This is a genomic window from Hydrogenophilus hirschii, from assembly GCF_054656675.1.
This window is the reverse complement of sequence record NZ_BAAHXQ010000001.1, coordinates 623,894-681,564: the sequence shown is the minus strand read 5'-3', so window position 1 is coordinate 681,564 and position 57,671 is coordinate 623,894. Positions and strand designations below refer to the sequence as shown.

Sequence of the window (57,671 nt, the reverse complement as noted above, 5' to 3'; positions counted from 1 at the left end):
ACAGTATGTTCGAGGTTGATGATATGGATTTTGTTGCGTTCACCGAAGATGAACGGCGCCATCTTCGGGTTCCAGAAACGGGTTTGGTGACCGAAATGGACACCGGCTTCCAACAATTGACGCATCGAAACGTTCATGAAAGACTCCTTGACAAGGGTTGAACCTCCGCCCGCACAGCCGCTCAGTAACCTGAGACCCTTGTGCGACACGGGCGTGTGGATTTGCCCCTTCCGAAAGAAGGGGCGCCGAATTATACCACGAGGCCAGGATTACTCTTGCGGGGCGTCGAGATCGAACGCTTTGTGCAGCGCACGGACCGCAAGCTCGAGGTATTTTTCGTCGATCACCACCGAAATCTTGATCTCGGAAGTCGAAATCATCTGGATATTGATCCCTTCGTCGGCCAGCACTTTGAACATCTTCGCCGCAACCCCGGGATGCGAGCGCATCCCCACGCCGACGATCGACACTTTACAGACGCTGCGATCCCCTTCGACCGCGCGCGCGCCGAGCGCGCGCTTCACCTCTTCGAGAATACCCAACGCTTTTTTGAGATCGTTTTTCGAAACCGTGAAACTGAAATCGGTCGTTCCGTCGTGACCGACGTTTTGCACGATCATATCGACGTCGATGTTCGCCTCAGCGATCGGGCCAAGGATTTGGTACGCCACCCCCGGTTTGTCGGGCACACCCAAAAGGGTTACTTTCGCTTCGTCGCGGTTGAACGCGATTCCAGAGATGATCGGCTGTTCCATGGATTGTCCTTCCTCAACGGTAATCAAAGTCCCTTCACCGCCCTCCTCGAAACTCGAGAGGACCCGCAATTTCACTTTGTATTTGCCGGCGAACTCGACCGAGCGGATCTGCAGCACCTTCGAGCCCATGCTCGCCATTTCGAGCATCTCCTCGAACGTGATGCAGTCGAGTTTGCGCGCTTCCGGAACGATCCGCGGGTCGGTGGTATAGACCCCATCGACATCGGTGTAGATTTGGCACTCGTCGGCCTGAAGCGCCGCGGCAACCGCCACTGCAGTCGTGTCCGAACCGCCGCGGCCCAACGTCGTCACGTCCCCCTCGACGTCGATCCCTTGGAAGCCCGCAACGATCACCACTTTCCCGGCGTCGAGCTCCCGTTCGATCGCCTCGCGCTCGATCGAAAGGATGCGCGCTTTGGTGTGCGCGCTGTCGGTATGGATCGGCACCTGCCAACCGGTGAAGCTCTTTGCAGGCACCCCGATCTCTTGCAGCGCGATCGCCAGAAGACCGATCGTGACTTGCTCACCGGTTGCGATCACTTGATCGACCTCACGCGGGTCAGGATTTTCGGAAAGTGCTTGGGTCAAAGCCACCAAACGGTTGGTTTCCCCGCTCATCGCGGAAACGACGACCACCACCCGGTGACCCTCGCGGTGGTACTGCGCAACCCGACGGGCAACGTTCTGGATCCGTTCGACCGAACCCACCGACGTCCCGCCATATTTTTGGACGATCAACGCCATGTCAAGCCCCTACCCTTTAGGAATCGGAAAACGGTGAGTGTAACAAATTGCGGCGGCGCACAAAACGGGCGGGATCGACTGCCGCTGCCAAGCGACGACTCACCGGCCACGGCTCGTCGGCGATTTGTGCCGCAAGGAGCTCGCCAGCGAGTGCCGCGATCGCAATTCCCCGTGCACCCAAGCCGTTGAACACCCACAGGCCGCTGTGCCACCGCTTCGGATCGTCCCAACGGCCACTCGGCGCGAGCGCGCCGACGATCGGCAGATGATCCTGCGTTGCGGCGCGCCAGGCGACTCGACCGGCCAAGCCAGCGTTCCGCATCGCGAGGTCCGTAGGTTGCCAATCGACCATCGCCTGCAGGCGCTGCCAATTGGCTTCGTGGTCGCTTTGGCGCAGGGTAGGATGCCAATCGTCCGGTGTCGCCGTCGCACCGAAGAGCAGGAAACCCCGTTCGGGCGGGATGAGATAACCGCTTCCCGTCACGACCACGCGTGGGCGCGCTTCGCGCGGATGGGGCAGACAACTCACTTGCCCTCGGACCGCATGCAGCGGAAGCGGTGCGCCCGGATACGCGGGCATCGCACCCCACCTCATCCCGTCGCAAGCGAAAGACCAAGGCCAGGAGGGAAGCGCACCGGCCCCGGTCGCCAACACCACTGCGTCGAACGCCAAGGACCGAGTCGATGCGCCACGGGTGTCTGCCGCAGACGACGGCCGCCACGCGACCCGCCAACCGTTCTCGGTAGGAGTAATCGCCGTGACCTGTGCCGACCAGATCGTCGCAAGCGGATAAGCACGCAACCACGCAGCCACCAATGCGGGTGGGGTCACCCAGCCGCCACACGGAAACCACCAACCGCCGAAACGGGTCGTGACGCCTGCGCGGGCGCTCGCCTCGGATTGTGTCACCCAAGTGAGCAGCGATTCGGGCAACGCCAGTTGCGCAACGACCGCGCGCATCCGCGCCTCGTGCGCTGCCGATTTCGCGATCTGGAGCGCCCCACACCACCGCCCGATCGCGCCGAGTGCCGCCCACCGCGGCCAGCGGCTGCGCAAAGTGAGGAGCCCTGTCCGCGTCCATTGCGCCCAGAGGTTGTCGTCGAAACTGGGCAACCAACGCGCGGCCCCGGCGCAATTTCCGGACGCGCCCTGGGCGGGGCCGGAATGCGCATCGAACAGGGTCACCGCGACGCCACGTTCGGCAAGCGCTACCGCAACGCTCGCCCCGGCAAGCCCACCGCCGACGATCGCAACCTGCTTGGGCACGGTGCGCGGTGGTGGTCCGTATGCTGGCGCTACTGCTTCGAGCCGCTCCCGTTTTCCTCCGAACCCGGGGCACCGCCGCACTTCGAGCCGATTCGCGGCAAGCGCACGGCGCACACGTCCCGCCGTACACCACGACGCGACCCGCGCGCCCGAGGCAAGCCGTTTCGCGAACGCGCCCAAAAGGGACTCCGACCACATCTCGGGATTCTTTGCTGGCGAAAAGCCATCGAGATAGAGCGCATCGAAGCGACCGGCAAGTGCCTCGACTGCCGTCATGGCCTCATGCCAGACCAACGTCAGCCGCACGCGGCCGCCATCCAGCCACAAGCGGTGAAACCCGGGAATCGGTAACGGATACTGTTCGAGCAGTTCGGCAACGAGCGGTCGCCAGCGCGGGTCGTTTTCGTACTGACGCCAAAATGCGCCCATCTCCTCACGATCGCGCGGGAAGGCGTCGATCGCAACGTAGTCGAGCGCGGCGCATCGTCCGGGATCGTGCTGCCACGCGCGCCAGGTCACGAAAAAATTGACGCCGAAACCGAACCCATTTTCCAGTAGCGCGAAATGACGACGACCCCGCCACCGCTCGGGCAATCCGACGCCGCGCAAGAAAACCGTTTCGGCTTGCCCCAGCGCGCCAGCACGGGTATGGTAAACGTCACCGAAGCGTTCTGAAAACGCCGCGCCATCGACCCAGCGCCAGTCGCGCATTGTCCGCTCACACCAGCCGATCGAGACGCGCCAGAGTCTCCCGTTTGCCCAATACCGCCACCACCTGATCGATCGCAGGCGACTGTTTCGTCCCCAGCAACACCACCCGCAATGGGATGCCCAATTTGGGCATTTTCACACCACACGCAGCCAACGTCGCTTTCATGGCCGCGGCGATCGTTTCGGGCGTCCAATCCGTTTCGGGCAGTGTTTCCAATCGGGCGCGAAAATCACGCAACACCGTTCGCGCTAGGTCATCTACCTGCGCCGCAACCAGTTCGGCAGGAGGATGCACCGGCTGGTAGAACGGTAGGACCAAATCGGTCAGGACCTCCAGTGTGTCGGCACGGTCGCGGTAGAGTGCGACCACCGTTTCAAGCTGAGGGCCATGCTCGGGATCGACCCCGCGGCGCGCCAAGCGCTCCGCCGCCTCGCTTGCCAGCCGCGCAATCGGGGTCTCTTTGATGTAATGGGCATTGACCCAACGCAATTTGTCGAAATCGAAACGCGCCGCGGAAGGTGTGATGTGGTCGAGATCGAACCACGCAACCAGTTGCTCGCGGGTGAACAGTTCGTCGTCGCCGTGGCTCCAACCGAGGCGCGCCAAGTAATTGACCATCGCCTCGGGCAGATACCCGTCCGCATGGTATTGCATCACCGAAACGGCGCCGTGGCGTTTCGACAATTTCTGTCCGTCGGGTCCCAGAATCATCGAGAGGTGGGCAAAGTGCGGCAGCGTTGCCCCCAGCGCATGATAGAGATGGATTTGCCGCGGCGTGTTGTTGACGTGGTCGTCACCCCGGATCACATGGGTAATCGCCATGTCCCAATCATCGACCACCACACAGAAATTGTAGGTAGGTGTACCGTCGGCGCGCGCGATCACGAAGTCGTCGAGTTCGCTGTTGTCGAATTCGATCCACCCTTTGACCAGGTCGTGCCACCCCACCTTACCACTCGTGGGCGCTTTGAAACGCACCACCGGGGGAACGCCGTCGGGAGGCGGAGGAAGCACTTTGCCCGGTTCGGGACGCCAGCGCCCATCGTATTTGGGTTTCAGTCCCTGCGCCCGCTGCGCCTCGCGCATCGCTTCGAGCTCTTCGGGCGTAGCATAGCAGTAATAGGCTTTCCCTTCGTTCAGCAACCGCTGGATCACTTCCCGATAGCGGTCCATACGCTGCGTTTGATAAAACGGCCCTTCGTCGTAATCAAGGCCGAGCCAATGGATCCCGTCGAGGATCGCCTGAACGGCTTGCGGCGTCGAACGCTCGCGATCGGTGTCTTCGATCCGCAGGATGAACTGTCCTTTGTGGTGGCGCGCGTAGGCCCAATTGAAGAGCGCGGTACGCGCACCCCCGAGATGAAGATAGCCAGTCGGACTGGGCGCAAAACGGGTTCGAACGCTCATCGTCTCTCCTTACGTCTCGTCAGCGGCTGGCCGCACGGCGAAGCCGGTCTCGCACCGCGGTGAGCAACGGGCTATCGCCTTCAGGGAGCGCAACCCACAGCTCCTGCGCTCCGCTTGCATCCAGGGTGCGCAGCGCCTGGTAGAGCTGCTGCGCGATCGCCGCGTCCGCTTCGGGTTGGGGTAGGCGTAACGTCTCTCCAGGCGTTTGAGGCCAATCGGGAGGAAACCAAACCGCGTGCGCGACCGATTCAGCACCTGTTGCCGTTTCCACAAAGCGTCGATACGCTTCCCGACACCACAGACGCAGCGGCGTCGTTGGTGCATAGTGCGAAGGCAACGCCCCAGGAACGCGCGGATCGTCCGCGCGCTCAGAACCGACAACCGCCGGTTTCACGCTCTCATGCACAGGAGCGCGCACCGTGATCGATAGCCCGGCCGCCTGTAACGTCTGCGCGATCTCGTCCGCACTCGCAGCACCGGGTCGTAGCACCACGGCACCGACCGATGCAAGACGGCTCAAATCGACGATCGTCGACTCGACCCCGACCGGCGTCGGACCCGCATCGGCAACCCAAAGCTCAAGCGTCGGAAATTCTTCCACGACGTGTTGCGCCGCAGTCGGCGAGACCCGACCAAAGCGGTTGGCCGAAGGGGCCACGACGCCTCGGCCAAGCTTTTCGATCACCGCCAGCGTGAAGGGTTGTTGCGGAACGCGAAGCGCGACGGTTGGTTGCCCTCCGGTCACCTCACGCAGTACCGTCGACTGTGCCGGCACGACCAGCGTCAGCGGCCCCGGCCAGAAACGCTCTGCGAGCACCGCCGCCGCACGTGGCCAAACGGCCGCATAGCGTGCTGCCATCGCAGCTGAGGCCAAATGGACGATCAGAGGATGATCCGCCGGGCGACCCTTCGCGGCAAAGACCGCTCGAACCGCGGCCCGATGCTCGGCATCTGCGGCAAGACCATAGACCGTTTCCGTAGGCAGCGCGACCAGAGCGCCTGAGGCCAAACGGGACGCAACCGCATCGACGCGATCCGCAGTTGCCGGTATCAGGGTGGGCCGATCAGGATGCACCATGCGCCCCTCACGCCCACCCGTTCGTCGGCAATCCCAGTTGTTGGCGCGCGGCACACACCGTTTGCCGAACTGCTTCCCATGAGGAACCTGTAACGGTGAAGTGCCCCATTTTGCGCCCAGGCCTAGGTTCGTGCTTGCCGTAGAGGTGCAGCGCCACTCCGGGCAACGCCAGGAGCCGCTCCCACTCGGGTTCCCGCCGGGTTCCATCGGCGGCGAACCAAAGATCCCCCAAGAGGTTGTTCATCACTGCGAGGGAGTGGGTCCGAACCGGGGCAAGCGGCAGCGCACAAAGCGCGCGCACCTGTTGCTCGAACTGCGAAACGGAACAGGCGTCGATCGTATGGTGCCCACTGTTGTGCGGGCGCGGCGCCATCTCATTGACCGTGAGGAGCCCGTCGTCCGTATAAAAAAACTCGACGCCCAACACCCCAACGTAGTCGAGCGCCGCAGCGAGACGCAACGCCACATCGAGCGCCTGTACTCGGATCGCTTCCGGCAAAGAAGCCGGCGCGGTCGTCGTATCGAGGATGCCGTTGCGATGAACGTTTTCCCCGGGCGGAAACGCCTCGGCAGTCCCATCGACACCACGGGCCAAGACAACAGAGAGCTCGGCTGCCAACCCCAACCGCTTTTCGAGCACGCACGGAACGCGACCCAGCGATTCCCAAGCGGAAAGGAGCGCATCAGAGGTCTGGACCGAGCGCTGCCCTTTACCGTCGTACCCCAGCCGAGCCGTCTTCAAAATCGCAGGATAAGCCGACGGCGGTACCGCAGCGCAATCGTCAGCCGACTCGATCACCCAGAACGGACCATAAGGCAAGCCATTGGCCGCAAGGAACCGTTTTTCCTTACGACGATCTTGACACACTTCGACCGCATCCGCCCCCGGACGCACCGGAATCGAGCGCGCCAACGCACGCAGCGCTTCAGCCGGAACGTTTTCGAATTCCGTGGTTGCCGCCGCGCAATGTCGTGCAATTTCGGCAAGCGCGTCGGCATCGTCGTACGGCGCAACCAGATGACGGTCGGCAATCTGCCCCGCCGGTGCGTTCGGATCCGGATCGAGCACCCAGACACGAAAACCCAGCTCCTGCGCAGCGCGGACGAAGAAGCGACCCAACTGTCCCCCCCCCAACACCGCCAGCGTTGCTGGCGGAACGATTGGTTGCGGCTTACCCTTCGCGTCCATCTTCGTTCAGCGATCCACCAACGTCATCGCATCTACTGCGGCCACCTGCTCGTTCCGGAACGCCGCCAGTTTTTCGGCAAGTCCGTTGTCGGTGGTCGCCAACATCGCCACGGCAAAGAGCGCCGCATTCGCCGCGCCCGCTTCGCCGATCGCGAACGTTGCAACGGGAACCCCTTTGGGCATCTGCACGATCGAATAGAGCGAATCGACCCCGGAAAGCGCACGGCTCTGCACCGGCACTCCCAAAACGGGAAGGGTCGTCTTCGCCGCGACCATCCCCGGCAAATGGGCGGCGCCGCCAGCTCCCGCAATGATGGCCCGCAAGCCACGCACCGCCGCGGTCTCCGCATAGGCGAACATCCAGTCCGGGGTTCGGTGTGCCGAGACCACCAACGCTTCGAAAGCCACTGCGAAACGTTCCAATACCGCGGCCGCAGCGCGCATCGTCGGCCAGTCCGATTCCGAACCCATCACGATACCCACAAGCGGGTTTGCACCAAAACGCTTTACCCGTTCGTCGCGCAGTACGGCACGCAACGTTTCGGGCAAAGCCACGTTGTGCGCGTCGTTAACTTCGGAAGCGATTGCGCCCATCACGATGCATCCTGGGATTGCAATTGACGTTCCGCTGCGGTGACGGTATTGGCCAGCAGCATCGCGATCGTCATCGGCCCCACACCGCCAGGCACTGGCGTGATCGCTTTGGCAACGGGTTCGGCCGAAGCGAAATCGACATCCCCGACGAGCCGACCATCGTCCAGGCGATTGATCCCGACGTCGATCACCACCGCCCCCGGCTTGATCATCGCGCCGGTGACCAACCCCGGCCGACCCACGGCCACCACCAGCACGTCGGCGCGCCGCGTCACAGCGGCAAGGTCACGCGTTCGCGAATGCGCGATGGTCACCGTAGCGCCTGCCTGCAGCAGTAACGCCGCCATCGGTTTGCCCACGATATTCGAGCGGCCGACGATCACCGCTTCCGCACCGACGAGATCGACGGTGGCTTCGGCCAAAAGCCGCATCACCCCAGCCGGGGTGCAGGGCGCGAAACAGTGACGCCCCTGCCAAAGCCGTCCGAGGTTTTCGGCGTGGAACCCGTCGACGTCTTTGGCGAGCGCGATCCGCTCGATCACCTCGGTTTCGTCGAACTGCGGCGGAAGCGGTAGTTGTACCAGAATGCCATGCACCGTTGGGTCGGCGTTCAACGCGTCAATCGCCGCAAAGACCTCTGCCGGCGCACAATCGGCAGGAAAGCGAAAAGCTCGGGATTCGATGCCGACGTCACCGCACGCAGCGATCTTGTTGCGCACATAGACTTGCGAGGCGGGGTCGTCACCGACCAGGATCACCGCCAACGTGGGTTTCACGCCTTGAGCGGTCAATCGGGCAACTGAGGTTTTGAGTTCGGCGCGAACGCGCGCCGCAAGCGCTTTGCCGTCGAGGATCATCGCTTTTCCTCAAAAAAATAGGCCGGCAAATCCGGCCTTGCGCAATTCGGTGGGGCGACATACCGGATTCGAACCGGTGACACCTGGAGCCACAATCCAGTGCTCTACCAACTGAGCTAATGCCGCCACAATCCAGAAACCTTGTCCGTGGCCTGCCCGACAGGGATCGAACCTGTAACCCCCGGCTTAGAAGGCCGGTGCTCTATCCAGTTGAGCTACGGGCAGATCACCGAAGCTCTTCCCCGTCGGAACGACGGCAGGCAGTCTGGTCGGGGTGGAGGGATTCGAACCCCCGACATCTTGCTCCCAAAGCAAGCGCGCTACCAGACTGCGCTACACCCCGGAAGACCGAGATATTACTGAATCACCGACGGATTGTCAATCGCTGGGTAGCACGATCCACGAAGAGACCCAACAGCCACTACCCGAGAGGAGCGTGCTGCCGGACTGTCCGTACCCTATCGGAACGATTGCCAAAATCGATAGGATTTTCATCGACCCTTTTCTATACTGCCCCAAGGCCACTGCTGATGCCCTGGCCGTACCTCAAAACCGAACCAACGTGGACAGGAGAAAGAAGATGCGTGATACCGCAAAGGCAAACGGCTGCCCCTTTCATACCGGCGCAGCAACCACTGCCGATCCCAAAAACGACCCCTACGCCTGGTGGCCTTCGGCGCTCAACGTCGAAATCCTTCACCAGCACGACACGAAAAGCAACCCCTTACCGGATTTCAAATACCGTCAAGCGGTTCGAACATTGGACGTCGAAGCGCTCAAAGCCGATCTGCGTAAGCTGATGACCGAGAGTCAGCCCTGGTGGCCTGCCGATTATGGACATTACGGTGGGTTATTCATCCGCATGGCATGGCATGCGGCTGGCTCTTACCGCGCTGCGGACGGACGCGGTGGCGCCAACACCGGTAATCAGCGTTTTGCGCCACTCAATTCCTGGCCGGACAACGCCAATCTGGACAAAGCGCGGCGGCTTTTGTGGCCGATCAAAAAGAAATATGGCAACAAAATTTCCTGGGCCGATCTCATCGTGCTGGCAGGAAACGTCGCGTACGAGTCGATGGGACTCAAAACGTACGGTTTCGCCTTTGGGCGCGAAGACATCTGGCAGCCAGAAAAGGACGTCTATTGGGGATCGGAACAGGAGTGGCTTGCGCCGAGCGACCAGCGCTACGTGGATCTCGACAACCCGGAATCGCTCGAGAATCCACTGGCCGCGGTGCAGATGGGTCTGATATACGTCAACCCCGAAGGGGTCAATGGCCAACCCAACCCGCGCAAAACCGCGCAGCACGTTCGCATCACTTTTGCGCGCATGGGGATGAACGACGAAGAGACCGTTGCGCTCACCGCTGGCGGCCACACTGTCGGAAAAGCGCACGGTAACGGTAACCCCGCGCACCTTGGGCCTGCCCCCGAAGGCGCTGAAATCGAGGACCAAGGATTGGGATGGCTCAACAAAACCACGCGAGGCGTCGGCCGCGATTCCGTGACGAGCGGACTCGAAGGTGCGTGGACCCCGACGCCGACGCAGTGGGACAACAGTTACTTCGACCTGCTTTTCGGTTACGAGTGGGAATTGACCAAGAGTCCGGCAGGGGCGTGGCAGTGGCAACCCATCGGCATCCGTCCGGAACACATGCCACCAGATCCAGAAGATCCCAGCAAGCGGACCATGCCCATGATGACGGACGCAGACATGGCGCTCAAGGTGGATCCGATCTATCGCCCGATCGCTGAGCGCTTCTGGCGTGATCCAGAGTATTTCAGCCAAGTTTTTGCCCGGGCCTGGTTCAAACTCCTGCATCGCGACATGGGGCCGCGAACACGCTATATCGGCCCGGAAGCGCCGCAAGAAGACCTCATATGGCAAGACCCTGTCCCACCCGGACCACGCGATTACGACGTAGGAGCGGTGAAACGGGCGATTCGCAACAGCGGCCTCACCGTCCCAGAACTGATCGCCACCGCTTGGGACAGCGCGCGAACGTTCCGCTGCTCCGATTACCGGGGCGGAGCAAACGGTGCGCGCATTCGCCTCGAACCGCAGCGCCGCTGGGAAGCCAATGAGCCGGAACGGCTGGAAAAGGTCCTTGCTGTCCTGGAGCCGATCGCGCACCACTATGGTGCCAGTGTCGCGGACGTGATCGTACTGGGCGGCAACGTGGCCATCGAAATTGCCGCCGAACGTGCCGGTTATGCGATCGAAGTCCCCTTCGTGCCTGGTCGTGGCGACGCCACGCAAGAATGGACCGATGTCGATTCGTTCGAATGGTTGCGACCGCTCGCCGATGGTTTTCGCAATTATTTGAGCCCACAATACCATCGACTTCCGACGCGACAACGGCCGGAAGAATTGCTCATCGACCGAGCCCATTTGCTGGGTTTGACCGCACCTGAGATGACCGTATTGATCGGTGGGCTGCGTGTGTTGGGTGCCAATTACCAGAACGCGCCGGAAGGAGTCTTCACGGATCGCGTTGGTACCCTGAGCACCGACTTCTTCGTTCATCTCACCGACATGAGATACCGTTGGGCGCCGCTTGCTGACAACCGGTATGCGCTGATCGACCGGGAAAGCGGAGAAACGCGATTCACGGCAACTCGCGTCGATCTGGTCTTTGGCTCCAATTCGATTTTGCGCGCCTATGCGGAGGTGTACGCGCAAGACGACGCGCACGAAAAGTTCGTTCGCGACTTCGTGCGGGCCTGGACCAAGGTGATGAACGCAGACCGCTACGATCTCCGGCCATAATCTTCGCAAAGCGACGGTGATTGGTTATGATTGCCTAGCGCGACAAAGAATGGCAGCGATGAAAAAGAAGATCCTGGTTACCCGCTGGATTTTTCCCGAAATCATCGAACGGCTTGCCGCGTCGTGCGTGGTCGACTTTCATGACCAAGACACCGCGCTTCCCCCAGAAACGTTGGCGGATCGCCTCGCTGACAAAGACGGTGCCATCACCTTCCTCACAGGAAATTGGAAAGGTTGGCAGTTCCACGATCCGTGGTATGGGCAGGACGTTCACCACGCGACACTCGGCATCTTGGGCATGGGGCGCATCGGACGCGCGGTTGCGCGACGCGCCAGCGGATTTGCGATGCGGGTGCTCTATCACAACCGCCATCGCCTACCGCCTGAGTCGGAAGCTGGAGCGCAGTGGGTAGCGTTCGACGAACTGCTGGCGGCTTTGGCAGGGCGCCGTCCCCCCAACCTGTTGAATCCAGAGGTTTTGTCCTCCTGACGTTTCGACGGGCACGGGCGCGTGCGTACCCGCGTCAGAACACCCGGTGCGTGAGCGCTGGCAGTTGCGCACGCACCGCGTCGAGCACGTCACGGCGCCACTCAGCCATCACCCAACCCGTGCCTTCTGCATATAGCGCTTGGACAGTCCCCCAGGGATCGATCAGCATCGAGTGGCCCCAGGTGCGCCGACTGCTCTCATGCCGCCCCCCTTGCGCACTCGCCGCGACATAGCAGAGGTTTTCGATCGCCCGTGCGCGCAGCAACACTTCCCAGTGCGCCTGACCGGTGGTGTGGGTAAACGCAGCGGGCAAAACGATCGCATCAACCGGTGCCACGCGGCGGAAAAATTCGGGAAACCGTAGGTCGTAACAAACGCCAAGGGTAAAACGCCACCCTTCGAGAAGAAAGGTCACCCCTTCCGTGCCCGCTTCGATTTCCCGCGCTTCGTCGTACGATTCCGCCCCTTTTTGAAAACGGAAGAGATGGACCTTGTCGTAACGGGCATGCACGTTTCCAGAGCGATCGAACACGAGGCAGCTGTTGCGCATTCGATCCGGGTCGTTCGCTTCGAGCGGAATCGTGCCGCCGATCAACCAAACGCCATACGTTTGCGCCCATCGTGCCATCGCAGCCTGCAACGGCCCATCGCCCCAGCGTTCGCGAAGCGCAAGCCGCACCGCCATTTCGCGATGGATGATCGGCCAGTACTCCGGCAATACGACAACGTCCGCGCCGGCTTGGGCGGCACTGGCAACCAGCCGCTCCGCGGTTGCCACATTCTCCTCGACCCGGGGGGTGCTCACCATTTGCACCACCGCCACCTGCAAGGTTGCCAAATCGGATGACATCGCGTGACTCCTCATCGCTCGTTGGGTGGATTGTCCCGCAAAGCGGTCACTTGCGGTGCACGCCATGAGCCGCTGACCCGATAGCGTTGCACAAGGATCTGACCAAACGGGTCGCCTAGAATCTGTTGCCCCAGGAACGTGAGCAACCCCGCTACGGGATTGACGAACGCGATCGCCGTCGCAGCAGTGTTGCCCAGGCGCGGCACCACACGGATCTCCAATTCTTGCGTCTCGGCATCGAGATCGATGCTGCCGGCAAGCTGGGTCAATGCCACCGGCGCATCGATCGTGAGATCCGATGTGGTCAGATAACCGTTCGCGACGGCGAAACTGCCCATCAAGCGGTCGTACGCCAACCCTTTTTGGGTGAGATCGCGGAAATCGAGCTGCAAGCGACGAAAGAGCATCGGCAAACTGAAAACGGTGAGCAACTTTCCGGCACCGGGCTCGATTTCGGAAAATACGCCTTTTTCAAGAGCAATCGACCCGGTACCTTCCAATGTGCGCCAGGTAAAGTCGAGCGGGCTCCCTGGCCAAGAAAGCGTCGCGTCGATGGTGCCCTGTCCCTTCTCAATCCCAGGCAATTGCCACAGGGTTGCCAACGTGGCGCCAAAATCGCCGATCTGGGCTTCGATATGCCAAGTGCTGCGTGTGCTTCTCCCGCCGCCAGTTGCATGTGACTCCCAGGAACCACGACCGCGAAGCCGATAGCGACCGGGTTGCACCAAAAGCGCGTCCTGAACCCGCCAGGTAGCGCCATCTTGCGCCGCAACCAGCGCGAACCGCCCCAACGGAGCATCGGCAACGCGCAAATCGGCAACCGTGACGCGCGCCGTAGGCCAGCGACTGGGATCTAGAGCCGCGATCCGGTTGGAATCGTGCGTTGCGTTTCCCGAGGAAGCGCGCGAATCGTTCTGGGATCTCTTCTGCTGCGGCGCAACCCACAAGCGGTCGAATTCGGCTTCGAAACGGTCGATCCGATCCCCACGCTGCGTCACCGTACCACTGCCGATTACCTCCGCTGCACGAACTTGGAAATTCCACTGCGTGGCGTGCGCACGCCCCGTGAACCGGACTTGATGCCACTCGCGCTGCATCGCGGTCAATTGGTCGACAGAAAGTGTGAGCGACGGCCAAACTGCCTGCTGCGCTTGCCCCATTTCGTCCAACAACGCATCCCACGCGTCGAGATCGAGTCGTTCCAGCGCAACCGCGATCGCACCGTTGGGTGTTGCCGGCGGAAGTGCTACTTGGCCAATCGCCAAAGCCCACGCGCCCGTTTGCGTTCGTTGCCAACGCAACCGATCGCCCAGTGCCACCGATGCCTGCCATCCGTTCTTCGTCACCTCCCCTTCTGCCTGCAGCGGCCACTGTTCGCTTTCTGTCTTTGCAAACGGCGCAGGAAACGCGAGCGCCAGTCCATCGACATCACTCGTTGCGTGCCAGCGAATCACTCCCTCCGGTGTCCAGGTCACGTGTGCGCGCACCGGCGTCGTGCCTTGCAATGCAGCCGATGGCAAGCCCAGCTGCTGGGCCAACGTTTTGCCACTCAGCATTGCCGTGACTGCCACTTCGGAACGGGCACCGTCTGGCCACGTGAGCTGAATCGGGATCTCGCCCCATACGCCAGTGCCTTCCGCGGAGCGAACGCCGTTTGCGTCGAAACGGATCGTCGCTTTCCCCTTGGTCAATGGCCAAGCAGCGACCGCAGCCGGTACCGAAAAGCGATCCAACGTCAAGGTTCCCGCAACGCCCACGGCACCTTCGGAAAGCGTGATCGTGAGCGCAAGGTCGAGGTGCGCATCCCCTTGCGCTTGCCATGATAGGAGCTGCGCGAGAGGGAGGTCATTGGCAAGCGGCGATTGCACGAGGTAACGCAACACGTTTGACCAGCGCCCTTCGACCGTTCCCTGCACCATGAGCACCGGCGCATCTGCCCCCAGGTCCGGGATCGTCGCGACAACGGGTGCAAAGCGCAGTTTCTCCGCGCGCGCGTCGTGGACTTCGATATGAAGCGCTTCGTTGCGGAAACGCACCATGGCACGTTCGATCGTCACTGCAGGCCAACGGGAATCGAACTGCAAAGTAACCCCTTGCACCGGAATTTCGACCAGAAACACCCCCCTGCCATGACGAAAGGGGAACGCGGCCAACGGCCCTTCGATCGCCAAATGAGCTGCAGGGATCTTCCCTTGGACAAAAGCGCGACCCAACCAATCGACGGTGGTCTGCCCCACAGCAGCGGGCGGGAAATAGCGGGCGAACCGTTCCAGGTCCACCGCTTCGATCACCGCGTGCATCGCAACCCGCCGCGCGGCAGGGCGCTCGAGTGCATCGAGCACGCCACTTGCGGTGACACGACCTTCCGGGGTAACCGCATGGAAATGTTCGGTTTGCACGGTATACCCGGTAGCGGAATCATAGTGCCAGCGCCCCTGCCAAACCACGTCGGTAAACGTTTGCTCGGTTTCGGCAAACCACCCTTCGGGCCACCGCCACACGCTTTTCGCCGCACGAACGGAAAAAACGCCTTCTGCGCGACTACCGCGCAACGCACCGGAGATCCCGCTCACACCAGGGAATTCCGGCGTAGCGGGCAGTGACAATTCGGAAAATTGCAGCGCCACCTGCGTGATCGTGCGCTCAGCACCCCGCACCGTCCCTGCCAATTCCACGAAATTGGGTAGGACGAACGCCTCTGGTGCGTGGCCGGTTTCCCCCGCTCGGCTTTTCGTCCAGGTCGCCAAGAACGGCTGCCACGCGCGCCCCGTGACCCCAACCGCATGCCATTGCACCCGCCATTGCCGATCGAAGAGGTGGAGCGTTCCGGAAAGTTTTTCTAGTCCGACCCCTTGCGCGGTAAATGCGATCCGCCATCCCTCCTGCCAAGACCAACGCCCTTCAGCGCTTCCCCAGAGAAACGGTTTGTCACCTGCGTCGTCCCGCATCTGCCAGCGCGCAATGCGCCACTGAGGCGACGCCCACGCGTGCCACTCTCCTTGCACCCCCTCGAGCGCGATGGGCACCCCCACCGTTGCGCGCAACCACGCTTCGATTGCGGGACGAAACCAGTCGAGATTGGGCCACACCACCCAGCGCACACCGGCAAGCGCAAGCAGCGCCACCACGCCGACCGTTGCAAAAGCAAGCGCGAATGGGCGCCACGCACCGTGCCACGTGCGCACTTCCGTCATGCGTCGATCCTCCTTGCTGTCATCCTTGTAGCGCTGCTACCCATTATAATGGGCGCACTCCCTTGGGATGAGACGTAACGACCGTGACCGTTGCTTTTTCCAGCTGGCTGTCGACAGCCGTCCGCTATTCCCCGCACCTGGCGCACCTCCTTTCGGCCCGGTCTTGGCTTGAAGAGTGGCTTGCAAAAACCGTCATGCATCCGCTGACGACCGCAATCCTAGAGGATTTTCTGCAAAACCCTCCTTTTGCGCCGAACGCTTCCGAAATCCCTCTCGATGCGCGCCTCAGACAGATGCGCGCCGCGGTTTTTTCCCACTGTGCCATACGCGATCTGGCGTTGGCTGCGCCGCTCGAAGAGATCACCGGCGCAATGACCCACTTCGCCGAATGTGCCATTCGCCACGCGTACGAGCACCACTACGCCGCGCTCGCCGAGCGCACCGGCCGCCCGCAATCGGAAGGGGGGTGGGAACAAGAGCTCCTGATCGTAGGGATGGGGAAGTTGGGGGGCGGCGAACTCAACGTCTCTTCCGACATCGATCTGGTGTTCGTCTATCCCGAAGAGGGGGAAACGGCTGGCCCCAGGATCATCAGCAACGCCGAATTTTTCACCAAATTGGGGAAACGCCTCATCCAAACCCTAGCCGAACCCACAGGAGACGGGTGGGTGTTTCGCGTCGATATGCGCCTGCGCCCTCATGGGGACTCCGGCCCACTCGTCGTTTCGTTCGAGATGCTCGAAGACTACCTGATGACCCAAGGCCGTACCTGGGAGCGGTACGCGTGGATCAAAGCCCGAGCGATCACCGGTGAGCGTTGGCAGGAGTTGGAAAATCTCACGCGGCCGTTCGTCTACCGAAAATATCTCGACTTCGGCGCGATCGAAGCGGTGCGCGACCTCCACGCTCAAATCCGCCGTGAAGTGGCGCGCAAAGACCGCCAAGACCACATCAAACTGGGGCGCGGGGGCATTCGCGAAATCGAATTCATCGCCCAGGTGCATCAGCTCATCCGAGGCGGCCGCGATCCGGCGCTTCAGGTTCGGCCGACGCGTACCGTGTTGCGCCTGCTTGCCGAACGCGGGCTGATCACTCCCGAAACCCAAGCCGGTTTGGATGCCGCATATTGCTTTCTGCGCCGTGTGGAACACCGTTTGCAATATTGGCACGACGCGCAGACGCACGAACTCCCCAAAGAAACCGAACGTCAAACCCTGCTTGCCGAAGCGATGGGGTTTGCGGATTGGGATGCGTTTCGTGCTGCGCTCGATCAACATCGGGAATTCGTCAGCCAAGCGTTCGATGCACTCTTTGGCAAAGAAGAGACAGAGCAGGCATACGACGGCGCTTGGTTTGCCGCGGGTGACCAAAACGAATTCGCTCAGGCTCTGGAAACGCTGGGCTATGCCGACCCCCGCCCCCTCGCGCTTCGCTTGGAAGCGCTCAAAAACCATCCGCGACTGCAGGCGATCTCACCCGCTTCGCGCCGCCGCCGCGATCAAATCGTGGCGCACGCACTCACCGTGGCCGCGCAGTTTCCAGCACCCGATACGGTCCTCGCGCGCCTCATCGACCTGTTCGAAGCCATTGGCGGACGCACCAGCTATTTTGCGCTCCTCGACGAATACCCGCAAGCGCTCGAGCAGATCGCCAAGATCGTTGCGAGCAGCCGCTGGGCCGCCACCTATTTGGCCCGCCATCCGATCTTGATCGACGAAGCGTTGGACGCCCGTGCGTTGGACGAGGTACCCAATTGGGCCGAATTTCAACGCGCCCTCACGGAGCAACTTGCGTTGCGCGCAGACGATACCGAAGCGCAGATGAACTGGTTGCGCGAAGCGCACCACGCGCAACTTTTTCGCTTGCTCCTCAAAGACCTGGCAGGGCGACTGACCGTCGAACGGCTCAGTGACCACCTCTCGGCACTTGCCGATGCGGTGCTCGACGCAAGTCTGCCTTTCGTTTGGAAAACGCTTCGCCGTCGCCATACCGAAACCCCACACTTCGCGGTGATCGCCTATGGAAAATTGGGCGGCAAAGAGCTCGGCTACGCCAGCGACCTCGATCTGGTCTATCTCTTCGACGACGACCACCCCGACGCGCTCGACAGCTACTGCCGGTTCGCGCAGCGGCTCGCCACCTGGTGGAGCACCCGCACCGCAGCAGGGGAGCTGTTCGAGATCGACCTGCGGCTCCGCCCCGACGGCGAATCCGGATTGCCAGCAACCCCGTTCGCTCGCATGGTCGATTACCTCATCGAATCGGCATGGACCTGGGAGCATCAGGCACTCACCCGCGCCCGCTTTGCCGCTGGCGACCCGGCACTGGGAAAGCACTTCGAAGCGCTGCGCCGTTTCATCTTGGCGATCGAACGGGACACAACCCGCTTGGCGGGCGAAATCGTTGCGATGCGGGAAAAGATACGCGCCGAACACCCGGCCAAAGCGGGTCAATTCAACCTCAAGCACGACTTTGGCGGCCTCATCGATGTCGAATTCCTGGTGCAATACCTGGTACTTGCCCATGCGCCGCACCATCCGGAACTGGCCGAAAATGCCGGGAACATCGCGCTGCTTTTGCGTGCAGCCAAACACCATTTGATCCCCACGGCCCTCGCCGAAGCGGTAGCGGAGGCCTATCGCAACCTGCGGCGGGAACAGCACCGCTTGCGCCTCGACGAAAAACCGGCGGTCGTCCCTGCCGAAACCATCACCGACCGAACCGAACCAGTCCGAGCACTTTGGCACCATCTCTTCGCACATACCGTGCCTGCGTCCAAATTGGGCGCAGCGAAACGGACCTACCGTAACCCTGAAGCGGTGCACTGGGAGAAAGCCATCGATGGCGACCGAACGTGAATTGAAGCTCTCCCTTTTGCCGCGCGACGCGGGCAAACTCAAAAACCATCCGCTGCTTGCCGCGGCACCCGCCACCACCCGGCAGATCGAAACCCACTACTTCGACACCGGTGACCACCAACTCGCTCGTGCTGGCGTCGCGGTGCGGCTGCGTCGCATCGAGGACCACTATTCTGCGACGGTGAAAACCGAAAGCGCGGACCAAAGCGGCTTTACCGAACGGGGGGAGTGGGTATGCGCGATACCCGCTCCGCTCGCCGAAGCGGCACTTGCGGAACCTGCGGAGCTTTCCGCTTTCCCGCCCTGGCTGGAACCGCTCTTCGAACGGGTCGCCCCACGTGCCATTCGTGACCTTCTGCATCACACCGCTCTTCAGCTCCGCCCCATCCTGTCGACCCGCTTTCGCCGCACCACCTGGCCGATCGCATTGGTAGGCGGCGAAGCGGAAGTGGCATTCGACCGCGGCGTGATCACCACCGGCACTCAAACGGTGCCACTGTGCGAGCTCGAAATCGAAAGCCCCACTGCACCATTCCCCTCCCTTTTGGAATTCGCGCGAACCCTTGCCGAAACGGTGGCGCTCTGGCCGGAACCTCGTTCCAAAGCGGCCCGGGGCTTTGCGCTCCTTACAGGCGACGCCGCAACCGCATTCAAAACCAAACCGCCCCGGTGGTCTGCCGAGATGTCGATCGCGGACGCTTTTTTCACCGCGTGGTGGTCCTGCGTCGCCCATGGTGGCGCCAACATGACCTTGTACGCCCAACACCACGACCCAGAAGCGCTGCATCAACTGCGCATTGCGCTGCGGCGCAGCCGCACGCTGCTCGCCCATTTCGCACCGTGGCTTGGCGCGCCACTTGCCGATGCGCTGCGCGCGTACATCGCATCCGTGGCGCGCCCATTGGGCACACGGCGTGATCGTGACGTGCTCGTCGATGCGATCATCCGCCCGGCACACACTGCGTGCCCGGTGGCACAGCAGGAGATCGCGTGCCTGGCCGAAGTCCTCCATCCACCCTGCCACCGTGCCGCTGCGCTTCCCTACCGCGCACTCGGACAGCTCTGGCTTGACACGAGCCTGCGCCTTCTTGCCGCAAAACCATCGAGCTTCTCTTCCGACCCCCTGGAACCGTTCGTACGCACCCTCTGGCACCGAACCCGCCGCCGCGTCCGTCACCGTATCGACCAGTGGGAAGCCGATCCCACTTCCGAGCGCCGCCATCGGGTTCGCATCGCGCTCAAATCGTGGCGCTACCTGCTGGAATGGAGCCGCGCGCTCCTTCCCAAACGGGCCTACCGGCGGGAAATGGCGCGCGTCAAACATGCGCTCGATCTCCTTGGCGCCGCCCAAGACTGGGAGGGCGCGCAGCACCAGCTCGCCCCCTATCTGCGCCGCAGCGACCGGCTGGCGGTTGGCGCTGCCGCGGTGCTCGCGTGGCACCATGCGCGCTCGGTATTGCCATGCGAAACGCTCAGAAACGATTTGCGCACCTGGTTTCACGAATCTTGGGAGGAAACGACGAAATGACCACCGTGATCGACCTGTTGCTTTGGCGCCACGCCGAAGCCGAAGCGGGATTCGACGACGACTTGGCTCGCCCCCTGACACCGGAAGGACACACACAGGCGAAGCGCGTCGCGCACTGGTTGCAACGCCATGCGCCGAAAAATCTGGCGCTGCTTGCCTCCCCCGCGCGGCGCGCGCAAGAAACCCTGCAACACTTCGCTGCGCATTTCACCACCGAACCCGCGATCGCGCCGGGTTCGCCGGTGAGCCGCGTTCTCGACGTACTCGGATGGCCGAACCCACAACGGTCGCTCCTCTTGGTTGGTCACCAACCCTGGATCGGGCAGACTGCGGCGTATCTCTTGACCGAATCGCCCCTACCCTGGGCTTTCCCTCGGGCCAGCCTTTGGTGGTTCCGCGTCCGCCCCTTCCACCCGCGGCCAGTCCAATTGCGCGCGGTGATCCATCCGGACCTTGCAGAATGAGGGGGCAGGGACATATTGCAGCGCAGCATCAACCGGAGTACACTCGTTCCATCAGAGCGAATGGACCGAAACCGCCATGTCCCTGGTAGAAAACGGTACTCGCCGCGTCATCGACGGCGTCGAACGGGTCTATTACGACGGGTATTGGGTCAAGACCTACCCGATCCCGAAAGATGAACTGTGGGCACGAAAGACGCTGATTCGCGACCTGACCCGGCGACTCTTCAACCACGTCGAACATGGCCTCAACGTCCCGGGCAAACGGCTGGAGGAGGCGCGTGCCGCATTCGAAAGCGAAACCGACCCGCAAAAGAAGCGGGTCAAAGGCGCGATGCTCGCAGGTGCGCTCTTCAACCGCGCCACCGACATCTTCACCCATCTGGTCGAACTCCAGGAACAGGGCGTCCAGATCAGCTCGTCGAACGAACTGATGCGCGAATGCGGCAATTGCCTCAGAGAAGCGCTTGCGCTCGGCCGCCTTGTGTTACACCGCAGCGGCGAAGAGGGGATCGACGAACTGTGGGGCGAACCTTTTCGCGCCTTTTCGGTGCCGATTGCCGATTTCTATGAAACGCGCTACCTCAAAATCGCCTGGACGATGCGCGATATCGACCGCATCGTCGACACCATGGTACGAACCATCGGCACCCACCCCTTTTTCCAGGGGTTGACTGCGCATCTGCACCGGTTGGCCACCGCTGCCAAAGTCAAAGTCGAGACGCTACGAACCGACCCCGAGATTTTCGAAGTCTGGTCCGAATTCGTCGTAGCCAGTGAAAACGTGCTCCACTACAAACCGCGACTCAACCATCCCCCGTCTCGTGAAGAACTGCTCTTGATCGCCGACGGGGAGCGGCTCGTTCGCGACGGTCAGGCGCTCATCTCGCACATCACCCGCGCGCGCACCCCGATGCCGAAGAGCACCGAACAATTCTTGGAGCGGTGCGAACACTTCGCGTCCGGGCAGCTGCAGATCACCACCCACCATCTGATCGTTGGCGACCGCGCAACCGCCCCGTTCTCCCTCGCAGCCGTCCCGCAACCGGCTTCGGCAGTAACTGCTTCGGTGGGCTCACCCCTCGGCGGACATGGCACTGTCGATCACGCCACCGCCTAAACAGACCCGCGACTCATAGACGACGACGCTCTGCCCGGGCGTCAATGCCCACTGCGGTGTGGCAAACGCCAGCGTCATCTCGCCGGCCTCCGAAACGGCTTCGATCTCGCACGGCGCATCGGTCGTTCGGTAACGCGGTTTCGCGCTGTAGACCCAATGGGTATGCGGTAAACGACCACTGATCCAATGGCAACGAACCGCACGCAAGCGATCGGCGAAAAGCGCCGGATGGTCGTGACCGCGGACCACATAGAGCACATTGTTCGCCAAATCTTTCTTCGCGACGAACCATGGTTGGTGGTTCCCGTCCGTGTCGCGCCCCTTGACGCCCCCAATGCCCAACCCTTGACGCTGCCCCAGCGTGTAGTAGATCAACCCTGCGTGCTGCCCCAGGACCTGGCCCGTTTCCAGGTCACGAATCTCCCCGGGTTGCGCTACCAAATAGCGGCTCAAGAAGGTCCGCATCGACCGCTCCCCGATGAAGCAGATCCCGGTCGAGTCCTTTTTCTCCGCGACCGGCAAACCGATCGCTTTCGCCAGCCTACGCACGTCCCGTTTGTAGAACGCCCCTAAGGGAAAGAGCGCTTTGCTGAGTTGCGCCTGATTGAGGCGGTACAGGAAGTAACTCTGATCCTTGGTGCTATCGGTTCCTTTCAGGAGCTGATAGGTCACCGAACCATCCTCATTGCGCCACGGACGAACCGCCGCGTAGTGGCCGGTCGCGATCGCCTCGGCACCCAACCCCAATGCGTAATCCAAAAACGCGGCGAATTTGATCTCCGAATTGCAGAGGATGTCGGGATTCGGCGTACGCCCTGCCGCATACTCGTCGAGGAATTCCTGAAAGACCCGTTCGCGGTATTGCGCCGCAAAATTGACGTGCTCGACCTCGATCGCCAACCGATCAGCGACGCTCACCACGTCGATCCAGTCGGCACGGCTCGTGCAATGGGTTTCGGTATCGTCGTCCTCCCAATTTTTCATGAAGACGCCGGTGACACGCCAACCGCGCGTTTTGAGCAACCAGGCGGTGACCGCCGAATCGACGCCACCGGAAAGCCCCACGACCACATGGCGACCCTCCCCCTCGGGAATCGTCTGCCACGCTTCGGTCAATCCCAACTCGGCCACCACCGTGGCCCCGTGTTCTTGCGTCATCGTGTTCCTCGATACTCCGTTATCCAGCAATTCGCAACGAACAGGCGCATCCAACAGGCTGCGGCGATCCGCACACCGTCACACGACCAACCCAACTCCGTCCCGCCACAACCGAACCACATCGAGGCTGTAGCGACGCCCCGCAAGCCAATCGTCGATCACTGCCAAAACCAACGGACTGCGGGTTCGCCCGGCTTGCGCGAGCGCTGCGACCTCGTCGCGCGACAACCACACCGGGCGAATGATCCCGGAGTCGAGCGCGCGGTTCGGCTCCTCAGTCCCCAACTGACCACTGAACGCGAAACGCAGATACGCGGTCTCGGACCCGGGCTTTTGCCACAAGTAGACCCCCACCACCGCTTTCGGGGTGAAATGAAATCGCGTCTCTTCCAATGTCTCACGGACCACCGCCGCGACCAACGTCTCACCCGGTTCGACATGGCCAGCGGGTTGGTTGAAGCGCACCCCTTCTGGCGTCTCTTCCTCAACCAGCAGAAACTGCCCTTCGCGTTCGATCACCGCCGCCACCGTCAAACCGGGGCGCCACCGTTCGCTCATAGCCAACACTCCCATAATGTGGCTGCAATTATAACGGCGTGGCGATCGTCCCGCAGACGACACCACTTTTAGGAAGCAGCCACCCGCTCCGCGCACCACATCGAATGGGCCATTATTCAGTAAAAATTAAAAAAATAGACAAAACAATAAAATTTACAAAAAAAACATTCTGCCGTATAGTTCTTCTCAGCGCCCCACGGCGCATGAACGATCCACCAGTCAGGAGGTTACCGATGAGCCAACCCAAACGTTACGAAGCGGGGGTAAAAGAGTACCGCGAAACCTATTGGGAACCGACCTACGTTCCCAAAGATTCCGATTTCCTTGCCGTGTTCAAGATCGTGCCGCAACCGGGCGTTCCGCGCGAAGAGGCTGCGGCTGCGGTCGCTGCGGAATCCTCCACCGCCACCTGGACCACCGTCTGGACCGACCTGTTGACCGACCTTTACTACTACAAAGGGCGCGCCTACGCGATCGAAGACGTTCCTGGCGACGACGAGGCCTTCTACGCGTTCATCGCCTACCCGATGGGACTCTTCGAAGAGGGATCGGTGGTGAACGTCTTCACGTCGCTCGTCGGCAACGTCTTCGGCTTCAAAGCGGTGCGCAGCCTGCGCCTTGAAGACGTTCGGATCCCCCTCTGGTTCGTCACCACCTGCCCTGGGCCACCCCATGGCATCTATGTGGAGCGTGACAAACTCAACAAATACGGCCGTCCGCTTTTGGGCTGCACCATCAAACCGAAACTCGGCCTTTCGGCGAAGAACTACGGCCGTGCGGTCTATGAGTGTCTGCGCGGTGGACTCGACTTCACCAAAGACGACGAAAACGTCAACTCGCAACCCTTCATGCGTTGGCGCGACCGCTTCCTCTTCTGCCAGGAAGCGATCGAGAAGGCGCAAGCGGAAACCGGCGAGCGCAAGGGCCACTACATGAACGTGACCGGCCCGACGATGGAAGAGATCTACAAGCGCGCCGAATTCGCGAAAGAGATCGGCACCCCGATCATCATGATCGACTACCTCACCGTCGGCTGGGCTGCGACGCAAAGCTTGTCGAAATGGTGCCGCGACAACGGGATGTTGCTCCACGTCCACCGTGCGATGCACGCGGTGATCGACCGCAACCCGAAACACGGGATCAACTTCCGCGTGCTCGCAAAAATCATGCGGCTCATCGGCGGCGATCACCTCCACTCCGGTACCGTAGTCGGCAAGCTCGAAGGTGACCGCGCCGCGACCCTCGGCTGGATCGACCTGATGCGCGACCGCTACGTCAAGGCCGACCGAAGCCGCGGCATCTTCTTCGACCAAGACTGGGGGCAGATGCCGGGGATGTTCCCGGTCGCTTCCGGCGGGATCCACGTCTGGCACATGCCCGCGCTCGTTTCGATCTTCGGTGACGACTCGGTGCTGCAATTCGGTGGCGGCACGATCGGCCACCCGTGGGGGAACGCCGCCGGTGCGTGCGCGAACCGCGTCGCGCTTGAAGCGTGCGTCAAAGCGCGCAACGAAGGCTTGCCGATCGAGAAGATGGGGCGCGAGATCCTCACCGAAGCCGCGAAATCGTGTCCGGAACTCAAGGTTGCGATGGAGACCTGGAAAGAGGTCAAATTCGATTTCGACACCGTCGATAAACTCGACGTGCAACACCGCTAAAGGAGCCAACGATGAGCGAAACACAAGATATGATCCGGGACGTGCAAGACTACCCCAGCCGCTTGAACGACCCGAAGAGCAAACGCTTCGAGACCTTCTCCTACCTGCCGCAGATGAGCGCTGAGGAGATCCGCAAGCAGATCGAATACATCGTCAGTAAAGGGTGGAACCCGGCAATCGAACATTGCGAGCCGGAAAACGCGATACTCCACTACTGGTACATGTGGAAATTGCCGATGTTCGGTGAAACCGACGTCGACAAGATCATCGCCGAAATCGAAGCGTGCAAACGCTCCAACCCGAACCATCTGATCAAATTGATCGGCTACGACAACATTCGCCAGACGCAGGGCACCGCGATGCTCGTCTACCGTCCGGCGCAGTAATCGAAAGCTGCCCCGGGTCGCTCGCGTGCCCCGGGGCGTTACTTGCTGCATTGCTGAGAGGAGGCCTGCTATGGACCTTCGCAACCAGTACCTCGTCCATTCTGAACCCTATTACCATGCGGTCGGTGACGAAATCGAACGATTCGAAGCCGCGTACGCGAACCGCATCCCGATGATGCTGAAAGGCCCCACTGGCTGTGGCAAATCACGCTTCGTCGAATACATGGCGTGGAAGCTCGGCAAACCCCTCATCACGGTCGCGTGCAACGAAGACATGACCGCTGCCGACCTCGTCGGCCGTTTTCTCCTCGACAAAGAGGGCACCCGCTGGCAAGACGGACCACTCACCACCGCGGCGCGCATCGGAGCGATCTGCTACCTCGACGAAGTGGTCGAAGCGCGGCAAGACACCACCGTGGTAATCCACCCGCTCACCGACCATCGCCGCATCCTGCCGCTCGACAAAAAAGGGGAAGTGGTCGAAGCCCACCCGGACTTTCAGATCGTGATCTCTTATAACCCCGGGTATCAATCGGCGATGAAGGATCTCAAAACCTCGACCAAGCAGCGCTTCGCGGCGATGGACTTCGACTATCCCGCGCCGGAAGTGGAGAGCGAGATCGTCGCGCACGAATCGCGCGTCGATGCGGCCACTGCGAAAAAGCTAGTCGAGGTGGCGATCCGTTCGCGCCACCTCAAAGGGCACGGGCTCGACGAAGGGATCTCCACACGGCTCCTCGTCTATGCCGGGTCGCTGATCACCAAAGGGATCGCGCCGCTCATCGCGTGCGAAATGGCGCTCATCTGCCCGATCACCGACGACCCCGACCTGCGTGACGCGCTGCGCGCCGCCGCGCAAACGCTCTTTGCCTGAACGGAAACCCAAGGAGCGAAGCGATGCAACCGCCCACCGAATGGGAAGCGCTCGTCGCGCGCTTTGCCGAACCCCACCGCGAACTGGTCGTGCGCTTCGCGCTGGAAGCGCCCAAGCACTTTTCCCCCGCGGGTTGCGAATACTACCGCCGCGGGGTGGAAGCGCTCCTCAACCTGGGACGGGGCGAAAAACTTGCGCTCGCCTACCTGGAAGCCGCACCTGCGGTCGCGCGGGAAGTTGGCGAAGACGCGGCGGAAGCAGCTCGGCGTGAAGCGGCGAAATTAGCTTCGATGACCTCGGGCGAAGTGATCGAACGGTTCCTGGCCACCCTTCCCTTGGTTGCACGGCGGCTTGGCGACGCCGACCTCTTCACGAACTACCTCACCTTCGTCCACCAATTGGCGAGCCTCGCCCCACGCGCGTTGCGCCCGCTCTTTGCCCATCTCGAACCGCTTCTGGATACCTTGACGCTTGGGGGTTTGCGCCGCTGGGCGCTCTTCGGCGCCGAACTCCACCGTCAAGACACCGCAGCGCTCACCGCCTACTTTTCGCTCGAAAGCGCCGAAGCGAAAGCGAAGCTGCAGGAGGAGCGGCGGGGCACCCTCTTCGTCGACAGCCACCGCAAACTCAACGCCTACCTGCGTGCGCTTTGGGGACGCGACTTCTGGCTCAAACCCGCCCAGGCCGACCGCAACGAGTTCCGTCCGTTCGTCGACGACTTCGTCCTCCACCTTCCAGACGCCGTCGATCGCGTCGGCGCGCTGGATGGGGCCGCCGTCTATCGCGCGATCGCCGCCCACATGGCGGCGCACCTCGTCTATGGCGGCGGCGCGCATGATCCGCGCGGCTTGGGTTCGCTCGAACGCGCACTCTACGGTTTTCTCGAAGACCTGCGCGTCGAATATGCCGCCGCCCAGGCCTTCCCTGGCCTTGGCCACGCGTGGGCCGAACTCGCCCGCCACAGTGCCCCACCCCCAAACCGCCATCCTGCGGCGCAGTGGCTGCTTACGCTCATAGACCGCTGTTACCGCCATTGGGGCTGGCGCACCGACCCCGTCGACGCGCCGCTACCGGAACCGCTTGCCGCGTGCGCCGAGCGCATCGTCGATGCGTTCGCCTGCCCTGCAGAAGCGAGCCGAAAGCACGTGCGGATGCTGCTCGAACCCCTGCGCGCCGCGCTCGAAGCCACCGACGCCGGCACCCCGATGGCTCGCGACGTCGAAGCGCTCCCGCTGGGTTACCGCGACGACAACCGGATCGTCTGGCACTTCGACGCTGAGTCGCTGACCCGGAAACTCCACGCGATGCGGCGCCAGCCGCTGCGGCGCATCGTTCCGCTGATGGAATTCATCAACGAGGTCGACACCGAAACCCAGAGCGACACCCCCGACGAAATCTGGGTTCCCGCCACCCCAATCTACGACGACGACGGCATCACCTTTCAGGAAAAATTCGGCAGCCCGCGCATCGCTGGCCCCTTCTTCTACGACGAATGGGACGAGCGCGCCCAATGCTATCGACCGGACTGGGTCAGTTGCTTCGAATACCCTGCGCCGTTGGGCGAACTCGAACCGCTCGACGCCCTCTACCGTGAACACTTGCCGGTGGTAAAGCGGCTACGGAAAATCGTCGAACGGCTGCGCCCGCAAGGGGTACAGCGCGAGCGCAAACTCGAAGATGGCGACGAACTCGACCTCACCCCGGCGATCGACGCAATGGTCCACGCCCGCGCGGGGCTACCCTTCGACCCACGGATCACGTTGCGCCATAAGCTGCTTAAACGCGACATCGCGGTCTGCCTGCTCCTCGACCTCTCGGCGTCGACGAACGACACGCCGCACGGCGCGCACCATTCGGTGCTCGACGCCACCCGCGCCGCGACGCTGCTTCTGGCCGAAGCGATCGAACGCATCGGCGATCCGCTTGCGATTCTCGGTTTCCATTCCGATGGACGCGAAGACGTACGCCTCTACCCGATCAAACGGTTCTGCGAACGGTGGGGCGAGAACGCGAAAAAGCGGCTTGCGGGCATCAACGGCGCGTTTTCCACGCGCATGGGCGCGGCGTTGCGCCACGCCGGGACGTTGCTCAAGCAGCAACCGCAAAAGCGCAAGCTCCTTTTGCTCGTCACCGACGGCGAACCGGCCGATATCGACGAGCGCGACCCCAACCACCTGCGGCGAGACGCGCGCCGTGCCGTCGATGAACTCTGGGGAAACGGCGTCTATACCTACTGCCTCACCCTCGACCCCGGAGCCGACCGTTACGTCGCGCAGATCTTCGGCAAACACTACACCGTGATCGACCGGGTGGACAAACTTCCCGAACGGTTGCCGCGGCTTTTTGCGGCGCTGACTCGCTGACAAGGACTTCTTATGGTCAAAGCCCTACTCTTCGACGTCGACGGTACCCTCGCTGAAACCGAAGCGCTCCACCGCCGCGCCTTCAACGAAGCGTTCGCCGCAGCAAAGCTTCCCTGGCGGTGGACGCCACAGCGCTACGCCGAACTGCTGCGCGTTGCGGGCGGCCGCGAACGGATCGCCCACTTTCAAAGCGCCTATCCGCACGAAGCCGCTGGAATCGTCCTCGCCCCCGATACCATTGCGACGATTCACCGCGACAAGAACGCGCGCTACGCGCAGATGCTCGCGCAGGGCGCGCTGCCGTTGCGCCCCGGCGTCGTTCGCCTGGCGCAGGAAGCCGCCGCAAGCGGTGCCCGCATCGCGATCGTCACCACCACCAGCCCGGAAAACATCGCCGCACTGCTCGCGGCGTTGTGGCCTGACGACGCGCCCCCTTTCGCCACTTGGATCACCGCGCGCGAAGCACCGCAGAAAAAGCCCGATCCGCAGGCTTACCGCGTCGCCCTTGCGCGCTTGGACATTGCGCCCAGTGAGGCGATCGCGATCGAAGACACCGCGCACGGTGCGCAAGCCGCTGCCGCCGCGGGAATCCCGGTACTCGTCACCGAAAGCGAATACGGCAAAGCGCCAGAGTATCCCAGCGCCTTTGCGGTGGTCGACCACCTCGGGGAACATGACCTTCCGGCACGTTGGCTCCGCACCCCCCAGGGGCGCGGCGAAGGGGTCGTCACCTGGGCCTTGCTGACGCGCTGGGCTGCGAGCGCCGTGCCATCTACCACAGCCGCCTGAGGGGGAACCATACCGAAGAGGAGCCCACACCGTGCTCGTCGCAGCCAAAGCCCTCTTGCAACACGCCGTCGCGAACTGCTACGCGATCGGTGCCTACGACATCCTCGACACCACGATGCTCGAAGGCGTCCTACAGGGTGCCCAGCGTGCTGAGGCCCCCGTGCTGATCAGCATCGCCGAGGTTCACACCGACCAATTCGACGAAGCCACCCTGCTTGCGGCCACCGTCGAAGCAGCTGCCACCGCATCCGTTCCGGTTGCGATCCACTACGACCACGGCACGACGCTCGACCGTCTGGTTCGCGCGACGCAACTCGGATACACCAGTTTGATGATCGACGGTTCGCACCTCGAATGGGCAGAAAACGTTGCGCTGACGCGCCGCGCCTCTGAGCTTGCCCACGCCGTCGGACTCCCCCTGGAGGCCGAAGTCGGTTATGTTCCTGGAGAGGAAGGAAAAGACGCCGAACTCCACCCGGGAGCTGTCCGCTATACGGAACCGGAAGAGGCCGAAGCGTTCGTCACCGAGACCGGTTGCGACTGGCTCGCGGTCTCGATCGGCACCGTGCATGGCCGCTTTCGCGGCGAACCGCAACTCGACTTGGAACGGCTTGCTGCAATCCGCGCCCGCTTGCCCGCAACGCCACTCGTGATCCATGGTGGCACTGGCCTTTCGGACGAACAGTTTCGCGCGCTCGTTGCCGCGGGCGCGAACAAGATCAATTACTATACCGCACTGGTCGAAACGGCAGCAGCAGCGGCTACCGACTCTCGGCGCTGGGACGAACAGCGCCTTGCTGCGCGGGCGGCGATCGCCGCTGAAGTGGAACGCACCTGCCGCGTCTGGGGTGCGGCGGGGCGTGCCGAAGCGGCAGGCGCTGCGGCACCGCGCATCGAACCGGTCGAGCACGTGATCTTTTTCCGCTGGGCAGAAGACGCCCCGGACGTTACGGCGATGCAAACAGACGGGGTTGCAACGCTCGGGGCGCTCCCTGGAGTCTGGCGCATCGCCGCCGGGGTTGCCGAAACCCCCAATGCCTCCTATCCTTACCTCTGGACGATGACGTTTGCCACCCCAGAGGCGCTTGCTCATTTCCGCACCCACCCCGAACACCAACATTTCGCCGACAATCGTTTTCGCCTATTTGCACCGGAACGGATCACCATCGACTTTCATCTCACTTACGGAAACGGAAGATGCGCCACACCAAAATCGTCGCGACGCTAGGCCCCGCTTCGAGCGATCCCGCCACGCTCGAACGGCTGCTCCTTGCCGGCGTCGACGTCGTTCGCCTCAACTTTTCGCACGGAACCGCGGACGAGCACCGCGCCCGGGCGTCGCTCGTGCGCGCGCTCGCACAGCAGACCCAACGCCCCGTTGGCATCCTGGGCGACCTCCAAGGACCGAAAATCCGCATCGGCCGGTTCACCACCAACGCTGTTACTCTGAGCAAAGGGCAACGCTTTCGGCTCGACTGCGACCTCGCCCCGGGTGACGCCACCCGGGTTGGGCTCGACTACCCGGAACTGATCGACGACGTCGAGGTCGGCGACATCTTGCTCCTCGACGACGGCAAAATTCGCTTGCAGATCGTCGAAAAGTGCGCAGACGCGCTCATCACGCAGGTGCTTGTTGGCGGCACCCTCTCGAACCACAAAGGGATCAACAAACTGGGTGGCGGGCTTTCGGCGCCAGCGCTCACTGCGAAAGACCGTGCCGATATCGCGCTCGCTGCCGAAATCGGCGTCGATTACCTCGCGGTCTCTTTCGTCAAGCACGCCGAAGAGATGCACGAAGCGCGGCACTTGGCGCGCGCTGCCGGGAGCCGTGCCCGTTTGATCGCCAAAATCGAACGGGTCGAAGCGATCGCTAACCTCGACGCGATTCTGGAGGCGAGCGACGGGGTGATGGTCGCGCGCGGCGATCTCGCGGTCGAAGTCGGCGACGCCGCAGTCCCGGCGCTACAAAAGCGCATCCTGCGCCGCGCACGGGAAATGAACCGCCTGTCGATCACCGCCACCCAGATGATGGAATCGATGGTGCATAGCCCCGTCCCGACCCGCGCCGAAGTCTCCGACGTCGCGAACGCGGTGCTCGACGGCACCGACGCGGTGATGCTCTCGGCCGAAACCGCAGCGGGCCAGTACCCGGTCGAGGCAGTCGAAGCGATGGCGCGCGTCTGCGCCGAAGCCGACGCGTCGAACGACGCCCACCTCGACCAGGAGCTCCTGGGGCGGCGTTTTCACCGCGTCGACGAAGCGATCGCGGTCTCCGCCGTCTGGTCGGGCTACCACCTAGGGGTGAAAGCGATCGTCGCGCTCACCCAATCGGGCGCGACCGCACTCTGGATGAGCCGCATCGCGAGCATTCTCCCCATCTACGCCCTCACCCCCGACCCGGTGACCTTCGGCCACCTCACCCTCTTTCGCCAAGTCACGCCAGTTCGCTTCGACCTGAACCCCGCGTCCGACCCGGCAATGCTCCTCACACAGATACGCACGCTCCTTGTGTCGAACGGCTGGGCTGCACCAGGGGAAACGATCGCGGTCACTTTCGGCGAACCGATGGGGCAACCCGGCGGCAGCAACACGTTGAAGATCGTTACCCTCTAGCCTGAGGGATACGGGGATGGTAGCATTGGGCAAGATTCCAATCGTACCAGGAGGAGGAAAAACCGTGTCAGCGCAACAACAAAACCCGATCAGCCGCTTCCCCGTCCCCGAAACCCTCGACGCGCTCCCTGCCGATATCCGCGAACGGATCGAAAAGGTGGCCGAAAAATCGGGCTTCATCCCCAACGTCTTCTTGGCGCTGGCGGCGCGTCCCGAAGAATTTCGCGCCTTCTTCGCCTACCACGATGCGCTGATGGAGCGCCCCTCGAACCTCAGCAAAGCGGATAAAGAGATGATCGTCGTCGCCACCTCCGCGGCGAACGACTGCCTCTATTGCGTGGTCGCCCACGGTGCGATCCTGCGCGTGCGCAGCAAAAATCCGCGCCTTTCGGAGCAGATCGCCACCAACTACCGTCGTGCCGAGATCACCCCACGGCAGCGGGCGATGCTCGACTACGCGATGAAAGTGGCGCTCGACTCTGCCCGCATCACCGAAGCCGACTGGGAGCCGCTCATCGCCCACGGGTTCACCCAAGACGACATTTGGGAAATCGGTGCGATTGCCGCCTTTTTTGCGATGAGCAATCGCTTGGCGAACATGAGCGCGATGCGGCCGAACGACGAGTTCTACAGTCTGGGGCGGTAGCGTACCGCTTGCTTTTTTGTGCCCTAGGCCGCCCCCAACCTTTCGCAAATCGCGGCAACGTGGGGAAAGTGCTGCTGCAAAAAGCTCTGCCCCCGCTCGAGCAGAAAATAGCGAAACGCTTCGACGGTGGGCGCAACGAACTGACTCGTGCGGTGCACGACATACCAAGAGCGCACCACCGGTGTGCCGCGCACCGGGATCACCTTGAGTTCACCCCGCGCCAATTCGCCCCCCACCGTATGCAAGGAGAGAAACGCGACCCCCAAGCCGGCGATCACCGCCTGCTTGATCGCTTCGTTGCTCTCCATCTGCATCGCGACCGTCGGTGTCACCCGCCGCTCGGCGAAAAAGAGATCCATCGCGGCCCGGGTTCCCGACCCCGCCTCGCGCACGATCAACGGTTCGCGGCGGATGACCTTGGGGTCGATCGAACGCGTTTCATCCGCCAACGGATGGTCGGGCGGGGCAACGAACCCACTCGGATGACCCGCGAACGCTTCGGCGCGCACCGCAAACCCTTCTGGGGGACGCCCCATCACCGCGATGTCGATTTCGCGCGACTCCAACATCGCCACCACTTGCGCGCGGTTGCCCACCCGCAACGACAACGAGATACCCGGGTGCTCGCGACGGAAATCCCCGAGCATTTGCGGGACGAAATATTGCGCGGTACTCACCATCCCGATCTTCAGCTCGCCAACCGCACCTTCTTGCAACCGTTTCGCGAGCTCTTCGGCTTCGGTCACCAGATCAAGAATTTTTTTGGCATACAGAAGAAAATACTCCCCCACCGTCGTCAATTCGAAACGCCGCGCGTTACGCTCGAAGAGCGCCATCCCGATCTGCGTCTCCAACTCCTTGATCTGCATCGATACCGCGGGTGGCGTCAAAAACAGACGCTCCGCCGCTTTGGTGATCGCCCCCTCCTTGGCGACCGTCACGAAGATGCGCAACTGACGCATCGTCACGTGTTTCATTAATTTCTCCTGAAGAAAAAAATAAAAAAATTCAACTTCACTTTATCACAAGTTTATTTTATCTTCGCAGCAATGACAATAGCGGAGAGGAGTTGTTCCATGTCTTGGGCCCACACGCCAACGCTCACGCAATACCTGATCGAGGAGCGGCGCCGCTACCCACAAGCAAGCGGCGACTTCAACGCGTTGATTCTCGACATGGCGCGCGCCTGCAAAGCGATCGCGCGGCAAGTAGCCTACGGGGCGCTCGGCAAGTCCAACCATGCCGTGACCACCACCATCAACGTGCAGGGCGAAGAACAAAAACCGCTCGACGTGATCAGCAACGAATGCTTCATGCGCCTCACCGAGTGGGGGGGGTACCTCGCCGCGATGGCCTCGGAAGAGATGGACGAACCCTACCTCATTCCGGAACAATATCCGCGCGGGCGCTATCTCCTCCTCTTCGATCCGCTCGACGGTTCGTCCAACATCGACGTCAACGTCTCGGTGGGATCGATCTTCTCGGTCCTGCGCGCCCCAGAAGGGAAAACGGAGATCACCATTGAAGACTTCCTACAACCGGGCACACAACAGGTGGCGGCCGGGTACGCGATCTACGGCCCGATGACGATGCTCGTTCTCACCGTCGGGCGGGGTGTCGTCGGCTTCACGCTCGATCCCGATTTCGGCGAATTCATGCTTACCCACCCGAACATTCGGATTCCCGAAAGCACCAAGGAGTTCGCGATCAACACCTCCAACGCCCGCTTCTGGGAACCACCGGTGAAGCGCTACGTCGATGAGTGCCTCAAAGGGAAAACCGGCCCCCGCGGCAAAGACTTCAACATGCGCTGGGTCGCGTCGCTTGTTGCGGAAACGCACCGGATCCTCTCCCGTGGCGGGGTCTTTCTCTACCCGCGCGACAACAAGGAACCCAAGAAACCGGGGCGGCTGCGGCTTCTCTACGAATGCAACCCGATCGGGATGATCGTCGAACAGGCTGGCGGACGCGCCTCGACCGGTTACGGTCCGGTGCTCGAAGTGCAGCCCACCGAACTCCATCAGCGCATCGGTTTCGTCTTCGGTTCCCGCGAAGAGGTCGAACGGATCGAACAGTACCACAACGACCCGGACGCGAGCCCGGTCGATCTGCCGCTCTTTGCCGAACGAACCCTCTTTCGCGACGAAACCCTCTAACACCGCCGCATTTTCACCATTGGGAGCAAACGATGTCCGCAAAACACCCGATCATCGCAATCACCGGCTCGTCCGGTGCTGGCACAAGCACCGTGATGCGCACCTTCGTCAATATCTTCCGCCGTGAAGGGGTCAAAGCCGTACTCGTCGAGGGCGATTCGTTCCACGCGTACGACCGCGCCGCGATGCGGCAGAAAATGGCCGAAGAAGAGGCCAAGGGCAACCGCCATTTCAGCCATTTCGGCCCGGAGGCGAACCTCTTCGGTGAGCTGGAAAACCTCTTCAAAACCTATAGCGAAACGGGCCGCGGCCGCATTCGCCACTACGTTCATAATGAAGAGGAAGCCAAACAGTACGGCGTTGCTCCCGGCTGCTTCACCGATTGGGAAGAGATTCCCGAAGACACCGATCTGCTCTTCTATGAAGGGCTGCACGGCGCGGTGGTGACCCCCGAACAGAACATCGCGCAGTACCCGGACCTTTTGATCGGGGTCGTTCCGGTGATCAACCTCGAATGGATCCAAAAGCTGTGGCGCGACCGTAAAGAGCGCGGCTACTCCACCGAAGCAGTGACCGATACCATTTTGCGCCGCATGCCCGATTACGTCCATTACATCGTGCCGCAGTTTGGGCGCACGCACGTCAATTTCCAGCGCGTGCCGGTGGTCGACACCTCCAATCCCTTCATCGCCCGTGACATCCCCACGGCCGACGAAAGCCTTGTGATCATCCGTTTCGCCAACCCCAAAGGGATCGACTTCCCGTACCTCTTGAACATGATCAACGGTTCGTTCATGAGCCGCGCCAACACCATCGTCGTTCCGGGTGGCAAGATGGAGCTGGCGATGCAACTCATCTTCACGCCATTTGTCTGGCGCTTCATGGAACGGCGCAAGCGCGCATTGGGAATCGCGTAAAATTCACCTTTTGACTTGGGGAGAGTGTCTCGTGACCGAACCGATCCAAACCCAGATGGCCAACGCATTGCGCTTCTTGGCCGTCGACGCCACGAACGCTGCAAACTCGGGGCACCCTGGTGCGCCCCTTGGCATGGCCGAAATGGCGGTGGCGCTGTGGCGGGACCACCTGCGCGTCGCACCACAAGCCCCAACCTGGCCCAACCGGGACCGTTTCGTCCTCTCGAACGGCCACGCGTCGATGTTGATCTACGCGCTGCTGCACCTCACCGGGTTCGACCTGCCGCTCGACGAACTCAAGCGCTTTCGCCAGCTGGGCAGCAAAACCGCCGGTCACCCCGAATACGGCCACACGCCCGGTGTCGAAACCACGACCGGCCCGCTTGGACAAGGCTTTGCCAACGCGGTGGGTATGGCACTGGCCGAAAAGCTGCTTGCGGCGGAGTTCAACACGCCCGAACACCCCCTCATCGACCACTTCACCTACGTCTTTTTGGGGGACGGCTGCCTGATGGAGGGGATCAGCCACGAAGCGGCGTCGCTGGCCGGAACGCTTCGGTTGTCGAAACTGATTTGCCTCTATGACGACAACGGGATCTCGATCGACGGTGCGGTCAGCGATTGGTTCAGCGACGACACCGCGCAGCGCTTCGCTGCGTACCACTGGAACGTGATCGGCCCGATCGACGGGCATGACGTCGCCGCGGTCTCCGCCGCGATCGCGCAAGCCAAAGCGCAAGCGGCAACCCCAGACGGAAAACCGACGCTGATCATCTGCCGCACCACGATCGGCAAAGGTTCCCCGGTCAAGGAAGGCACCTGCGACATCCACGGCGCACCGATCGGCACGGAAGCTGCAGCGAAAATGCGCGAGGCGCTCGGCTGGCCCTACGCCCCGTTCGAGATTCCCGAAGCCATCTACGCTGCGTGGGACAAACGGGCACAAGGCGAACGGCTCGTTGCTGATTGGGAAACGCAACTCGCTGCATACTGCGCCGCCTACCCGGAAAAAGGGTCGGAACTCAAGCGGCGACTCGCCGGCGAACTCCCAGTTGACTGGAAGGACATCAAAGCGCGCCTTTTCGCGGCTGCGGCAGCGGACGAAGGCAACCCGGCCACCCGCAAGGCGAGCCAAAACGCACTCAATGTGCTGGGGCCAGCAGTACCCGAACTCTTCGGCGGGTCGGCAGACCTCACCCATTCGAACCTCACTGACTTCAAAGGGGCAACGCCGGTGCGCCGCGACCAGTTCGGGCGCCACCTCTCGTACGGCGTTCGCGAATTCGCGATGGCTGCGATCATGAACGGCGTGGCACTCCACCGCGGCTACCTCCCCTACGGTGGTACCTTCCTCGTCTTCTCCGACTACGCCCGCAACGCGATCCGCATGGCCGCGTTGATGCAGCAGCGGGTGGTGCACGTGCTCACGCACGATTCGATCGGCCTGGGCGAAGATGGCCCGACCCACCAACCGGTGGAACACATCCCGAGCCTTCGACTCATCCCCAACCTGGAAGTGTGGCGCCCGGCTGACGCGCTCGAAACCGCAGTCGCGTGGACCGCAGCGATCGAACGGGCGGACGGTCCCACCGCGCTTGTCCTCTCTCGGCAGAACCTGCCCAAGATCCACACGGATCCGGGCAAAGCCAGCGAAATCGCTTGCGGCGGCTACGTCGTCGCCGAACACGGTACCCCCCAAATCGTATTCATTGCCACCGGTTCTGAAGTCAGTCTGGCGCTCCAAGCTGCCGAACGGCTCGCGGAAATGATGGTAGGATCGCGCGTGGTCTCAATACCGTGTGTCGAACGCTTTGCGGCGCAACCCGAACACTACCGGGCGAGTATCCTGCCCGAAGGGTTGCCGAAGGTGGCGATCGAAGCGGCACACCCCGACCTTTGGTACCGCTGGGTAGGCGCAAACGGTGCCGTGATCGGTATCGACCGCTTCGGTGAATCGGCACCTGCCAACGAACTCTTTGCGCACTTCGGCTTTACGGTCGAGCGCGTGGTGGCAACCGCACAAGCGCTTCTTGGCCGCTGAGAGACCAAACAACCAGGGCGTTTTTATTCTTGTATTCTTGTATTGTGAAGGAGTCCGTCATGACGATTCGCATTGGTATCAATGGCTTTGGCCGAATCGGCCGCATGGTATTGCGCGCCGTGGTCAAAGAAGCAGAGTTTCAAGACATCGAGGTCGTAGCGGTCAATGACCTGCTCGAACCTGACTACCTTGCATATATGCTCAAATACGATTCGGTGCATGGCCGGTTGCCTGTCACCGTTGAAGTGCAAAACGGGAACCTCGTCGTCGCTGGCAAAACCATCCGTGTCACTGCGCACAAAGACCCCGCACAACTGGCGTGGGGCGAGGTTGGCGTCGATGTCGTCGTCGAATCGACTGGGCTCTTCCTCACCGGCGAAACGTGTCAGAAGCACCTCGACGCGGGCGCGAAGAAAGTGGTGCAATCGGCACCGTCGAAAGACGACACCCCGATGTTCGTCTATGGCGTCAACCACACCTCTTACGCCGGACAAACGATCGTCTCGGCCGCGAGCTGCACCACCAACTGCCTGGCACCGGTCGCGAAAGTGCTCCACGACCAGTTCGGCATCGTGCGCGGGCTGATGAGCACCGTGCATGCGGCAACCGCCACGCAGAAGACGGTGGATGGTCCGTCGGCAAAAGATTGGCGCGGCGGTCGTGGCATTCTCGAAAACATCATCCCCTCCTCCACCGGTGCAGCGAAAGCGGTCGGAAAAGTGATTCCGTCGCTCAACAAGAAGCTTACCGGAATGGCGTTCCGGGTTCCCACCTCCGACGTTTCGGTGGTCGATCTCACCGTTCAACTCGAAAAAGAGACCACCTATGAGGCGATCTGTGCGGCAATGAAAGCCGCAAGTGAAGGCGAACTCAAAGGCGTGCTCGGTTATACCGAAGACGCGGTGGTCGCCACCGACTTCCGGGGCTGCCCGCAGCCGTCGATCTTCGACGCGAAAGCGGGCATCATGCTCGACCCCACTTTCGTCAAGGTGGTCTCCTGGTATGACAACGAATACGGCTACACCTGCAACATGCTCCGCTTCGTCCGTCACGTCGCACAGAACTGAGCCGCACGCGACGAACCACTGAGCGGCTGCCCTGATCGCCCATCCGGGTGGATCAGGGCAACGATGGAGAGGAATGGATCATGAAAGCAAAAAAATTTGCGGAATTGGTGGCACAGGGGGCCGTACAGGGGAAGCGCGTCTTTATCCGCGCCGACCTCAACGTGCCGCTTGCCGAAAACGGCTCGGTCGCGGACGACACCCGCATCCGCGCCAGCCTTCCTGCGATCCGAATGGCGCTCGAGGGCGGCGCCGCAGCGGTGCTCGTCACCTCCCACCTGGGCCGTCCCAAAGAGGAGGAGCCCCAAGCCAAAGACTCACTGGCACCGGTCGCGGCCCGAATGGCGGAACTCCTTGGCCGCCCCGTGCGCCTCGTCACCGATTGGGTCGACGGCCAATTCACCACGGCACCCGGCGAAGTAGTGCTGCTCGAGAACTGCCGGTTGAACGTCGGCGAAAAGAAAAACAACCCGGAACTTGCGCAGAGAATCGCCAAACTGGCCGATATCTTCGTCCATGACGCGTTTGGCACCGCGCACCGCGCCGAAGCGACCACCTACGGCGTCTTCGAATACGCACCCGTTGCGTGCGCGGGGCCACTCTTGGTGCAAGAGGTCGAAGCGATCGAAAAAGTGGTCGCGAATCCTCCCCGCCCTTTGATCGCGATCGTCGCCGGCTCCAAAGTGTCGACCAAACTCACCGTGCTGCAAAACCTGGCCGAAAAGGTCGATACCCTGATCGTCGGTGGCGGCATTCTCAACACCTTCCTGATGGCGGCCGGAAAACCGGTCGGGAAGAGCCTTGTCGAACCCGATCTCGTCGGCGAAGCGAAAGCCGTCCAAGAGAAGATGGCCGCGCGCGGCGCGGATGTGCCGCTACCCGAAGATGTCGTCGTCGCGTCGGAGTTCCGTGCCGACGCCCCCGCGACGGTCAAAGCCACCGAAGCAGTCGCCGCCGACGAGATGATCCTCGACGTCGGCCCCCAATTTGCCGAACGGATCGCCCAAACCATCGAAGCGTGCACCGGTGCGGTCGTCTGGAACGGGCCGCTTGGAGTCTTCGAGTTCGACGCGTTCGCGAAAGGCACCGAGCGGCTTGCGCGCGCGATCGCTGCCTGCCCCGGTTTCACCCTTGCTGGCGGCGGGGACACGATCGCCGCGATCGAAAAATTCGGGATTGCTGACCAAGTGGATTACATCTCGACCGGCGGTGGCGCCTTTTTGGAAATGCTCGAAGGCAAAGTGCTGCCCGCAATCGAAATCCTCGCCAAACGCGCTGAGGACTGACCGGTTTTCACCCAAGGACGCCCGCATCGTGCGGGCACCGTCTCAAGCTAAGGAGGTTCCCAATGGCACTCATCTCGTTGCGACAGTTGCTTGACCACGCCGCCGAACACGGCTACGGCGTTCCCGCGTTCAACGTGAACAACCTCGAACAGGTTCAGGCGATCATGGAAGCGGCCGCAGAAACCCGCAGCCCCGTGATCCTGCAAGCCTCGGCCGGTGCGCGCAAATACGCCGGTGAGACGTTCCTTGCGCACCTCGTTACGGCGGCGATCGAAGCCTACCCCGATATCCCGGTCTGCATGCATCAAGACCACGGCGCCTCCCCTGCCGTCTGCGTGCAGGCGATTCGCTTGGGCTTTTCCAGTGTGATGATGGACGGCTCCCTCCTTGAAGACCAGAAAACCCCCTCCTCCTACGAATACAACGTCGAAGTCACCCGCAAAGTATCGGAAATCGCCCACTCGGTGGGCGTCTCGGTCGAAGGCGAGCTTGGCTGCTTGGGTTCGCTCGAAACCGGCCAGGCGGGGAAAGAGGATGGGGTTGGCGCAGAGGGGACGCTCGACCACTCGATGCTGCTTACTGACCCAGACCAAGCCAAGGATTTCGTCGAACAAACGGGCGTGGATGCGCTTGCGATCGCGATCGGCACCAGCCACGGCGCATACAAATTCACCCGCAAACCCACCGGGGATATCCTCGCGATCGAGCGGGTCAAAGCAATTCATGCCAAGATCCCCAACACCCACCTCGTGATGCACGGTTCTTCGAGCGTCCCGCAGGAATTGCTTGAAGAAATTCGCCAGTTCGGCGGTGAGATGAAAGAGACCTACGGCGTGCCGGTCGGAGAAATCCAAACGGCAATCAAATACGGCGTTCGCAAGGTCAATATCGATACCGATATTCGCTTGGCGATGACCGCTGCGATTCGTCGTTTTCTTGCCCAAAATCCGTCGAAGTTCGACCCACGCGAATATTTGAAACCCGCCCGCGCCGCCGCGAAAGCAATTTGCGTGGCGCGCTACCAAGCGTTCGGGTGCACTGGCATGGCCGACAAGATCAAACCGATGCCACTCAAAGAAGCCGCTCGCTACTACTACGGCGTCAAATAACCGATCACTCCCTGGTGTTGGCCCCGCTCACGAAAGCGGGGCTTTTTTTCGTTCACGCCCATTCACGAATCACACCGCCTGCGACCGTGTCGCCCGTTGCGGGATCGAAAAGGATGAACGCCCCCAAAGCGCGGTCTTGTTCGTAACGTTCCGCGACGATCGGCGCCGAAAGCTTCACGCGCACCCGCCCGATGTCGTTCGCGGTGAGCGTATCGACATCCTCACGCCGCATCGACGCCACGTCCCAGCGATATTCGATCGAATCGATCTTCGCTTTCACCTCACGGGTCGTTTGCCGCAACCCGTAAACGCGACGTCGATCGAGCGGACCATTCGCAAGCCACGCCAGATCGGCCACCAACGCACGCGTTACCGCCGGCATGGGTTCGTCGCTACGCACGATCATGTCGCCACGCGAAACATCCAAATCGCCTTGCAGCCGGAGCATCACCGACTGGCCCGCCCGTGCAGCCGTCAAGGACCGTCCCCCCAATTCGATCGCGAGCACCGTCGTCGCTAACCCTGCTGGCAACACAGTCACCGCATCCCCTACGGCAACCGAACCGGAAGCCACCATTCCCGCATAGCCCCGGTAATCGTGCAGTGTGGGATCGTCCGCGGCTTGGGGTCGGCACACCCATTGCACAGGGAATCGAAAAGACTCTGCTTTGCCCGTGTGGGCAGAAGGGACCGACTCCAGCACTTCGAGCAGGGTGGGGCCGTGATACCAAGGCATCCGCTCCCCCCGTTCGACTACCATGTCCCCTTCGAGCGCCGAAATCGGCAGATAGCGTCGATCGGCCCGCAATTGCGCCTGCACCGCAAAGGTTTCGAACGCCGCTTGCACCGCGGCGAACGGTTCGGGGTCGTAACCGACCAAATCCATCTTGTTCACGGCGATCACCAAATGGGGGATTCCCATCAGTTCGCACAACAACGCGTGCCGCCGCGTTTGCGTCGTCAATCCCTGACGCACGTCGACCATCAACACGGCCAGCTCAGCCGTACTGGCTGCGGTGACCATATTTCGCGTGTATTGTTCGTGACCCGGTGCGTCGGCGATGATGAAATTGCGTCGTCCCGTACTGAAATAGCGGTACGCCACGTCGATGGTGATGCCCTGCTCCCGCTCTGCGATCAACCCATCCGTGAGGAGCGACAAATCGATCCGCGACAACCCCCGCCGTTCGCTGGCATGACTCACCCCTTCCAACGTATCGACCAAGACGGCTCGCGTATCGTAGAGCAGCCGCCCAATCAACGTGCTCTTGCCATCATCGACGCTCCCGCACGTCATGAACCGCAATACGTCACTCATCAGAAATACCCCTCGCGTTTGCGTTGTTCCATCGATGCCTCATGGGTTTGATCGTCGAGCCGCGTCGCGCCCCGTTCCGAAATCATCGTCTCGGCCGTCTCGCGAATGATCGCTTCCACCGTGGTCGCCCGACTTTCCACCGGCGCGGTACACGTCATGTCACCTACGGTGCGGAAACGGACCCAAACCGGCTCGACCACTTCTCCCTCTTTGGGCGGGGTGAGCGGCGTCACGGGCGCCAACAAACGTCCGCGGCGAACACAGGGACGCTCATGCGCAAAATAGATCGATGGCAACGCGAGCCGTTCACGCGCGATGTACCGCCAAACGTCGAGTTCGGTCCAGTTGCTGATCGGAAACGCGCGCACATGCCATCCCGGTGGAATATGCCCGTTGTACAGATTCCACAATTCCGGGCGCTGCGCCTTCGGGTCCCACTGTCCAAACTCGTCGCGCAGACTGAAAACCCGTTCTTTTGCCCGCGCTTTCTCTTCGTCACGTCTGGCGCCCCCGATCAAGCAGTCGAAACCGAACTCCTCGATCGCTTCCAAAAGCGTCACCGACTGGTGGCGGTTGCGAGATTCCAACGGATGCGCAAGACGCACCGTACCTCGGCGGATCGAGTCCTCGACCGAGCGCACGATCAACCGCTCACCGAGCTCCTTGGCACGCGCGTCGCGAAACGCGATCACCTCCGGATAGTTGTGGCCGGTATCGATGTGCAACAGGGGAAAGGGAAAACGCGCGGGTCGAAAGGCCTTTTCTGCCAAGCGCAACAGGCAGACCGAATCTTTGCCCCCGGAAAAGAGAAGCGCCGGACGCTGAAATTGCGCAGCCACTTCCCGCAAAATATAAATCGCTTCTGCTTCCAACCAATCCAACGTTTCGTCGTCCCAAAGCTGGGGCTCTGTAGCCGTCTGATGGGTTCGCGTCATGGTTGTTTCACTCATGGTTGTCCTTTCGTCTCGCTTACCGTTCGACCACCGCGACGGGATCGCGACGGTGTAAGCCACACTCTCGCGTTTCCGCGTGCTCCCACCACCAGCGCCCCGCGCGCGGGTCTTCACCCACCGAGACGGCACGCGTGCACGGCGCACAGCCGATGCTGGGATAGAACGCGTCGTGCAACGGATGGTAGGGAACCTGATAGAGCCGGATATAGGCCCAAACCTCCTCGTGGGTCCAATCCCAAAGGGGGCTGATTTTCCACAAACCGTGCGCTTCGTCCCACGCTTTGGGTTCGAGCTGCGCGCGTGTCACGTTTTGTTGCCGCCGCAACCCAGTGACCCACGCCTTTTGCCCGGCAAGCGCACGTTTGAGCGGCAACACCTTACGGGCTTCACAGCACGCGTGGCGGGCTTCCAGGCTGTGGTAAAAACCATTGATTCCGTAGCGGCGCACCACCCGTTCCACATCAGCGGCTTCGGGTGCATAAACGGCGAAACGCAGCCCATAGTGGGCCTCGGTCTTCGCCAACGTCGCGTAGGTCTCTTCCGGAAGCCGTCCGGTATCCAAAACGAACGGTGCAACTTGATCGCGGAAAGGACTTTTCGCCACCAAATCGATCACGACCTGATCTTCTGCGCCCAAACTGGAAGCAAAAACGACGTTTCCCCACTCGGCAACCGCCTCTTCGAGCAAGCGAAGGGCACTGGCGCGCTTTGCTTGCACCTGTTCGCGCAATTGGGGATCGTCCAGATTGGGATGCATGTACGGATGACTCATCGTCACACCTCGATTTCAGAAACGGGTTGCTCGGCTCGATCACGACGCACGCGTAACCACAGGGGTTGCGGTACGGCGCTGCTCGCCTGATAGGGTTCGGTAAAGACTCGCAGCAAGCGGGGCCCCAGTTCGCATAACGTTTCGTACGGATAGCGTTCCGGATCCGGCGCAAAACCGGTAAATCCGCAGCGACGGAGGTAATCGAGTTGATCGAGCAGAAAATGGCCAACGGCAAAGAGTGGTCCGTGCCAACCCCGCGCGCGCAAGATTGTCGCGAGAGAAAACGGTCGTCCGTCGGTGAATTTGGGGAATTCGATCGCGATCGCTTCCACGTGCGCCAACGCTTCGTCGGGAAGCCATGCGGGATCGTCCTCGACGGTCATCCACACCGCCGCGCTCGGTTCGGTCATCGGTTTGAAACGTTCGCGGTCGAAGGGATGTACCGCACCCTCGAGATCAAGCCACCACATGGTCGTGCTCCTGATTCTGTTGCGGGGAAACGCCGGATTCGCCACCATAAACCGCCGTTTTGAACGGTTCGACCCCGACACGGGCCACCGTCTCGGCAAACCGTTCTTCGGGACGCCGCAACGCCAGGTAGGTATCGAGCAACCGCTCGATCGCCGGCGCGACCGCCTCTGCGCGCACCGACGGCCCGATCACCTGTCCCAAACGCAAATCGTTCCCCTCTTGACCGCCGATCGTGATCTGATACCACTCTTCCCCCTTTTTGTCGACACCGAGGACACCAATCGCACCCAGATGGTGGTGTCCACACGCGTTCATGCAACCGGAAAGGTTGATCGCCACTTTGCCGAGCGCTGCCAAACGTTTCGGATCCCGATCCAACTGCGCGATCACCGCTTGCGCAACCGGAATCGAACGGGCGTTCGCCAACGCGCAGTAATCCCCCCCTGGGCACGAAATCACGTCGGTTGCCAACCGGAACGTGGGTCGGCCAAACCCCAACGCGCGGACTTCCCGCCACAACGCCGGGAGCGCCGCTTCCGGAACCCACGCCAATACCAAATTTTGTTCGTGCGTTACCCGAATTTCACCGTCGGCATAGCGCTCACTCCAATCGGCGATCGCACGCATCTCTTCAGCGGTCACATCACCCGGAGCACGCTCATGCCGTTTCGTCACCAGAGCCACCGCGACGAATCCCAGCACCCGATGCGGTAGGACGTTGCGACTCCGCCAGCGTGCGAACGCCCGTTCCTCACCAGCATCGCGGAGCGTAGGTTGTGCTTGCTCCGCGCGCCATTTCGACGCCGTGCGCGCCGCCCGTTCGTCGTCCTCTGCGAAATGGGCTGCGATACGCGCAACCTCATGCCGCCAGCCGTCGCGGTATGCTGCGACCACCGTGTCACCACGCACCCGCTCGGCATCGACTGCGGCACGAAATGCCTCGACACCCAACGCCTGCAGCAAAATTTTGATGCGCGCTTTATACTTGTTGTCGCGGCGGCCAAAACGGTTATAGACCCGAAGAATCGCTTCCAACGTTGGAATGAGCTCTGCCGCGGGGACACGCGCGTAGAGGCGCTGCCCCACCATCGGGGTTCTACCCAAACCGCCGCCCACGTAGACGTCGAACTCGGGCGCCAACGGATCATCGGTTGGGTACAGGTCCAAGCCGATGTCATGCGCTCGGATCGCAGCACGATCTTCCTTGGCGCCATTTACTGCGATCTTGAATTTCCGCGGCAGAAAAGCAAACTCCGGATGAAACGTCGCCCATTGGCGGATGAATTCGCACCACGGCCGGGGATCGACCCGTTCGTCAGCGGCAACCCCAGCCAACGCATCGGTGGTGATGTTCCGAATGCAGTTGCCCGAGGTTTGAATGGCGTGCAGATCGTGTTCGGCCAAAAACGCCAAAATCTCAGCGGTTTCCTCAAGCCGAACCCAATTGAACTGGATGTTCTGACGGGTCGTGAAGTGCCCGTAGCCTCGATCCCAGCGTTCGGCAACGGTTGCCAATGCGCGCAACTGATCCGCGGAAAGGAGCCCATAAGGGATCGCCACCCGCAACATCGGCGCATGCCGTTGAATGTAGAGTCCATTTTGGAGACGAAGCGGCAAAAACTCTTCGTCGCGCAGCGCGCCTGACAGGTAACGCGCCAACTGATCGCGATATTGCGCCACACGTTCAGCAACCAGTTGTCGGTCATACGTATCGTAACGGTACATCGGTGCCCTTGCCTTTTTCGAATGAGGTTATGGCAAGTGTAGCGATCGAGCTTAGACAATTTAAGCTACTAAAAATTTGGTTTTTATGTCTTTTGATCATAAACGCGATGTCTATCCGCTCCGACTTAGCATCCCGATCGCGGCACACCTTTTGGTGACCGCCGCTTACCAACGGTACAATGCCAATCTGGGTATAAACAAGGAGTGATCCGCGTGGAACCCCTACGGCAACTCCTGCACAAGACCCTTCGCCGCCGGGTACTCCCTTTGGCGATCGGCTTTGCTCTGGTCACGGCGTTTTTTGCCTTTTCGTTTGCCCATCTCCTCTTGGCGGATCAAGACTCCCCCCTTCACGGTCGGCTCATCCTGGCGTTATGGAGGTTCGCCCTGGTTTTTGTGGGGGTCGCAGTCGCCGCGGAAGTCACCTCACGCTTCATCGTCGATCGGCTGCCCGCCACACCACTTCCCCCCACTCAAGCGAAACAAACGGAATCATCGGGGGCATCCGCCACGAACCCATCCGGGGACACCTTTCGCCCGCCGCAACGTGACCTGAAACGGTTGGTCGCTGATCTCGAAGAAGAACTTCGCCAGCGCGCACGTGACGAAAGCCAAACCACCTGGACCGCGGCCACCCTCAAATCGGTTTTGCGCGGCGAACTCCGCGGTGAAGAGGTTTTGGTCGTCTCCAACCGCGAACCTTATGTCCACAACGACGCGGTGACACCATCGTCGTCAACCGTCCCGCAAGCGGCTTAGTGACTGCACTCGAACCGGTGATGCGGGCCTGTTCTGGTGTTTGGATCGCGCACGGAAGTGGCTCTGCCGACCGGGATGTCGTCGATGCGCGCGACCATGTGGCTGTCCCGCCGGATAACCCTGCTTATGAACTGCGCCGGATCTGGCTTTCCCCGTTGGAAGAGGAAGGGTTTTATTACGGTTTTGCCAACGAAGGGTTGTGGCCCTTGTGCCACATCGCGCACGTTCGACCGACCTTCCGTACGTCGGACTGGGAGCAGTATCTGGCCGTCAATCAACGGTTCGCCGACGCCGTCGTCGAAGAGGCAAAGACGAACGACCCCATCGTACTGGTGCAGGACTACCATTTCGCCCTGCTGCCGCGGATGATTCGCAAGCGCTTACCCAAAGCGACGATCATCACGTTCTGGCATATCCCTTGGCCAAACCCCGAAGTCTTCACGATCAGTCCCTGGGCCACCGAACTGGTCGAAGGGCTGCTTGGATCGAGCATCCTCGGTTTCCACACCCAAGCCCACTGCCTCAACTTCATGGATACGGTGGACCGCTTGCTTGAAGCCCGTGTCGACCGCGAAACGTACGAAGTCACCCATGATCAGCACACCACCGCGGTGCGTCGTTACCCGATTTCGATCGAATGGCCTCCGGCTGCGGCGATGACGGCGCATCCGGTCGAGGTCTGCCATCGGGAAATTCGTGCGGAAAACAATCTCCCGCTGGATTGCCGCTTGGGCGTCGGGGTCGATCGCCTCGATTACACCAAAGGCATCATCGAACGCTTTCGCGCCATCGAGCGCCTGCTCGAACTCAACCCGGAATGGATCGGCCGCTTCTCCTTCGTCCAAATTTCTGCGCCAAGCCGGTCGCGTTTGGACGAATACCAGAGTTATGAAGCGCAAGTGCGCGCATTGGCCACCCGGATCAATGAACGCTTCTGCCCCTCCGGACGTTCCGGACCACCTCCGATCATCCTCAAAATCGAGCACCATCCTCCAGAAATGCCCGAAGCTTTGATCATCAACCCCTACAATGCCAATCAGTGCGCCGCGGCGCTCCATTTGGCGCTCACGATGCCCGCGGAAGAACAAGCGTTGCGCATGCGCCTGATGCGGCGGCTCATCAGTGAATTCAACGTCTATCGCTGGGCGGGACGGATGCTGCTCGATGCGGCGATCATGCGTCAACGCAGTCGCTTGCCGGAACTTCCCCTTTCGACGACTTGATCGCGAATCGCCGTCTGCCGAAAAGATGATGCTTGCGCGTCCGCCTACCCCCAAAGCCGACTGGGCCTATTTTTGTGACATCGATGGCACCCTCGTAGCGTTTGCAAAGCATCCAGACGCAGTAGAAGTCCGCGAAGAGGCACGCCACGTCTTACAACAGCTCTTTTGCGTAACCCACGGGGCGGTGGCTCTCGTGAGCGGTCGTTCGTTGGCATCGATCGACGCACTTTTTCACCTCCCCTTTCTCCCCGCCGCTGGACTCCACGGCCTAGAACGCCGGGATCCGGACGGCACTCGCCTGCCCGGACGAGAACAGCTCTTACCGGCGCTCACAGCGTTGGCTGCCCGTTTCCCCGGACTGCTGCTCGAAGACAAAGGGATCGCACTGGCACTCCACTACCGACAGGCCCCGCGGCTGGGAGGCTACCTGTCGCATACGATCAAACGCCTCGTTGCCCCTTTTCCCGAACTCACCGTACTCAATGGAAAATACGTCTTCGAGCTCAAACCCCACGTTGCGAACAAAGGCGAAGCGATCGCCGCGTTCATGAGAATACCTCCTTTTTGCGGACGAACACCCGTCTTTCTGGGCGACGACGTGACCGACGAATACGGTTTCGAACGCATCAACCAGCTGGGTGGCCTCAGCATCAAGGTGGGCCCCGGACAAACCCTTGCCCGTTATCGTCTCCCAAATATCGAAGCGGCGCTTACTTGGTTACAATCACTCACCCATTGAATTTTTTCCATCATGCACACGCTCAATCTTGGCCTTGTCGGCAACTGTTCGATCAGCGCGCTGATCGACCCCCTGGGTGAAGTCGTCTGGAGCTGCTTTCCGCGCTTCGACGGTGATCCGATCTTCTGTTCACTCCTGAGCCACGACGGTGACGCGGTGGCATCACGCCAACAGGGGTTTTACCGCATCGAACTGGTCGACTGCGTGCGTTCGGAACAACACTACCTGGAAAACACTGCCGTCTTGGTCACCCGGCTCTTCGATACCCACGGCGGCGCCATCGAAATCACCGATTTCTGTCCGCGCTTCCTGCAATTCGGCCGCCTCTTCCGCCCGATGATGCTCGTCCGGATGGTCAAACCCCTTGCGGGATCCCCCCGTATTCGCATCCGGATCCGGCCGGTTTGGGATTATGGCGCGACGGACTCGGAGCGTACCTACGGCAGCCACCACATCCGCTATATCGGACCCAACCTGGTCGTGCGCCTCACGACCAACGCACCGATCACCGCGGTTGCCGAAGAGCTCCCCTTCTTTCTCAACGACCGGATCGTGCTCCTCTTGGGGCCAGACGAATCGCTCCAAGACGATCTGCGCGAAACGGCCAACCGCTTTTACCACAATACCGTCGAATACTGGCGTGACTGGGTGCGCCATCTGGCCATTCCGTTCGAATGGCAAGAAGCGGTCATCCGCGCGGCGATCGCGCTCAAGCTCAACGAATTCGAAGATACCGGAGCGATCATCGCTGCGATGACCACCTCGATCCCGGAAGCACCGAACACCGTCCGCAACTGGGACTACCGCTACTGTTGGCTGCGCGACGCCTATTTCGTGCTCAACACCCTGAACCGCTTGGGACAGACGACCACACTCGAACACTACTTGGGCTACCTGCTGAGCGTCACCGCGAACGCGCACCACCACGAACTGCAACCCGTCTATGGGATCGACGGCCGCGCCGACCTCACTGAGCGAACCTTCGATACGCTGTCCGGTTATCGCGGCATGGACCCGGTTCGGGTGGGCAATCAAGCGTTTGTTCAGCGCCAGAACGACGTTTACGGTGCGGCGATTTTGGCCGTTGCCCACGCTTTTTTCGACAAGCGCTTGCGGCGTCGCGGTGACATTGCACTCTTCGAACAACTCGAACCGCTGGGTGAGCGCGCCGTGGCGCTCTACGACCAGCCCGATGCCGGACTTTGGGAATTACGCAACCATCAGCGCGTGCACACCTTTTCGGCGATCATGTGTTGGGCGGCGTGTAACCGTTTGGCGCACATCGCTGCCCGTCTGGGGCGAACCGAACGGGCCGCCTATTGGCACCACCACGCCGCTACCATCAAAAACGTGATCCTGAAACGGGGTTGGAGCGAGCCGAAACAGACCTTCACCGCCGCTTTCGAGGGCGAAACACTCGACGCCAGTTTGCTGTTGATCGCCGAACTCGGTTTCCTTCCTGCGGATGATCCGCGTTTCGTCGCAACCGTTGCCGCGATCGAGCGCGAGTTGCGTCGCGGTGACTTCATTTTCCGCTATACCGAAGCCGACGATTTCGGCACGCCGCAAACGGCATTTTTGGTCTGCACCTTCTGGTACATCAACGCACTCACCGCAATGGGCCGAAAAGAGGAAGCGCGCGCACACTTCGAACGCATTCTCGCGTTGCGTAACCCCTTGGGACTTCTTTCGGAAGATGCCGACCCCGAAACGGGAGAACTGTGGGGCAATTTCGTCCAAACCTACAGCATGGCGGGTATCGTGCAATGCGCGATCCGCCTTTCGAAACATTGGGACCAAGCGATCTGCGAAAGTTGCCCCTGACCATCCAGCAGAACCAAAGCTGACGAATGGTCCGCAAAGCCATTGTGAGGGAAGGACGTCAGTCGAGCTTGCCTTGTAGCGCCAAGCGTTCCGCTTCGAGCACCGCCAGGCTCACGTATTTGCCGATGTTGTTTTGCCACCCTTTGGTTTCGGCCGCTTTGCTCGCCACCCGCGGATCTTTGAGCACCAGTGCCTTCGCCTCAGATGGGTCGAGCCCTTCGTCGAATGCTTTCATGGCATTTTCCCAGATGCCCGCGAACAGTTCGCGTTGCCAATCGAGCACCATGTGACTTGGCCTGCCATGTCCGGGTACCCAAAGATGACCGGGACAAGCCGCTTTGAGCGCGTCGATGAAATGCAGGGACCCCGGGTATGAACCATCGTCCATGTTGGCGATGCGGCGATCCATTGCGACGTCGCCGACATGGGTCACTTTGTCTTCGACCACTTCGAAGCAGAGATCGCCGGGCGTATGGGCACGACCGTAATGGTGGCAACGGATCGTCACATTGCCGAAGCGGAACGTGTCACCGTGGTTCGCTTCCCGATTGGGTGGAATCAATTTCGTTCCGGCAGTCGCGCCATTGGTCCACCGCTCGAGCAAGTTCAGCCACAAATTCCCCTCTTTCTTTGCAATCGCCTCTTTGGTGAACGGGTGCGCATAGAAGGGGAGTTCACCGAACGCTTCGAAATAGGCGTGCGCGGCCAAGTAATGATCGCCGTGGTAATGGCTTGCGAAAATCGCGACCACCGGTTTGTCGGTGACGGTACGGATCATGCGGATCGCCATCTCGCCGATCTGCACCGACCCGCCACCGTCCAAGATCACCACCCCGTCGTCGGTGACGACGAAGGTGATGTTCGACATCATCCCGCGGTTTTCCGGTGTCGGAAAACCGTCTTTCGCGTAGATCATCCACACGTGTTCGCTCAGCTGTTCCGGCGCAATGTCGGGAACAGGCGGCCCTTTTATGAAGAGTTCGGCGTCTTTGGCAAACGCACGGATTTCCTCGTGCCAATAACCGCCAACGCCTGCCAGGAGCGAAGCAGCAACCGCTCCTTTGATCAGCCGACGGCGACGCCAATCGATCGAACCGCTGTCGCGTTTCATAACGCCCTCCGATCCACGCGGGGAGAAACGTCCCGCATCACAGACCAAGCCCCGGGTTCCCTTCCATACCGATGATTCGCGGCACGTTGAGCTCTTTGATCCGGACCGTTTTCTGTGCCCGCAGATATTCGGCGACGATCTCCCACACCGGCGGCCCAGCCTCACGGCTCTCTTCGGCAACCGGGGCCCAGCCCGCCACTTTGTACTTTTTGTTCGGGTCAAGCGGTTTGCCGTTGAGCGTCATCTCTTGGATGCGCTGACCCATGGGCGCGTTCGGGTCGATCGCGTATTTGAGCCCCCCAACCCGCACCATGTCCCCACCTTGCTGATAATAGGGATCGGGATTGAAGAGGTTGTCGGCAACGTCTTCCAGCACATTTTTGATCTGCGCCCCGGTCATTTCGGTGAGCGTGCTCCACGGGTAGGTGATCGCGGTCTGGTCGAGCAGATGCTCCATCGTGATCGTTTGCCCCGGTAGGATCGTCGTTCCCCAACGGAACCCGGGCGAAAACGCGATATCCGCACCGCGCACAGCAATGAGCGCGTCGCAAATCACCTGATCCCACGTTCCGTTGAAGTTCCCACGGCGATAGAGCAACCCTTCCGCAACGGCAAGCGGCTCTGCCAGTTTGCTTTCGTACGGCGCACGCACCTTCGCGATGTACGCTTCCATTTCGGGGTCCGCCGGCAAGAGATTGGCGAAGATCGGGATCAGACGGTAGCGATACCCTTGAATCTTCCCGTTTTTCACGTCGAGGTCCATCACCCCCAGGAATTTGCCGTTCGAACCGGCATTGGTGACGAGCGTCTTACCCCCCGCATTTTCGACCACCACCGGTTGATAGACCCCGTCGTGGGTATGCCCGCCGAAAATCACGTCGACACCGGTCACGCGCGACGCCATTTTGAGGTCGACGTCCATCCCATTGTGCGAGAGCACCACGACCACCTGCGCCCCTTCAGCGCGTGCCTGGTCGACAGCCGCTTGCAGTTGCTGATCCTTGATCCCGTAGCTCCATTCGGGAACGAGCCAACGGGGGTTCGCCACCGGCGTATAGGGGAACGCTTGCCCGACGATCGCCACCGGCACTCCGTTGATATTTTTGATCACATAGGGTTTGAAGACCGGGTCTTCGAAATCGGTGGTATGGACGTTTTGCGCAACGATGTCGATCTGGCCCGCGAAATCCTTCGCTTCGACCTCTTTGACCCGCTCGGCACCAAACGTGGCTTCCCAATGCAACGTCATCACATCGACACCCAAAAGCTTGCAGGCGTCGACCATGTCTTGCGCGTTGGTCCAGAGCGACAACCCAGAGCCTTGCCAAGTATCACCGCCGTCGAGCAACAGCGCACCGGGACGCGACGCTTTGAGCCGCTTCACGAGCGTGCGCAGATGCGCAAACCCCCCCACTTTGCCGTAGAGCTTTGCTTTTTCGACAAAATCAAGATAAGTGAAGGCGTGCGCTTCGATGCTGCCACGGGGAATCCCGTAGTGCTTGAGGAAATGTTCCCCGACCAAATGGGGCACCTGCCCCGCCATCGACCCCACCCCGAGGTTTACCTGCGGCTCACGAAAATAGATGGGGCGTAACTGCGCATGGCAATCGGTGATGTGCAACAAACTCACGTTGCCAAACGGTGGCAAGTTGTAGAGCTGCTCGGCCTCTTTCGCCGCTTGCTCGGCGTTGCTGGTCAGACTCCAGCCGCCAGCCGCCGCAACCGCCAGCACTTGCAGGAATTCACGTCGATTCATTGCCATAGGGATAACCTCGTAATAACCTCGGAGTGAGCTGTTTCAACAACCGCTTCGGATTATTTGTGGTTTTTGTTTACGGGCGACTCAGGGTCGAAGAGATAGGCCATCACGTCCTTGATCTGTTGCTCGGTAAGAATACCCGCGTCGCCAAAGCGCGGCATGCTGGAGCAGAGGTTGACGCTCTTACTGTTCCAAATCTGCCGCCAGGCGTATTTGAGCACCTCTTCCGAGTTGCCGCGCAGTTTGCCGTACCCAGCCAACGACGGTCCGATATTGCCGTACGAAAGCTCTTTGGGGTCGAGCTGATGGCAGTTGTAGCACCCGCCACCGTTCACCGTATCGGGTTTGTCGCTCCAGGTCAAACCTCTACCGCTTTGCGCGATTTTCTCGCCACGCTTCCAGTCGCCCAGGAATTGGCCATCGGACGGCCACCGGATCGTTTGCTCTTGTGCCTGCCGCAACTGCTCGATTGTTTTCGGGTCGACCTTTTCGCCTGCTTCGAGCGCCGAACAGACCTTTTGAAAATCGAGCTGAATCATCCGCTCTTTTTGCGCGATTCCCGTCGTTTTGAACGAGCGGTCGATCATCTCTTTGAATTTTGCGTCCAGATCCGCAGTGCCTGCCCATGCCAGGGTAGCCGAAAACCCCATCACACCAGCGAGCGCGAACGTTACCTTTTTCATGAGACCTCCTCCTTGCTCAGCGCTTGATGCCGGGGGTGAGCATCACCCCACCGTTTCCATTGGCCGCCATATAGACCGAAAGCGCGATCGTCGCGTCGGAGCCGTAAATGGGTTCTGCCGTGCGCTGCTGGCGGAAGCAGTCGTTCAGACGCATTTGCATCGTCCAGAACTGGCTGTTGGAAACCCGATAAGCCGGCCATGACCCCCAGCCTGCCGCAGCACCCTCGTGCTTGGTAAGGTTGGGGAGCTCTTGAAGTCGGATCCGCTGGCCATCTTTGCCGTGGCAGGTGGCGCAGGAAAAATCGAAGGGACCCGTGCGGTAAAAGAACATCCGCTTACCCAGTTCGTACATCTCTTTCATCTTGGGGTGCGACAGATCGACAGCGATCTTCTCCCCGTTGCTTTCGGTGACGATATAGGCCACGAGGCGATCGATCCGCGCTCTCTCCCCTTTCCCCCACGGAGCGTCGATCACCGCTTCGGGCTTGACCCCTTGCAACTGCTCCATGCAGGTCATCAAACGAGACTCCAGGTCTTGCACCCGCCCCGTGTCCGCGAAATAGCGGGGCAACTGGGCCGCTGCTCCCTTGACCACCCCAGGCCCCAATCCCAAGTCGCACCGCTCGAGCGACTGGTTTTTCGGACCATACGGCGTTCGCCAAAGCTCCTCACCTTCCATCGCCAATAGGTCAGACGGGTTACCATCGGCGATCTGCTTGCGGTATTCTTCGATCGCCTTCAAGCCGGCCGCTTCGTCATCGTCGGCAGCAAACGTTGGGGCAATCGCCGTGCTGCTCAGCGCACAGAGAAGCGCAACTGCTGTGACGGTTTTCTTCATCGTTGGGTCCCTCCTTTACAAGCTTTGAGCAGTGGCGACCGCGCCGCCACTTCCATCCTTGATGACGATCACTTCACCTCGACGGTTTCCTCTTTCGATTCCCCTTTGTTGTCAATCCATTTCAAAGTGATCTTGTCCCCTTTCTTCGCTTTGACGTCGAATTCAAAGTAGGGGTTGGTGGAGATCGCGCCGCTCCACTCCGCGGTGAGTACGGTTTTGCCGTTCACGCTCGCGATCACCTCGGTGATGTAATGGGCCGGGATCGGTTTTCCAGAAGAATCTTTTCGAAACCCGGTCTCCATCGGGTGCGCCATCAATGCGCGAACATTGACCTCATCACCGTTTACTTGTGCGCGAATCCGCATCGGTCCAGCCATTTTTCGTACTCCTTTCGTCCTTTCTGTCCCGCTTGATTACCTTGATCCTTTTCGATCCCTACGATCCATCATCTCAACCGCCACAACCGCCAAGGGTAACTTTGACCTCTTTCTTGGTCATGTAGTACTTGCCACCTGCTTTCACCACAGCAACCACGTCGGAGCTTTGCCCCATCTTCACGCGGGTCTTTACACGCGGCAGGGCGTCCGGGGTAAGGTGGAACACCGCAGCGAGCGGGTTGGGGTTCTTTTCGATGAAGAGTGCGATCGCTTCGGTGTTGGGCAGTTTGCTTTCGATCTCCATCGGCACCACTGCCCCGTTTTCCGCAATATCGGGCGCGGTGAGAACCACATCACCGCTTTCTGTGGCATTCGCAGCACCCAACGCTTGCAGGGCTTCGTCCAGCTTCTTCGCTTGGAACGCGTTTTCCATCTGCCGCGCGGCATGTGCGGTACGCGGCTGCAGGAAACCGCTTCCCACCAAGGCGCCGAAGACGCCCAAACCGACACCCGCTTTCAAGACTTCACGACGTTGCATTGCACTTCTCCTTTGCGAACAACTGGTTACTCTACCGAGGCTCCATTCACGATCCACTGCGCGAGCGAACGGAGCTCTTCTTCAGAGAGGGCGGGATGCGGAGGCATCGGTACGCTCCCCCACACACCGACAGATCCATTTTTGATTTTCTGAGCCAGATAGTCAACCGCGTCGGGCTTGCCAGCATATTTCGCGGCGACATCTTTATAAGCGGGCCCGACGATCTTCTTGTCGATCCCGTGACACGCCGTACACCCTTTCAACTTGGCCAATTCGAGCATCGATTGCTGCTTGCCAGCAGCGGTTTGCGCCTCTGCTTTAGCCGCCTCCGAGATCTCTTTGCCGCGCACGGGGCCAAAGACGCGGTTCTGCTCCTTCAAATTGCCGTGCGCATCCCAGGCATAATCCGGCAGGTTCGAAGCGATGACCACCTCTTTTTTGCAGTTTTTCATGCAGTCGCTGCCCTGCACGTCGGGTTTGCCGCCATTGCCGATACCACCCGCTTTGACCCCCGGGCCCCACGGCCACATCCCATGATCCCAAGTCATCCCGTTGCGGTTGGGCATCCGGTTTTGCACCTCTTTGATCGTCTCTTGGTTGAGCTCGAAGTCGTACGGGATGATCTCGGCCAGGTTGAGCAGGTACGCCACCAACGCGTAGACCTCGTCGTTGGTCAGCGATTTGGGGCTCGTCCACGGCATTGCCCGGTGGATATAGTCCCAAAGCGTCGAAACCGTGGGGACTTTCATGATCGTGGTGCGCTGTGGCACGCTACCGGTAACCAACGCTTTTACGCGCCCGGTTTTGATGTCCTCTTGTGTCGTTCCGCCGATGATCGGAGTAAAGACTTCGTTCGATTCAGCGAAGTCTCCGTGGCACATCGCACACTTCTGCAACCAGATCGCTTCCCCCTCTTCTGGTGTTCCTCGTCCGGGCGGAAGCCCGACGAAGTCTGGCCGCACGTCGATATCCCACGCTTTGACCTCTGCAGGCGTTGCTGGCCGACCGATCCCTTCGTATCGCGCTGCGACCGCTGCGCTACACACCACCGCGGTCGCCACCGCGATCAGCGTTTTAGAGAACTTGGAC

General features: G+C 61.2%; 47 protein-coding genes, 3 tRNA genes and 2 pseudogenes (3 of these 52 only partly in view). 23 read left to right on the top strand and 29 right to left on the bottom strand.

Annotated elements, in window-relative coordinates:
• The 11 genes from rpsB to ACYQ4Z_RS03360 form a co-directional block, all read right to left on the bottom strand.
• Positions 1–137, bottom strand: partial view of a 30S ribosomal protein S2 gene (rpsB, locus tag ACYQ4Z_RS03410; protein ID WP_219972474.1) — the start only. The gene continues 646 nt to the left of window position 1, outside the view; 137 of the gene's 783 nt are visible here — the first part of the coding sequence; its start codon is at positions 135–137; its stop codon lies off the left edge, out of view.
• A gap of 132 nt (positions 138–269) precedes the next feature.
• A complete protein-coding gene (locus ACYQ4Z_RS03405) occupies positions 270–1,499 on the bottom strand; it encodes an aspartate kinase (RefSeq protein ID WP_119334894.1) in 1,230 nt (409 codons plus the stop codon).
• Between the two features lie 16 nt (positions 1,500–1,515).
• On the bottom strand, positions 1,516–3,477 hold the full coding sequence (gene mnmC / locus ACYQ4Z_RS03400) for a bifunctional tRNA (5-methylaminomethyl-2-thiouridine)(34)-methyltransferase MnmC2/FAD-dependent 5-carboxymethylaminomethyl-2-thiouridine(34) oxidoreductase MnmC1 (RefSeq protein WP_459860039.1): 1,962 nt from the start codon (positions 3,475–3,477) through the stop codon (positions 1,516–1,518).
• A 7-nt stretch (positions 3,478–3,484) separates the two neighbouring features.
• Positions 3,485–4,885, bottom strand: a complete 1,401-nt coding sequence (gltX, locus tag ACYQ4Z_RS03395) for a glutamate--tRNA ligase (protein WP_459860038.1) — start codon at positions 4,883–4,885, stop codon at positions 3,485–3,487.
• A gap of 19 nt (positions 4,886–4,904) precedes the next feature.
• Positions 4,905–5,963, bottom strand: coding sequence for an L-threonylcarbamoyladenylate synthase (locus ACYQ4Z_RS03390; RefSeq protein ID WP_219972477.1), 1,059 nt, complete (start codon positions 5,961–5,963; stop codon positions 4,905–4,907).
• Between the two features lie 7 nt (positions 5,964–5,970).
• Entirely contained in the window at positions 5,971–7,152 is a 1,182-nt protein-coding gene (locus ACYQ4Z_RS03385) for a 5-(carboxyamino)imidazole ribonucleotide synthase (RefSeq protein ID WP_219972478.1), read from the bottom strand.
• A gap of 6 nt (positions 7,153–7,158) precedes the next feature.
• Positions 7,159–7,623, bottom strand: a complete 465-nt coding sequence (gene purE, locus ACYQ4Z_RS03380) for a 5-(carboxyamino)imidazole ribonucleotide mutase (RefSeq protein ID WP_119336073.1) — start codon at positions 7,621–7,623, stop codon at positions 7,159–7,161.
• A 122-nt stretch (positions 7,624–7,745) separates the two neighbouring features.
• On the bottom strand, positions 7,746–8,603 hold the full coding sequence (gene folD / locus ACYQ4Z_RS03375; protein ID WP_219972479.1) for a bifunctional methylenetetrahydrofolate dehydrogenase/methenyltetrahydrofolate cyclohydrolase FolD: 858 nt from the start codon (positions 8,601–8,603) through the stop codon (positions 7,746–7,748).
• A gap of 50 nt (positions 8,604–8,653) precedes the next feature.
• Positions 8,654–8,729: transfer RNA gene (locus tag ACYQ4Z_RS03370), tRNA-His, on the bottom strand.
• A 22-nt stretch (positions 8,730–8,751) separates the two neighbouring features.
• Positions 8,752–8,828, bottom strand: a tRNA-Arg gene (locus ACYQ4Z_RS03365).
• Positions 8,829–8,869: 41 nt separating this feature from the next.
• Positions 8,870–8,946: transfer RNA gene (locus tag ACYQ4Z_RS03360), tRNA-Pro, on the bottom strand.
• A 237-nt stretch (positions 8,947–9,183) separates the two neighbouring features.
• On the opposite strand from ACYQ4Z_RS03360, the gene katG reads away from it, so the two are divergent.
• Both katG and ACYQ4Z_RS03350 read left to right on the top strand, forming a co-directional pair.
• Positions 9,184–11,373 carry a catalase/peroxidase HPI gene (gene katG / locus ACYQ4Z_RS03355; protein ID WP_219972480.1) on the top strand — a complete coding sequence of 730 codons (2,190 nt, stop codon included), beginning with the start codon at positions 9,184–9,186 and terminating at the stop codon, positions 11,371–11,373.
• 64 nt (positions 11,374–11,437) lie between these two features.
• A pseudogene (locus ACYQ4Z_RS03350) lies at positions 11,438–11,806 on the top strand (NAD(P)-dependent oxidoreductase); the annotation flags it as partial.
• A gap of 91 nt (positions 11,807–11,897) precedes the next feature.
• Here the strand turns inward: ACYQ4Z_RS03350 and ACYQ4Z_RS03345 are convergent.
• On the bottom strand, positions 11,898–12,713 hold the full coding sequence (locus tag ACYQ4Z_RS03345; protein WP_119334886.1) for a carbon-nitrogen hydrolase family protein: 816 nt from the start codon (positions 12,711–12,713) through the stop codon (positions 11,898–11,900).
• An 11-nt stretch (positions 12,714–12,724) separates the two neighbouring features.
• Positions 12,725–15,907 (bottom strand): YhdP family phospholipid transporter, encoded by a 3,183-nt coding sequence (locus ACYQ4Z_RS03340; RefSeq protein WP_459860037.1) that lies wholly within the window; start codon positions 15,905–15,907, stop codon positions 12,725–12,727.
• A gap of 83 nt (positions 15,908–15,990) precedes the next feature.
• On the opposite strand from ACYQ4Z_RS03340, the gene glnE reads away from it, so the two are divergent.
• The 4 genes from glnE (at position 15,991) to ACYQ4Z_RS03320 (ending at position 21,874) form a co-directional block, all read left to right on the top strand.
• The gene (gene glnE / locus ACYQ4Z_RS03335) at positions 15,991–18,765 is read left to right on the top strand and encodes a bifunctional [glutamate--ammonia ligase]-adenylyl-L-tyrosine phosphorylase/[glutamate--ammonia-ligase] adenylyltransferase (RefSeq protein WP_459860036.1); all 2,775 of its coding nucleotides are present in this window, start codon (positions 15,991–15,993) and stop codon (positions 18,763–18,765) included.
• Positions 18,749–20,293, top strand: coding sequence for a CYTH and CHAD domain-containing protein (locus ACYQ4Z_RS03330; RefSeq protein ID WP_219972484.1), 1,545 nt, complete (start codon positions 18,749–18,751; stop codon positions 20,291–20,293). The genes glnE and ACYQ4Z_RS03330 overlap by 17 nt, the downstream gene beginning before the upstream one ends.
• Complete coding sequence (locus ACYQ4Z_RS03325) at positions 20,290–20,757, top strand: SixA phosphatase family protein (RefSeq protein WP_217125112.1); 468 nt, start codon at positions 20,290–20,292, stop codon at positions 20,755–20,757. Before ACYQ4Z_RS03330 ends, ACYQ4Z_RS03325 begins: the two co-directional genes overlap by 4 nt.
• A gap of 76 nt (positions 20,758–20,833) precedes the next feature.
• Positions 20,834–21,874 carry a hypothetical protein gene (locus ACYQ4Z_RS03320; RefSeq protein ID WP_438438850.1) on the top strand — a complete coding sequence of 347 codons (1,041 nt, stop codon included), beginning with the start codon at positions 20,834–20,836 and terminating at the stop codon, positions 21,872–21,874.
• On the opposite strand, the gene mnmA is transcribed toward ACYQ4Z_RS03320, so the two are convergent.
• Positions 21,830–23,032 (bottom strand): tRNA 2-thiouridine(34) synthase MnmA, encoded by a 1,203-nt coding sequence (gene mnmA, locus ACYQ4Z_RS03315; protein WP_459860035.1) that lies wholly within the window; start codon positions 23,030–23,032, stop codon positions 21,830–21,832. The genes ACYQ4Z_RS03320 and mnmA overlap by 45 nt on opposite strands.
• Before the next feature lie 78 nt (positions 23,033–23,110).
• Positions 23,111–23,590, bottom strand: coding sequence for an NUDIX hydrolase (locus tag ACYQ4Z_RS03310; RefSeq protein ID WP_119334881.1), 480 nt, complete (start codon positions 23,588–23,590; stop codon positions 23,111–23,113).
• Positions 23,591–23,823: 233 nt separating this feature from the next.
• Here ACYQ4Z_RS03310 and ACYQ4Z_RS03305 point away from each other — a divergent pair, with 233 nt between their 5' ends.
• The 8 genes from ACYQ4Z_RS03305 (at position 23,824) to ACYQ4Z_RS03270 (ending at position 32,919) form a co-directional block, all read left to right on the top strand.
• On the top strand, positions 23,824–25,248 hold the full coding sequence (locus tag ACYQ4Z_RS03305) for a form I ribulose bisphosphate carboxylase large subunit (protein ID WP_119334880.1): 1,425 nt from the start codon (positions 23,824–23,826) through the stop codon (positions 25,246–25,248).
• A gap of 32 nt (positions 25,249–25,280) precedes the next feature.
• Positions 25,281–25,634 carry a ribulose bisphosphate carboxylase small subunit gene (locus ACYQ4Z_RS03300; RefSeq protein WP_119336071.1) on the top strand — a complete coding sequence of 118 codons (354 nt, stop codon included), beginning with the start codon at positions 25,281–25,283 and terminating at the stop codon, positions 25,632–25,634.
• A gap of 70 nt (positions 25,635–25,704) precedes the next feature.
• Positions 25,705–26,508 (top strand): CbbQ/NirQ/NorQ/GpvN family protein, encoded by an 804-nt coding sequence (locus tag ACYQ4Z_RS03295; RefSeq protein WP_459860034.1) that lies wholly within the window; start codon positions 25,705–25,707, stop codon positions 26,506–26,508.
• A 23-nt stretch (positions 26,509–26,531) separates the two neighbouring features.
• A complete protein-coding gene (locus tag ACYQ4Z_RS03290; RefSeq protein WP_459860032.1) occupies positions 26,532–28,871 on the top strand; it encodes a nitric oxide reductase activation protein NorD in 2,340 nt (779 codons plus the stop codon).
• Between the two features lie 12 nt (positions 28,872–28,883).
• Positions 28,884–29,660: an HAD-IA family hydrolase gene (locus tag ACYQ4Z_RS03285; RefSeq protein ID WP_219972491.1), complete on the top strand. Its 777-nt coding sequence runs from the start codon at positions 28,884–28,886 to the stop codon at positions 29,658–29,660.
• A gap of 31 nt (positions 29,661–29,691) precedes the next feature.
• The gene (locus ACYQ4Z_RS03280; RefSeq protein WP_459860031.1) at positions 29,692–30,888 is read left to right on the top strand and encodes a class II fructose-bisphosphate aldolase; all 1,197 of its coding nucleotides are present in this window, start codon (positions 29,692–29,694) and stop codon (positions 30,886–30,888) included.
• On the top strand, positions 30,858–32,273 hold the full coding sequence (gene pyk, locus ACYQ4Z_RS03275) for a pyruvate kinase (RefSeq protein ID WP_119334876.1): 1,416 nt from the start codon (positions 30,858–30,860) through the stop codon (positions 32,271–32,273). The genes ACYQ4Z_RS03280 and pyk overlap by 31 nt, the downstream gene beginning before the upstream one ends.
• 64 nt (positions 32,274–32,337) lie before the next feature.
• Complete coding sequence (locus tag ACYQ4Z_RS03270) at positions 32,338–32,919, top strand: peroxidase-related enzyme (RefSeq protein ID WP_459860030.1); 582 nt, start codon at positions 32,338–32,340, stop codon at positions 32,917–32,919.
• Between the two features lie 23 nt (positions 32,920–32,942).
• Here ACYQ4Z_RS03270 and ACYQ4Z_RS03265 read toward each other — a convergent pair whose 3' ends face one another.
• The gene (locus ACYQ4Z_RS03265; RefSeq protein WP_459860029.1) at positions 32,943–33,896 is read right to left on the bottom strand and encodes a LysR family transcriptional regulator; all 954 of its coding nucleotides are present in this window, start codon (positions 33,894–33,896) and stop codon (positions 32,943–32,945) included.
• Between the two features lie 99 nt (positions 33,897–33,995).
• On the opposite strand from ACYQ4Z_RS03265, the gene ACYQ4Z_RS03260 reads away from it, so the two are divergent.
• From ACYQ4Z_RS03260 to fba, 6 genes are all read left to right on the top strand, one after another.
• A complete protein-coding gene (locus ACYQ4Z_RS03260; RefSeq protein ID WP_459860028.1) occupies positions 33,996–35,075 on the top strand; it encodes a class 1 fructose-bisphosphatase in 1,080 nt (359 codons plus the stop codon).
• 32 nt (positions 35,076–35,107) lie between these two features.
• Positions 35,108–35,992 (top strand): phosphoribulokinase, encoded by an 885-nt coding sequence (locus ACYQ4Z_RS03255; RefSeq protein WP_459860027.1) that lies wholly within the window; start codon positions 35,108–35,110, stop codon positions 35,990–35,992.
• Positions 35,993–36,047: 55 nt separating this feature from the next.
• Positions 36,048–38,033, top strand: a complete 1,986-nt coding sequence (gene tkt, locus ACYQ4Z_RS03250) for a transketolase (RefSeq protein ID WP_459860465.1) — start codon at positions 36,048–36,050, stop codon at positions 38,031–38,033.
• 59 nt (positions 38,034–38,092) lie between these two features.
• A complete protein-coding gene (gap, locus tag ACYQ4Z_RS03245; protein ID WP_119334871.1) occupies positions 38,093–39,100 on the top strand; it encodes a type I glyceraldehyde-3-phosphate dehydrogenase in 1,008 nt (335 codons plus the stop codon).
• 80 nt (positions 39,101–39,180) lie between these two features.
• On the top strand, positions 39,181–40,383 hold the full coding sequence (locus ACYQ4Z_RS03240) for a phosphoglycerate kinase (RefSeq protein ID WP_459860026.1): 1,203 nt from the start codon (positions 39,181–39,183) through the stop codon (positions 40,381–40,383).
• 62 nt (positions 40,384–40,445) lie between these two features.
• A complete protein-coding gene (gene fba, locus ACYQ4Z_RS03235) occupies positions 40,446–41,492 on the top strand; it encodes a class II fructose-bisphosphate aldolase (protein ID WP_459860025.1) in 1,047 nt (348 codons plus the stop codon).
• A gap of 52 nt (positions 41,493–41,544) precedes the next feature.
• Here fba and ACYQ4Z_RS03230 read toward each other — a convergent pair whose 3' ends face one another.
• Genes ACYQ4Z_RS03230 through ACYQ4Z_RS03210 form a run of 5 tightly spaced genes read right to left on the bottom strand, consistent with a single transcriptional unit; the run spans position 41,545 to position 46,731 of the window.
• Entirely contained in the window at positions 41,545–42,810 is a 1,266-nt protein-coding gene (locus ACYQ4Z_RS03230; RefSeq protein WP_219972500.1) for a sulfate adenylyltransferase subunit 1, read from the bottom strand.
• Positions 42,810–43,745 carry a sulfate adenylyltransferase subunit CysD gene (gene cysD, locus ACYQ4Z_RS03225; RefSeq protein WP_119336069.1) on the bottom strand — a complete coding sequence of 312 codons (936 nt, stop codon included), beginning with the start codon at positions 43,743–43,745 and terminating at the stop codon, positions 42,810–42,812. Before cysD ends, ACYQ4Z_RS03230 begins: the two co-directional genes overlap by 1 nt.
• A gap of 34 nt (positions 43,746–43,779) precedes the next feature.
• Entirely contained in the window at positions 43,780–44,535 is a 756-nt protein-coding gene (locus ACYQ4Z_RS03220; RefSeq protein ID WP_219972502.1) for a phosphoadenylyl-sulfate reductase, read from the bottom strand.
• Positions 44,536–44,537: 2 nt separating this feature from the next.
• On the bottom strand, positions 44,538–45,005 hold the full coding sequence (locus ACYQ4Z_RS03215) for a DUF934 domain-containing protein (protein ID WP_170141269.1): 468 nt from the start codon (positions 45,003–45,005) through the stop codon (positions 44,538–44,540).
• Complete coding sequence (locus ACYQ4Z_RS03210; RefSeq protein WP_459860023.1) at positions 44,992–46,731, bottom strand: nitrite/sulfite reductase; 1,740 nt, start codon at positions 46,729–46,731, stop codon at positions 44,992–44,994. Before ACYQ4Z_RS03210 ends, ACYQ4Z_RS03215 begins: the two co-directional genes overlap by 14 nt.
• A 540-nt stretch (positions 46,732–47,271) precedes the next feature.
• On the opposite strand from ACYQ4Z_RS03210, the pseudogene ACYQ4Z_RS03205 reads away from it, so the two are divergent.
• From ACYQ4Z_RS03205 to ACYQ4Z_RS03195, 3 genes and pseudogenes are all read left to right on the top strand, one after another.
• Positions 47,272–48,713: pseudogene (locus ACYQ4Z_RS03205) on the top strand (alpha,alpha-trehalose-phosphate synthase (UDP-forming)); the annotation flags it as partial.
• Positions 48,714–48,738: 25 nt separating this feature from the next.
• Positions 48,739–49,452, top strand: a complete 714-nt coding sequence (gene otsB, locus ACYQ4Z_RS03200) for a trehalose-phosphatase (RefSeq protein WP_219972506.1) — start codon at positions 48,739–48,741, stop codon at positions 49,450–49,452.
• Positions 49,453–49,464: 12 nt separating this feature from the next.
• Complete coding sequence (locus ACYQ4Z_RS03195; RefSeq protein ID WP_459860022.1) at positions 49,465–51,276, top strand: glycoside hydrolase family 15 protein; 1,812 nt, start codon at positions 49,465–49,467, stop codon at positions 51,274–51,276.
• Between the two features lie 58 nt (positions 51,277–51,334).
• Here the strand turns inward: ACYQ4Z_RS03195 and ACYQ4Z_RS03190 are convergent, their stop codons facing one another.
• Positions 51,335–52,387, bottom strand: a complete 1,053-nt coding sequence (locus tag ACYQ4Z_RS03190) for an MBL fold metallo-hydrolase (RefSeq protein WP_459860021.1) — start codon at positions 52,385–52,387, stop codon at positions 51,335–51,337.
• A gap of 37 nt (positions 52,388–52,424) precedes the next feature.
• On the bottom strand, positions 52,425–54,149 hold the full coding sequence (gene soxB, locus ACYQ4Z_RS03185; RefSeq protein WP_119334860.1) for a thiosulfohydrolase SoxB: 1,725 nt from the start codon (positions 54,147–54,149) through the stop codon (positions 52,425–52,427).
• Between the two features lie 53 nt (positions 54,150–54,202).
• Positions 54,203–54,829, bottom strand: a complete 627-nt coding sequence (gene soxX, locus ACYQ4Z_RS03180) for a sulfur oxidation c-type cytochrome SoxX (protein ID WP_219972509.1) — start codon at positions 54,827–54,829, stop codon at positions 54,203–54,205.
• 16 nt (positions 54,830–54,845) lie between these two features.
• On the bottom strand, positions 54,846–55,667 hold the full coding sequence (soxA, locus tag ACYQ4Z_RS03175) for a sulfur oxidation c-type cytochrome SoxA (RefSeq protein WP_459860020.1): 822 nt from the start codon (positions 55,665–55,667) through the stop codon (positions 54,846–54,848).
• Positions 55,668–55,735: 68 nt separating this feature from the next.
• Complete coding sequence (soxZ, locus tag ACYQ4Z_RS03170) at positions 55,736–56,044, bottom strand: thiosulfate oxidation carrier complex protein SoxZ (protein WP_459860019.1); 309 nt, start codon at positions 56,042–56,044, stop codon at positions 55,736–55,738.
• 73 nt (positions 56,045–56,117) lie between these two features.
• A complete protein-coding gene (gene soxY / locus ACYQ4Z_RS03165; protein WP_219972514.1) occupies positions 56,118–56,582 on the bottom strand; it encodes a thiosulfate oxidation carrier protein SoxY in 465 nt (154 codons plus the stop codon).
• Positions 56,583–56,608: 26 nt separating this feature from the next.
• Positions 56,609–57,671, bottom strand: partial view of a c-type cytochrome gene (locus tag ACYQ4Z_RS03160; protein ID WP_459860018.1) — the 3' portion only. The gene runs 2 nt beyond the window's last position; 1,063 of the gene's 1,065 nt are visible here — the last part of the coding sequence; its start codon straddles the right edge of the window (only 1 of its three bases is visible, at position 57,671); its stop codon occupies positions 56,609–56,611.
• Positions 57,657–57,671, bottom strand: partial view of a sulfite dehydrogenase gene (gene soxC, locus ACYQ4Z_RS03155; RefSeq protein WP_438438837.1) — the 3' end only. It continues 1,344 nt past the right edge of the window; only the last 15 of its 1,359 coding nucleotides appear in the window; its start codon lies off the right edge, out of view; its stop codon occupies positions 57,657–57,659. The genes ACYQ4Z_RS03160 and soxC overlap by 17 nt, the downstream gene beginning before the upstream one ends.

Coding starts and splice junctions, on each gene's coding strand:
- ACYQ4Z_RS03405 (WP_119334894.1), bottom strand. CDS start 1,499: ATGGCGTTGATCGTCCAAAAATATGGCGGGACGTCGGTGGGTTCGGTC.
- mnmC (WP_459860039.1), bottom strand. CDS start 3,477: ATGCGCGACTGGCGCTGGGTCGATGGCGCGGCGTTTTCAGAACGCTTC.
- gltX (WP_459860038.1), bottom strand. CDS start 4,885: ATGAGCGTTCGAACCCGTTTTGCGCCCAGTCCGACTGGCTATCTTCAT.
- ACYQ4Z_RS03390 (WP_219972477.1), bottom strand. CDS start 5,963: ATGGTGCATCCTGATCGGCCCACCCTGATACCGGCAACTGCGGATCGC.
- ACYQ4Z_RS03385 (WP_219972478.1), bottom strand. CDS start 7,152: ATGGACGCGAAGGGTAAGCCGCAACCAATCGTTCCGCCAGCAACGCTG.
- purE (WP_119336073.1), bottom strand. CDS start 7,623: ATGGGTTCGGAATCGGACTGGCCGACGATGCGCGCTGCGGCCGCGGTA.
- folD (WP_219972479.1), bottom strand. CDS start 8,603: ATGATCCTCGACGGCAAAGCGCTTGCGGCGCGCGTTCGCGCCGAACTC.
- katG (WP_219972480.1), top strand. CDS start 9,184: ATGCGTGATACCGCAAAGGCAAACGGCTGCCCCTTTCATACCGGCGCA.
- ACYQ4Z_RS03345 (WP_119334886.1), bottom strand. CDS start 12,713: ATGTCATCCGATTTGGCAACCTTGCAGGTGGCGGTGGTGCAAATGGTG.
- ACYQ4Z_RS03340 (WP_459860037.1), bottom strand. CDS start 15,907: ATGACGGAAGTGCGCACGTGGCACGGTGCGTGGCGCCCATTCGCGCTT.
- ACYQ4Z_RS03330 (WP_219972484.1), top strand. CDS start 18,749: ATGGCGACCGAACGTGAATTGAAGCTCTCCCTTTTGCCGCGCGACGCG.
- ACYQ4Z_RS03325 (WP_217125112.1), top strand. CDS start 20,290: ATGACCACCGTGATCGACCTGTTGCTTTGGCGCCACGCCGAAGCCGAA.
- ACYQ4Z_RS03320 (WP_438438850.1), top strand. CDS start 20,834: ATGTCCCTGGTAGAAAACGGTACTCGCCGCGTCATCGACGGCGTCGAA.
- mnmA (WP_459860035.1), bottom strand. CDS start 23,032: ATGACGCAAGAACACGGGGCCACGGTGGTGGCCGAGTTGGGATTGACC.
- ACYQ4Z_RS03310 (WP_119334881.1), bottom strand. CDS start 23,590: ATGAGCGAACGGTGGCGCCCCGGTTTGACGGTGGCGGCGGTGATCGAA.
- ACYQ4Z_RS03305 (WP_119334880.1), top strand. CDS start 23,824: ATGAGCCAACCCAAACGTTACGAAGCGGGGGTAAAAGAGTACCGCGAA.
- ACYQ4Z_RS03295 (WP_459860034.1), top strand. CDS start 25,705: ATGGACCTTCGCAACCAGTACCTCGTCCATTCTGAACCCTATTACCAT.
- ACYQ4Z_RS03290 (WP_459860032.1), top strand. CDS start 26,532: ATGCAACCGCCCACCGAATGGGAAGCGCTCGTCGCGCGCTTTGCCGAA.
- ACYQ4Z_RS03285 (WP_219972491.1), top strand. CDS start 28,884: ATGGTCAAAGCCCTACTCTTCGACGTCGACGGTACCCTCGCTGAAACC.
- pyk (WP_119334876.1), top strand. CDS start 30,858: ATGCGCCACACCAAAATCGTCGCGACGCTAGGCCCCGCTTCGAGCGAT.
- ACYQ4Z_RS03265 (WP_459860029.1), bottom strand. CDS start 33,896: ATGAAACACGTGACGATGCGTCAGTTGCGCATCTTCGTGACGGTCGCC.
- ACYQ4Z_RS03260 (WP_459860028.1), top strand. CDS start 33,996: ATGTCTTGGGCCCACACGCCAACGCTCACGCAATACCTGATCGAGGAG.
- ACYQ4Z_RS03255 (WP_459860027.1), top strand. CDS start 35,108: ATGTCCGCAAAACACCCGATCATCGCAATCACCGGCTCGTCCGGTGCT.
- tkt (WP_459860465.1), top strand. CDS start 36,048: ATGGCCAACGCATTGCGCTTCTTGGCCGTCGACGCCACGAACGCTGCA.
- gap (WP_119334871.1), top strand. CDS start 38,093: ATGACGATTCGCATTGGTATCAATGGCTTTGGCCGAATCGGCCGCATG.
- ACYQ4Z_RS03240 (WP_459860026.1), top strand. CDS start 39,181: ATGAAAGCAAAAAAATTTGCGGAATTGGTGGCACAGGGGGCCGTACAG.
- fba (WP_459860025.1), top strand. CDS start 40,446: ATGGCACTCATCTCGTTGCGACAGTTGCTTGACCACGCCGCCGAACAC.
- ACYQ4Z_RS03230 (WP_219972500.1), bottom strand. CDS start 42,810: ATGAGTGACGTATTGCGGTTCATGACGTGCGGGAGCGTCGATGATGGC.
- cysD (WP_119336069.1), bottom strand. CDS start 43,745: ATGACGCGAACCCATCAGACGGCTACAGAGCCCCAGCTTTGGGACGAC.
- ACYQ4Z_RS03220 (WP_219972502.1), bottom strand. CDS start 44,535: ATGAGTCATCCGTACATGCATCCCAATCTGGACGATCCCCAATTGCGC.
- ACYQ4Z_RS03215 (WP_170141269.1), bottom strand. CDS start 45,005: ATGTGGTGGCTTGATCTCGAGGGTGCGGTACATCCCTTCGACCGCGAA.
- ACYQ4Z_RS03210 (WP_459860023.1), bottom strand. CDS start 46,731: ATGTACCGTTACGATACGTATGACCGACAACTGGTTGCTGAACGTGTG.
- otsB (WP_219972506.1), top strand. CDS start 48,739: ATGATGCTTGCGCGTCCGCCTACCCCCAAAGCCGACTGGGCCTATTTT.
- ACYQ4Z_RS03195 (WP_459860022.1), top strand. CDS start 49,465: ATGCACACGCTCAATCTTGGCCTTGTCGGCAACTGTTCGATCAGCGCG.
- ACYQ4Z_RS03190 (WP_459860021.1), bottom strand. CDS start 52,387: ATGAAACGCGACAGCGGTTCGATCGATTGGCGTCGCCGTCGGCTGATC.
- soxB (WP_119334860.1), bottom strand. CDS start 54,149: ATGGCAATGAATCGACGTGAATTCCTGCAAGTGCTGGCGGTTGCGGCG.
- soxX (WP_219972509.1), bottom strand. CDS start 54,829: ATGAAAAAGGTAACGTTCGCGCTCGCTGGTGTGATGGGGTTTTCGGCT.
- soxA (WP_459860020.1), bottom strand. CDS start 55,667: ATGAAGAAAACCGTCACAGCAGTTGCGCTTCTCTGTGCGCTGAGCAGC.
- soxZ (WP_459860019.1), bottom strand. CDS start 56,044: ATGGCTGGACCGATGCGGATTCGCGCACAAGTAAACGGTGATGAGGTC.
- soxY (WP_219972514.1), bottom strand. CDS start 56,582: ATGCAACGTCGTGAAGTCTTGAAAGCGGGTGTCGGTTTGGGCGTCTTC.